This window comes from Brevundimonas sp., assembly GCF_013912065.1.
Taxonomy (GTDB): domain Bacteria; phylum Pseudomonadota; class Alphaproteobacteria; order Caulobacterales; family Caulobacteraceae; genus Brevundimonas.
In genome coordinates this window covers 1-44,870 of sequence record NZ_JACESA010000020.1, presented here as the reverse complement: position 1 = coordinate 44,870, position 44,870 = coordinate 1, and the positions used below count along the sequence as shown (strand labels likewise).

General features: G+C 66.9%; 44 protein-coding genes, 1 tRNA gene and 1 riboswitch. Of the genes, 15 read left to right on the top strand and 30 right to left on the bottom strand.

Annotated features, from left to right (window positions below; translation table 11 throughout):
• Positions 1-53: 53 nt before the first annotated feature.
• The 11 genes from tolQ to H2037_RS14670 all read right to left on the bottom strand — a co-directional run bounded on the left by tolQ (position 54) and on the right by H2037_RS14670 (position 8,001).
• A complete protein-coding gene (gene tolQ, locus H2037_RS14720) occupies positions 54-803 on the bottom strand; it encodes a protein TolQ (RefSeq protein WP_292123496.1) in 750 nt (249 codons plus the stop codon).
• A 257-nt stretch (positions 804-1,060) separates the two neighbouring features.
• Positions 1,061-1,519: a tol-pal system-associated acyl-CoA thioesterase gene (ybgC, locus tag H2037_RS14715; protein ID WP_292123494.1), complete on the bottom strand. Its 459-nt coding sequence runs from the start codon at positions 1,517-1,519 to the stop codon at positions 1,061-1,063.
• Between the two features lie 9 nt (positions 1,520-1,528).
• Positions 1,529-1,909 (bottom strand): hypothetical protein, encoded by a 381-nt coding sequence (locus H2037_RS14710; protein ID WP_292123492.1) that lies wholly within the window; start codon positions 1,907-1,909, stop codon positions 1,529-1,531.
• 14 nt (positions 1,910-1,923) lie between these two features.
• The gene (locus H2037_RS14705) at positions 1,924-2,199 is read right to left on the bottom strand and encodes a BrnA antitoxin family protein (protein WP_292123490.1); all 276 of its coding nucleotides are present in this window, start codon (positions 2,197-2,199) and stop codon (positions 1,924-1,926) included.
• Positions 2,192-2,452, bottom strand: a complete 261-nt coding sequence (locus tag H2037_RS14700) for a BrnT family toxin (RefSeq protein ID WP_292123488.1) — start codon at positions 2,450-2,452, stop codon at positions 2,192-2,194. Before H2037_RS14700 ends, H2037_RS14705 begins: the two co-directional genes overlap by 8 nt.
• Positions 2,449-3,483 carry a Holliday junction branch migration DNA helicase RuvB gene (ruvB, locus tag H2037_RS14695; RefSeq protein ID WP_292123486.1) on the bottom strand — a complete coding sequence of 345 codons (1,035 nt, stop codon included), beginning with the start codon at positions 3,481-3,483 and terminating at the stop codon, positions 2,449-2,451. Before ruvB ends, H2037_RS14700 begins: the two co-directional genes overlap by 4 nt.
• 160 nt (positions 3,484-3,643) lie before the next feature.
• Positions 3,644-4,261 carry a Holliday junction branch migration protein RuvA gene (ruvA, locus tag H2037_RS14690; protein WP_292123484.1) on the bottom strand — a complete coding sequence of 206 codons (618 nt, stop codon included), beginning with the start codon at positions 4,259-4,261 and terminating at the stop codon, positions 3,644-3,646.
• Between the two features lie 178 nt (positions 4,262-4,439).
• Positions 4,440-4,958, bottom strand: a complete 519-nt coding sequence (gene ruvC / locus H2037_RS14685; protein WP_292123481.1) for a crossover junction endodeoxyribonuclease RuvC — start codon at positions 4,956-4,958, stop codon at positions 4,440-4,442.
• 46 nt (positions 4,959-5,004) lie between these two features.
• On the bottom strand, positions 5,005-5,703 hold the full coding sequence (locus tag H2037_RS14680) for an MgtC/SapB family protein (RefSeq protein WP_292123480.1): 699 nt from the start codon (positions 5,701-5,703) through the stop codon (positions 5,005-5,007).
• Positions 5,704-5,743: 40 nt separating this feature from the next.
• Positions 5,744-7,093 (bottom strand): hypothetical protein, encoded by a 1,350-nt coding sequence (locus tag H2037_RS14675; RefSeq protein WP_292123478.1) that lies wholly within the window; start codon positions 7,091-7,093, stop codon positions 5,744-5,746.
• 134 nt (positions 7,094-7,227) lie between these two features.
• A complete protein-coding gene (locus H2037_RS14670; RefSeq protein ID WP_292123477.1) occupies positions 7,228-8,001 on the bottom strand; it encodes a YebC/PmpR family DNA-binding transcriptional regulator in 774 nt (257 codons plus the stop codon).
• 143 nt (positions 8,002-8,144) lie between these two features.
• Between H2037_RS14670 and H2037_RS14665 the strand changes: the two genes are divergently transcribed.
• Positions 8,145-8,342 carry a hypothetical protein gene (locus tag H2037_RS14665; protein WP_292123475.1) on the top strand — a complete coding sequence of 66 codons (198 nt, stop codon included), beginning with the start codon at positions 8,145-8,147 and terminating at the stop codon, positions 8,340-8,342.
• Positions 8,343-9,205: 863 nt separating this feature from the next.
• On the opposite strand, the gene H2037_RS14660 is transcribed toward H2037_RS14665, so the two are convergent.
• The 5 genes from H2037_RS14660 to H2037_RS14640 form a co-directional block, all read right to left on the bottom strand.
• Positions 9,206-9,595, bottom strand: coding sequence for a hypothetical protein (locus H2037_RS14660; protein ID WP_292123473.1), 390 nt, complete (start codon positions 9,593-9,595; stop codon positions 9,206-9,208).
• A 102-nt stretch (positions 9,596-9,697) separates the two neighbouring features.
• Positions 9,698-11,434 (bottom strand): cellulase family glycosylhydrolase, encoded by a 1,737-nt coding sequence (locus H2037_RS14655; protein ID WP_292123471.1) that lies wholly within the window; start codon positions 11,432-11,434, stop codon positions 9,698-9,700.
• 441 nt (positions 11,435-11,875) lie between these two features.
• The gene (locus tag H2037_RS14650) at positions 11,876-12,118 is read right to left on the bottom strand and encodes a hypothetical protein (RefSeq protein ID WP_292123469.1); all 243 of its coding nucleotides are present in this window, start codon (positions 12,116-12,118) and stop codon (positions 11,876-11,878) included.
• 444 nt (positions 12,119-12,562) lie between these two features.
• Positions 12,563-13,120: a dihydrofolate reductase family protein gene (locus tag H2037_RS14645; RefSeq protein WP_292123467.1), complete on the bottom strand. Its 558-nt coding sequence runs from the start codon at positions 13,118-13,120 to the stop codon at positions 12,563-12,565.
• 145 nt (positions 13,121-13,265) lie between these two features.
• Complete coding sequence (locus H2037_RS14640; RefSeq protein ID WP_292123465.1) at positions 13,266-13,700, bottom strand: thioesterase family protein; 435 nt, start codon at positions 13,698-13,700, stop codon at positions 13,266-13,268.
• 159 nt (positions 13,701-13,859) lie between these two features.
• Here H2037_RS14640 and H2037_RS14635 point away from each other — a divergent pair, with 159 nt between their 5' ends.
• Complete coding sequence (locus tag H2037_RS14635; protein WP_292123463.1) at positions 13,860-14,990, top strand: zinc-dependent alcohol dehydrogenase family protein; 1,131 nt, start codon at positions 13,860-13,862, stop codon at positions 14,988-14,990.
• A 1-nt stretch (position 14,991) separates the two neighbouring features.
• Here H2037_RS14635 and H2037_RS14630 read toward each other — a convergent pair whose 3' ends face one another.
• The 3 genes from H2037_RS14630 to H2037_RS14620 all read right to left on the bottom strand — a co-directional run bounded on the left by H2037_RS14630 (position 14,992) and on the right by H2037_RS14620 (position 20,202).
• Positions 14,992-17,454: a prolyl oligopeptidase family serine peptidase gene (locus H2037_RS14630; RefSeq protein ID WP_292123461.1), complete on the bottom strand. Its 2,463-nt coding sequence runs from the start codon at positions 17,452-17,454 to the stop codon at positions 14,992-14,994.
• 964 nt (positions 17,455-18,418) lie between these two features.
• Complete coding sequence (locus tag H2037_RS14625; RefSeq protein WP_292123459.1) at positions 18,419-19,267, bottom strand: ribokinase; 849 nt, start codon at positions 19,265-19,267, stop codon at positions 18,419-18,421.
• Entirely contained in the window at positions 19,267-20,202 is a 936-nt protein-coding gene (locus tag H2037_RS14620) for a nucleoside hydrolase (RefSeq protein WP_292123457.1), read from the bottom strand. The genes H2037_RS14625 and H2037_RS14620 overlap by 1 nt, the downstream gene beginning before the upstream one ends.
• A 105-nt stretch (positions 20,203-20,307) precedes the next feature.
• Positions 20,308-20,416: riboswitch (TPP riboswitch) on the top strand.
• 138 nt (positions 20,417-20,554) lie between these two features.
• Here H2037_RS14620 and thiC point away from each other — a divergent pair.
• The 3 genes from thiC to H2037_RS14605 all read left to right on the top strand — a co-directional run bounded on the left by thiC (position 20,555) and on the right by H2037_RS14605 (position 25,637).
• A complete protein-coding gene (gene thiC, locus H2037_RS14615) occupies positions 20,555-22,384 on the top strand; it encodes a phosphomethylpyrimidine synthase ThiC (RefSeq protein WP_292123500.1) in 1,830 nt (609 codons plus the stop codon).
• A gap of 1,818 nt (positions 22,385-24,202) precedes the next feature.
• A complete protein-coding gene (locus H2037_RS14610) occupies positions 24,203-24,712 on the top strand; it encodes a hypothetical protein (RefSeq protein WP_292123454.1) in 510 nt (169 codons plus the stop codon).
• Positions 24,713-24,929: 217 nt separating this feature from the next.
• Entirely contained in the window at positions 24,930-25,637 is a 708-nt protein-coding gene (locus tag H2037_RS14605) for a hypothetical protein (protein ID WP_292123452.1), read from the top strand.
• A 6-nt stretch (positions 25,638-25,643) separates the two neighbouring features.
• Here H2037_RS14605 and H2037_RS14600 read toward each other — a convergent pair whose 3' ends face one another.
• Complete coding sequence (locus tag H2037_RS14600) at positions 25,644-26,312, bottom strand: DsbA family oxidoreductase (RefSeq protein ID WP_292123450.1); 669 nt, start codon at positions 26,310-26,312, stop codon at positions 25,644-25,646.
• A gap of 233 nt (positions 26,313-26,545) precedes the next feature.
• Positions 26,546-27,457, bottom strand: a complete 912-nt coding sequence (locus H2037_RS14595; protein WP_292123448.1) for a DUF1206 domain-containing protein — start codon at positions 27,455-27,457, stop codon at positions 26,546-26,548.
• A gap of 115 nt (positions 27,458-27,572) precedes the next feature.
• Between H2037_RS14595 and H2037_RS14590 the strand changes: the two genes are divergently transcribed.
• A complete protein-coding gene (locus H2037_RS14590) occupies positions 27,573-27,764 on the top strand; it encodes a hypothetical protein (RefSeq protein ID WP_292123445.1) in 192 nt (63 codons plus the stop codon).
• Between the two features lie 108 nt (positions 27,765-27,872).
• Complete coding sequence (locus tag H2037_RS14585; RefSeq protein WP_292123443.1) at positions 27,873-28,568, top strand: Crp/Fnr family transcriptional regulator; 696 nt, start codon at positions 27,873-27,875, stop codon at positions 28,566-28,568.
• Between the two features lie 8 nt (positions 28,569-28,576).
• Here H2037_RS14585 and H2037_RS14580 read toward each other — a convergent pair whose 3' ends face one another.
• From H2037_RS14580 to H2037_RS14570, 3 genes are all read right to left on the bottom strand, one after another.
• Positions 28,577-29,911: a sensor histidine kinase gene (locus H2037_RS14580; RefSeq protein WP_292123498.1), complete on the bottom strand. Its 1,335-nt coding sequence runs from the start codon at positions 29,909-29,911 to the stop codon at positions 28,577-28,579.
• 113 nt (positions 29,912-30,024) lie between these two features.
• Positions 30,025-30,705 carry a response regulator transcription factor gene (locus tag H2037_RS14575; protein ID WP_292123441.1) on the bottom strand — a complete coding sequence of 227 codons (681 nt, stop codon included), beginning with the start codon at positions 30,703-30,705 and terminating at the stop codon, positions 30,025-30,027.
• Positions 30,705-31,040, bottom strand: a complete 336-nt coding sequence (locus tag H2037_RS14570; protein ID WP_292123440.1) for a hypothetical protein — start codon at positions 31,038-31,040, stop codon at positions 30,705-30,707. Before H2037_RS14570 ends, H2037_RS14575 begins: the two co-directional genes overlap by 1 nt.
• Positions 31,041-31,267: 227 nt before the next feature.
• Here H2037_RS14570 and H2037_RS14565 point away from each other — a divergent pair, with 227 nt between their 5' ends.
• Entirely contained in the window at positions 31,268-31,633 is a 366-nt protein-coding gene (locus H2037_RS14565) for a hypothetical protein (protein ID WP_292123438.1), read from the top strand.
• 199 nt (positions 31,634-31,832) lie between these two features.
• Here H2037_RS14565 and H2037_RS14560 read toward each other — a convergent pair whose 3' ends face one another.
• Together H2037_RS14560 and H2037_RS14555 are read right to left on the bottom strand one after the other, a co-directional pair.
• The gene (locus H2037_RS14560; RefSeq protein ID WP_292123436.1) at positions 31,833-32,471 is read right to left on the bottom strand and encodes a ChrR family anti-sigma-E factor; all 639 of its coding nucleotides are present in this window, start codon (positions 32,469-32,471) and stop codon (positions 31,833-31,835) included.
• A complete protein-coding gene (locus H2037_RS14555; protein ID WP_292123434.1) occupies positions 32,468-33,109 on the bottom strand; it encodes a sigma-70 family RNA polymerase sigma factor in 642 nt (213 codons plus the stop codon). Before H2037_RS14555 ends, H2037_RS14560 begins: the two co-directional genes overlap by 4 nt.
• A 62-nt stretch (positions 33,110-33,171) precedes the next feature.
• On the opposite strand from H2037_RS14555, the gene H2037_RS14550 reads away from it, so the two are divergent.
• The 3 genes from H2037_RS14550 to H2037_RS14540 are packed head-to-tail and all read left to right on the top strand — an operon-like array spanning position 33,172 to position 35,779.
• Entirely contained in the window at positions 33,172-34,512 is a 1,341-nt protein-coding gene (locus H2037_RS14550) for an NAD(P)/FAD-dependent oxidoreductase (protein WP_292123433.1), read from the top strand.
• The gene (locus tag H2037_RS14545) at positions 34,509-35,366 is read left to right on the top strand and encodes a DUF1365 domain-containing protein (RefSeq protein ID WP_292123431.1); all 858 of its coding nucleotides are present in this window, start codon (positions 34,509-34,511) and stop codon (positions 35,364-35,366) included. Before H2037_RS14550 ends, H2037_RS14545 begins: the two co-directional genes overlap by 4 nt.
• A 35-nt stretch (positions 35,367-35,401) precedes the next feature.
• Positions 35,402-35,779, top strand: a complete 378-nt coding sequence (locus tag H2037_RS14540; protein ID WP_292123429.1) for a hypothetical protein — start codon at positions 35,402-35,404, stop codon at positions 35,777-35,779.
• Between the two features lie 95 nt (positions 35,780-35,874).
• Here H2037_RS14540 and H2037_RS14535 read toward each other — a convergent pair.
• Both H2037_RS14535 and cpdR read right to left on the bottom strand, forming a co-directional pair.
• Positions 35,875-35,949: transfer RNA gene (locus tag H2037_RS14535), tRNA-Val, on the bottom strand.
• 122 nt (positions 35,950-36,071) lie between these two features.
• A complete protein-coding gene (cpdR, locus tag H2037_RS14530) occupies positions 36,072-36,428 on the bottom strand; it encodes a cell cycle two-component system response regulator CpdR (RefSeq protein ID WP_054764657.1) in 357 nt (118 codons plus the stop codon).
• A 118-nt stretch (positions 36,429-36,546) separates the two neighbouring features.
• Between cpdR and H2037_RS14525 the strand changes: the two genes are divergently transcribed.
• Positions 36,547-37,371, top strand: a complete 825-nt coding sequence (locus H2037_RS14525) for an N-formylglutamate amidohydrolase (RefSeq protein WP_292123428.1) — start codon at positions 36,547-36,549, stop codon at positions 37,369-37,371.
• 265 nt (positions 37,372-37,636) lie between these two features.
• Here H2037_RS14525 and H2037_RS14520 read toward each other — a convergent pair whose 3' ends face one another.
• A complete protein-coding gene (locus tag H2037_RS14520; RefSeq protein WP_292123426.1) occupies positions 37,637-38,320 on the bottom strand; it encodes a DUF599 family protein in 684 nt (227 codons plus the stop codon).
• Positions 38,321-38,446: 126 nt separating this feature from the next.
• Here H2037_RS14520 and ppa point away from each other — a divergent pair, with 126 nt between their 5' ends.
• The 3 genes from ppa (at position 38,447) to hslU (ending at position 43,792) form a co-directional block, all read left to right on the top strand.
• Positions 38,447-39,007 carry an inorganic diphosphatase gene (gene ppa / locus H2037_RS14515; RefSeq protein WP_292123424.1) on the top strand — a complete coding sequence of 187 codons (561 nt, stop codon included), beginning with the start codon at positions 38,447-38,449 and terminating at the stop codon, positions 39,005-39,007.
• A 394-nt stretch (positions 39,008-39,401) separates the two neighbouring features.
• Positions 39,402-42,392 (top strand): DUF4214 domain-containing protein, encoded by a 2,991-nt coding sequence (locus tag H2037_RS14510; RefSeq protein ID WP_292123422.1) that lies wholly within the window; start codon positions 39,402-39,404, stop codon positions 42,390-42,392.
• Between the two features lie 98 nt (positions 42,393-42,490).
• Positions 42,491-43,792 (top strand): ATP-dependent protease ATPase subunit HslU, encoded by a 1,302-nt coding sequence (hslU, locus tag H2037_RS14505; RefSeq protein ID WP_292123420.1) that lies wholly within the window; start codon positions 42,491-42,493, stop codon positions 43,790-43,792.
• Here the strand turns inward: hslU and H2037_RS14500 are convergent.
• Positions 43,782-44,870 (bottom strand): YihY/virulence factor BrkB family protein (locus H2037_RS14500; protein WP_292123419.1); only part of this gene is annotated, 1,089 nt, incomplete at its 5' end. The genes hslU and H2037_RS14500 overlap by 11 nt on opposite strands.

Sequence of the window (44,870 nt, the reverse complement as noted above, 5' to 3'; positions counted from 1 at the left end):
CCCCGCCGTCCTCGACGCGACCCGCCGCCGCCGCCACCGCCCAGGGCCATGGCTCAGACGCTCCGGTTCAGATTGATGCCCGAATTCGGGGCGGCGGGCGGCGGCGTCGCCGTACTGCCCAGACGACGCGCCACGGCCGCCTGCAGGTCGTCGGCGAAGGCGTCCAGCCGGCCGGTGAACTTGCCCGCGTCGATCGAGAACTTGTTGTAGGCGATATAGGCCGGGATGGCCGCCGCCAGGCCGATGGCCGTGGCGAACAGGGCCTCGGCGATGGCCGGCGCCACAGTGGTCAGATTGGTGTTGCCCGCCGCCGCGATCCGGCCGAAGGCGTTCATGATGCCCCAGACCGTGCCGAACAGGCCGATGAAGGGCGAGGCCGTGGCCACGACCGACAGCACGCCCAGCCCGTTTTCGATCCTCTGGCCCTCGCGCGAGATCAGGCTGTTCAGCGCCCGGTCGATCCGGGTCATCAGCAGGTCGCCCTGGTGGTCGTTCAGCGCCCCGCGCTGACGCGCCTCGCGCCAGTCGGACAGGGCGATCACCAGCATGCGCGGCAGGGCGTGTTCCGGCGCGGGACCGGCCTGGGCCGCCACGTCCTCAAGCGACCGCCCGGACTGGACCGCCTTTTCGAAGTCGTCGGCCTGCTTGTTCAGGGCCGTGAAACGGAAGGCCTTGTCGATGATGATGGTCCACGACCACAGCGACGCCGCCGCCAGGCCGATCATCACCGTCTTCACCACCCAGTCGGCGGTCAGGAACAGCTCGACGGGATTCATCATCGAGGCGTCGACGGGCGTGGTCATTCAGGCGCTCCGGGCGGGATCAGGGTTCAGCACGTCCGCTGTTGCAGCCAGCGGCCGTGACTATTGTATGGCGGCGCGCTTCTAACGTCGCCTTGGACGCCCGTCACCTGACAGGCGCGTCATTACGGTTACTCGTTCGGGGTGCGATTGGGGTCCACGGCCACGGCGACCGGCGCGCGCAGGCTGATGATCACGATCACCGCGCTGGCGGATATTCCCTGGTTCTGCATTGTCGCCCTTCCCTAATCGCCGCGATCCTAGGCGGGCTCGGCGCTTCCCGCCAGCCACGGCGTGACCTTCTCGATCAGGCCTTTCGACGGCCTGCGCGGCCGACCGTCCAGGTGGATGCAGACCGCCGTCACATCGGCACGGCACAGCACCTCCCCGGCCCGCTCCACGCTCTGACGGATGATCAGCCGCACGCCCTTCACCGCCTCGTAGATCGTGCGCACCACCAGGGCGTCGTCAATCCGGGCCGGCTTCAGATAGCGGATGTTCAGCTCCGACAGGACGAAGGCCAGGGGCTCGTCCTGTTCCAGCAGATCGGCATGACCGACGCCGATGGCGCGCAGGAAGTCCGACCGCCCCCGCTCGAAATAGCGGACATAGTTGGCGTGATAGACCAGGCCCGTGAAATCGGTGTCCTCGTAATAGACGCGCACCGGCAACAGGTGGTCGCGCCCGTCGAAACGGCCTGCGGTGGGAAGATCGCTCATGACCCCAGTCTAACGCCTGGGCGGGGTGATCAGAAAGCCCGGACAATGGCGGTCGCGCATGTCGCGAAACTCGGCCGGCAGCGGATCGTCGCTGAACAGGATGCGGTTGGGCAGGGAAATGAACCCGACCGCCGCCCCGCCGCGCGTCCGCCCGACATAGCCGCACACCGCCCGCTTCTGACCGATCTCGGAATAGCGCAGCTCGGCCCCGGTCCCCAGTTGTTCGCGGACCTGACGCGTCGTGCGTTCCAACGGCGGCTCCGGCGGCGCGATGCGCGATCCATGGGTCATCATCCACACCCCCCAACCGGCGGCGACGACGGCGATCAGGCCGAACAGGACCACCCTGAGCGGCCGGGAAAAGGACGGAAAGGCCTCTCGTCGCTGCATCGATCAGGCCGGGATCAGGCGGCGTGCTTCTTGCGCGCCGCTTCCGTCAGGGCCTCGGCCATCCGTTCACGCCAGTCCTCGCCCTCTTCGGCGAAGGCGCGGATGGTGGCGGCGGGCAGTTTCAATCCCACCTCACGCTCGGCGACGATTTGGGCGTAGAGATCGGGCAGCGTCTCCCGCAGAGGCTGCGCCTTGGCGAAGTCCTCTTCGGTCCATTCCGGATTGTCCTGATCGTCGACCTCGACATCTTCGTAGTCGCTCGGATCAAGGCTGAGCTTCGGATCAGCCATAGCGTCTGGTCTCCTTGGCGTTCGCTCGTCGCAAGCTGATGGCTCTCAACGTCCCCTGCCAAACCGCAAAAGCCAGCATGTGCAGCCGACCTTCGATCATACCATAGGCCCGCCAGCGTGGCTCGCCGTAATCGCGACGGTCATCCAGAAGGACCAGGGCGTCGCCAAGGTCCATCTCACGCGCGCGGGCGAGCGACAATCCGTGCTTCTCGCGATTGCTCGCATCCTTGCCCGGATCGAAGGCGATTTTCACTCGAACAGGTCGCCGGGGACCGGCGGCGCGTTCGGGTTCGGCGCAGGCGCGCTCAGGCCCAGATGGGCATAGGCCTTGGCGCAGGCCATCCGCCCGCGCGGGGTGCGCATGATGAAGCCCTGCTGCAGCAGATAGGGTTCGATCACATCCTCGACGGCGTCGCGCGCCTCGGCGATCGCGGCGGCCAGAGTGTCCATCCCCACCGGCCCGCCGCCGTAGTTCTCGATCAGGGCCTTCAGGAAGCGCCGGTCCAGGCTGTCCAGCCCGGCCTCGTCCACCTCCAGCCGCGCCAGGGCCCGCGCCGCCACCAGTTTGGTGATGGTATCGGCCCCGTCGGCCGAGGCGAAGTCCCGCACCCGGCGCAACAGCCGCCCGGCGATCCGGGGCGTGCCCCGCGCCCGCGACGCGATCTCGCGCGCACCCTCTTCGTCGATCGCCGCCCCCATCTTGCGTGCTGTGCCCCGCACCACCGCCGTCAGTTCGTCGGGGGTGTAGAATTCCAGCCGCAGCGGAATGCCGAACCGGTCCCGCAACGGCGTGGCCAGCAGGCCCGCCCGCGTCGTCGCCCCCACCAGGGTGAAGGGCGCCAGGTCGATCCGCACCGAGCGCGCGGACGGCCCCTCGCCGATGATCAGATCCAGCACATGATCCTCCATGGCCGGATACAGGATCTCCTCGACCTGGGGGCTCAGCCGGTGGATTTCGTCGATGAACAGGACGTCGCGCGGCTCCAGATTGGTCAGGATCGCCGCCAGGTCGCCGGCCTTGGCTAGGATCGGCCCGGACGTCGCCCGGAACCCGACCCCCAGTTCGCGCGCCACGATCTGGGCCAGGGTCGTCTTGCCCAGTCCGGGCGGCCCGAACAGCAGCACATGGTCCAGCGCCTCGGCCCGCCCCCGCGCCGCGTCGATGAAGACCTTCAGATTGCCCTTGGCCTGCGACTGCCCGACGAACTCCGCCAGGGTCTGCGGCCGCAACGCCCGATCATAGGTTTCGCCGCTCTCGGCCTCGGGGGAGATGACGCGGGTCATGGTTGATCGCAGTGACGAGTGGCGAGTGGCGCCTGGTGAGTGAAAAGCGAGCGCAGGGGTGAGCAAGCCTGTGCGACCATAGACCGATGGCAGCTCACCTCTTGCTCACTAGCACTTTTCACCCATCGCCACGCGCCACTCGCCACTCGCCACTCCAGATTCACCGCCCCAACTCCTGCAGGGCCGCGCGGATCACGGCGGACAGTTCGGCCTCTTCGCCCAGACGGATCAGCGCCTGATCCACCGCCCGGCGCGCATTGATCTCGGCCACGCCAAGGCCCAGCAGGGCAGACACCGCCTCGCCGGTCAGGGATGGCGCAGGCGGCGCGATTTCTACATGAACGCCAGGAGCCGTGGGCGCGAAGCTGACGTCGCCCAGCGGCTTGCCCTTCAGTTCGGTGACGATCCGCAGGGCCAGTTTGGGCCCGACGCCGTTGGCCCGCGCCACCGCCGCCTTGTCCTCTCGCGCCACTGCGCCCGCCAGTTCGCCGGGCGGCAGCACGTCCAGCACCGCCAGCGCCGCCTTCGGCCCCACCCCCTGAATGGCCAGCAGGGTGGTGAAGGCCCGCCGCTCGTCGCGGGTCAGAAACCCGTACAGGCGCGGCCCCGCATCCTCGCTCCATTGCGAATGCACATGCACCGTCGCCTCGTCGCCCGGCGCCGGCAGACGCCCCAGGGTCCGCGCCCCGCACGAAACCACATAGCCGACCCCGGCGCAGTCGATCAGGCATTCCGCCTCCCCGACCTCGGCCAGCACCCCTCTCAACCGCCCGATCACGACCGTCTCCTCCCTGTTCGCGCAGCGAATGGGGAGGGGGACCGCCGGCGTAGCCGGGGGTGGAGGGGTTCTTGACGCCCCACCGACACCTGCCGCGCGGAAAGAACCCCTCCGTCACGGCGCAAAGCGGCGCCGCGCCACCTCCCCGCAAGCGGGGAGGAGACATGATCCGCCGCCCTCACGCCGCGCCCCGATGCAGGGCTTCCAGCAGGGACCGTTTCCTCAGTTGCGCATGGGTGACGGCGACCGCCAGGGCGTCCGCCGCGTCCGCCTTCACATCTCCAGCGGTCGGCAGCAGGCGTTTGACCATGAAGGCGATCTGGCTCTTGTCGGCATGACCGGCCCCGACCACAGCCTTCTTGATCAGATTGGGCGAATATTCCGCCACCGCCAGGCCCAGCTTGGCCGGCGCCAGCATGACCGCCGCCCGCGCATGGCCCAGTTTCAGGGTCGAGGACGGGTTCACATTGACGAACACCTCTTCCACCGCGGCCTCCTCGCAGCCGTGATCGGCGCAGATCGCCCCCAGGGCCTCGAACAGGAACAGCAGCCGCTCGGCGAAGGGCGCGGCCTCGGGCGGGGCCACCACCCCGTGCGCCACCCACCTCAGCCGCGCGCCGTCGGACACGATCACGCCCCAGCCGGTGCGTCGCAGACCGGGGTCCAGACCGATGATTCTGACAGGTTCGTTCGCCATCCGTTCCCCTCATGCCGCAAAGAGGGTTATCGGGCAATGAACAGCTTCAGTCGTCGCGTGGATTCAGCCGATAGGCCGTGACGCCGGGCACCGCGTTCAGCAGCTCCGCCAGTCGTTCCAGCTCCGTCTCGTTCGTCGCCTTCAGCCGCCAGGTGCGCCGCGTCCGCCGCCCGTCCTGCATCAGTTCGAACCGTCCCGGACGCACATCGGCGTCTATGGAGCGAAGCGCCGCCTGGACCGCCGCGTGAGGCGAGGGCTCGCGCTGCTCCCAGCAGACAGCCGCCTCGACGACGGTTTTCCCGGGCATCTGTCTATCGATCAACCTCAGGCCGCCCAGGATCACGGCCGTCACCCCGGCGCCCAGGGCGCCCAGTCCGTAAAGGCCGGCCCCGAACAACAGCCCGACGGCTGCCGTGATCCACAGCGACGCCGCCGTGGTCAGGCCGTGAACAGAAAAACCCGTGCGGAATATGACCCCCGCGCAAAGGAAGCCGATACCCGTCAGCACGCCGTGCGCCATGCGGATGGGATCGGTGGTGATGTTTTCGTTCGGCAGGGCGCGAAAAGCCCAGTCCTCCTGGGACAGGGCCGCCAGCATCAGCAGGGCCGAGGCCAGACTGACCAGAATATGGGTTCTGAACCCGGCGGCTCGCCCTCGCCACTCGCGCTCCAGCCCGATCAATCCTCCGGCGACGACGGCGCCGAAGATGGGCGGAACGGCGTTGGCGAGGACTTCGGTGACCATCCCCGATCAATCGCCGGAGTCGGACGAATGTTCCCCGTCGTCAGCCGACGATGGCCTGCAGCTGGGCCGCCGCGTCGGCGATGGTGGCGCGGCCGCCGCGGCCGCGACGGGCGGCGTCCAGGGCGGCGGCGGACATGGCCCCCTCGGCGCGGGCGCTTTCCAGATCCTCGCGCAGGGCGCTGACCTGCTGGGTCAGGGCGTCGACGCGGGCCTCGTGCTCGTCCTGGGCGGCAGTCAGTTTGGCCTGCAGCTTCGCCATCCGCTCCTCGGCGCGAGCGATGGCCTTGTCATGGGCCATGGCCGCCTTGGTCAGGGCCTCGGACCGATCGACGGCGGCGACGCGGGCGACCTCCATGGCCGCCTGACGCTGGCGCGACTCTTCGGTTTCGGTTTCCAGCAGACGCACCCGTTCCATCGCCCGGTCCAGCGCGACCTGCAGCGTGTCGGCGCGCCGTTCGACCACATGGCCGCCGGTCTGAAGCTCGTTCAGCCGCGACGCCTGTTCGCTGTTCAGCACTTCCAGGCCGTTGGCGCGGGCCGTGGCCGTGTCCAGTCGCGCGGTCAGGGCGGCGATCTCGGCGCGGGCGGACTCGACGTGGCTTTCCAGCGAACGGATCGCGCGGGCGGCCTCGGCCTGTTCGGAGGCTGCGCGGGCGCGTTCGGTGGCCAGCTGGCCTTCGCCGGCGGCGGCGGCGCGCGCCAGTCCGGCGACCTCGGTGCCGACCTCGTCGACCCGGCGACGCAGGGCGGTGTTCTCTTCCAGAACCAGGGCCAGATCGCGCTGGACCTGGCCGCGGGTGGCCTCCGATTCCGAACGGGCGGTCTCGGCCTGTTTCAGCTGGTTGCGCAGCGAGTCCTGATCCTGCTCCAGCTCGCGAATCCGCTGGGCCGAGGCGCGCTCGACTGTCTCCAGACCCTCCAGCCGCGTCGCGGCCTGGGCCAGTTCGCTGCGCAGCCGACCCAGGTCGACCCGGGCCTCCTGCAGATTGGCGGTCGTCTCTCCGCCGCGCGCCGCCAGATCGTCGGCCTTGGCCTCCGACTCGGCCAGGGCGTCCGACAGTTTGCGAACCTCGGCGTTCAGCGCGCCGACCTGTTTCATCGCCGCGGCGTTGGCGTTGCGCAGGTTGACCAGTTCGACATGGTTATCGCGCCGCGACCGGAACTCGGCCTCCAGCGGATCGCGCAGCTGGCCCAGCAGGGTCTCGAACGTCCCGAACTTCTGGGACATCTCGGACAACTGATCCAGGCTGTCCTGAATGGTTTCGAACCGTTCGCCGATCAGACCGGCGACATCCTGTTCGGACGTGCGATCCGGTTCGGCCGCCACGTCCTTGGTCTGGTCGCCTTTACCGCCGCGCGACAGGACCCTGTCGATTCTGGTCAGTTTCATGATCGTGCCCGCCTCGCATCTCGCTTTGCGGCGGCGTCCTCGACCCTGTCCTCGAAAGGCGAATCGAACCGCTCACCGTCCTTGGTGAGACGTTAATCTGACGTTACGAAAGTGTCGAGCCTAACCTTGGTCGATCAGCCCGCGTACTTGGCCGCGTCCTCGTCCGAGATGTCCTCGTTCGAATAGACGTTCTGCACGTCGTCCTCGGCGTCCAGGGCGTCCAGCAGTTTGAACAGGGTGCCGACGGCCTCGCCCGTGACCGTCACTTCCGACTGGGGCTTCCAGACGATGGCGGTGGATTTCGGGTCGCCCAGAACCTTGGACATGGCCTCGGCCACCTCGTTCAGATCCTCGAAGGCGGTCCAGATGGTGTGGCCCGGCGCGTCCTCGTAGATGTCGGGCTTGACCAGATCGCTCTCGACGTCCTGGGCGCCGGCCTCGATGGCGGCCTCCATGACCTCGTCCTCGGTTCCGGCCTCGGCCTTGTAGATTATCTGGCCGACCTTATCCCACATGAAGGCGACCGAGTTCATCTCGCCCAGGGCGCCGCCGTTCTTCTTGAAGGCCGTACCGATGTTCGAGGCGGCGCGGTTGCGGTTGTCCGTCAGGGCCTCGACGATGATGCCGACGCCGCCCGGACCCCGGCCCTCGTAGCGGACCTCTTCCATCGTATCGACGTCGCCGCCGGCGGCCTTGTTGATGGCGCGCTGGATCACGTCCTTGGGCAGGCTCTCGGCCTTGGCGTTGTTGACCGCCAGGCGCAGGCGCGGATTGGCGGCCGGATCGGGCAGGCCCGACTTGGCCGCCACCGTGATGTCGCGCGACAGTTTGGAGAACAGCTTGGAGCGCTGCGCATCGGCGCGCCCCTTGCGGTGCATGATGTTCTTGAATTTCGAGTGGCCGGCCATGAGGATCGTCTTCGAGAGTCTGAAACCTGAGCCGCGCCTCCTAGCCGATGCCGCGCAGGCTGTCACGATCCGGCTTGGCCCCTTGCGGGGTGGAACCGCGACGGTTTGGGCGTATTGATCCCCCAAGCATGATGGAGCCCCCGATGAACACGACCGACATCTACGAAGCCGAGGGCCGCGCCGACGACGACCTGCACGAGGCCGACATCGTCGAATGGTACGAGGCACGCCCCGTCACCGTCCCCGCCGCCGTCGCCGCCGGCTCCATCATCACCGCCTTCGCCCTCGGCGCCCTGACGGCCGTCGGCGTGCTTTTCCTGACCGGGCAGCTGGACGACTGAGTTCAGAGGAGACGAACCGCCCCGCTCGTCTCCTCCCCGTTCGCCCCTTGGCGAATGGGGAGGGGGACCCCGAAGGGGTGGAGGGGCTCTTGAAGCGGGCGCCGTGTTTGGGGTGAAGAACCCCTCCGTCTCCTCGCCAAGAGCTCGGATCCACCTCCCCATCGCTCTGCGACGGGGAGGAGACGTTCACGAGTTCTGCTTTGGGTGGAAAACGGACGCAACCGATGCGGTGGGCTCGATTCTATCGATTCAGGATCGAAAGGGGTTCTGCACCTGCATTCGAACCGCACACTCCATCGATCAATCTTCGGCCACTGACGTCATAAGTCCCGCTTACGTAGCGAAAATTTGAGCTGTCTAGAAACGTCTCGACCTGATCGGCGCGCAGCATATGTCGGCCTGGCGGGTAGTCCATTTCTGAAGCGCCTTGATAGAACCGCACCTCAACACTCGACGTATCCGATCCCACCCACGGCCCGACCGCGCGCCACAGCAGATAGGTTCCGGTGGAGTTCACCCATTTCGCTCTCTTCCAAGCGTAATATCGCGCAGACCATCTATTCACCCGACCGACGCAGGGGTCTCGCTGAAGCGCCCGATCAACCTCCTCAGCCACAGTTGAATTTGGAGGCGCTGTAGTCGTCAATCCTAGAAAAAGCAGCCCGGCAAGGACTGCACAGCAGACTCCCAGGATCGCGCGCTTTTTGTCTCGCTTGGAGGATTGCATAGCTTTGACATTAAGCCGGTTTTGAAGGTCCGCAACGGGTCGATTTCGGTCCTGGTCTTCGAAGCCGAAACCGGACGTTGGCCTCCAGGCCGGAATGCGGTCGCGGTCGACGTCTGTTCGGGGGTGGTTAGCCGACCTACCTCGTCTTGGTCTCAGCGAAGTATTTCTCGACGAGGACGACATCGTCAGGGGTCCAGCCGCATCGATCTGCAATCGAGAGTATCAAGCGGAGGTCGTCCTCAAACTTCTCCCTTATCCAGTCTCGCCTGAGCTCATCGGGACGCATGGTGAATGTGTGTAGCGGCCAGGAAGCTGCCGACCTGTGAGCCACTGTCACTATGGCCCAGTGCATATTCGTGAGGAGCACTTCGCGCGGGTTGCCTTCAATGAGTCGCGTAACATCGTCGCTCAAATCTACCAAGCCGAGCAAAATGTGGCCGCGTCTTCGAAGCCGCCTTATCCGAAGCGCGAACCTAGGCGGCCAGGCGGCTATAGCCTCGTCGAGGATCTGATCGAACCTAGTCATTCCGCTTTATAGAACAGATCGCCAAAGTCCGCTTTGGGTCGGAAGCGGCGCTAGGAGCCGGCCTCGGTAGGGTCCCTACATTCGCAGAAGCGACGCCCCCCCTCACCGCTCCACCCGCATCTCCTTAACCCGGCACGCCCCGCAGTCCTCGGCCTTCACCACCAGGGTGTTGGCCCCTTCCATGAAGGGCAGGGCCGCCGTCGCCGCCTCGCCCCATACCTCGCCCGCAGGCAGGTCCACGATCACCGGCACGCCCCCGTTCAGCGCTGCCGACACCCGCCCCCCGCCCGCGCCGACCACCGTCACCCGCTGGTCCCCCGCCGCCTCGGCCGTCACCGTATAGCGCAGCCATTCGCCGGTCTCGAACTCGGCGACCACCGGCGCGCCGGCGTCGACGGCGATATCCACCCCGTCGTTCCTCCAGGTCCGGCCCGTGTTCCACCACGGGACCCGTTCCCCCGGCCCGTCGGTGTCGGAATCATAGACGTCCTTCCACGCCACGCCCGCCCGGCCCAGGTCATAGTCGGCCGCCCGAATCGTCACGCCCGACATCCCAACCCGATGATCCGCATACGGAACCGCCGCGTCCGAATGCGGCTGGCGCAGCATGGCGTCGACCACGTCGCGGTGTTCGAAATTGTTCTCGAACCGGATGTCGTGCGTGGCCATTCGCATCAGCGTCGCTTCCGCCTCGTCGGCCGACGGCCGCTCGCCCTGGCCCGTCAGATAGGCGACCAGCCGCGCCCAGCCGGGGTTCGGCGTGATCTCCAGCGGCTGGTTGAAGCCGATCTTCTTCAGCGGCCAGAAGGCCCAGCCGATCCCCTCGCCCTCGACCAGGCCGATGGTCTGCATGAACCAGGTGTTGGAGTTCTCGCCGGATTCCCCCAGCCACAGCGGGGCGTCGTTCTCGTCCCTCAGCTTCAGGATCTCGGCGATCGAGCCCCGATCCGTCGCATTCCAGTATTTGTGGAAGCTGATCACGGTGTTGTCGTCCCACAGGGGCATGACGCCGCGATAGTTGTTGCCCCAGCAATTGCCCTCGATCACGATCATATGGCGCCGGTCGACCTCGCGGATCGCCGCCGTGATCTCCATCATCAGCGACCGCAGCGGGGCGTTGGTCGTCTCTTCGCAGCCATGGCCGCCGCCCGGTTTCTCGAAGTCCCAGTTCGGTTCGTTGATCAGGTCATAGGCGCCGATCGCCGGCTCGTCGGCATAGCGTTCGGCCAGCCTGCGCCACAGGGCCACGGTCTTCCTGCGGTTCTCGGCGCTGTCCCACAGCGAGGGCTTGGAGGGGTCGCGGTCCGAGATGGCCAGGTCGCTGCCCTGCCCGCCCGGCGCGGCGTGCAGGTCCAGGATCAGATACATCCCGTTGGCCTTGACCCAGGCCAGCAGGGCGTCGATCTCGGCGAACCCCTCCTCGTTCCAGGTGTCGCGCCCGGCGACCGGCTCCTGATCCACCGGCAGGGTCAGCCGGTCGTAGTGCATCGGCAGCCGCACCGAGTTGAACCCCCACCGCCCCATGGCGTCGATATCGGCCTTGGTCGTGTGATTGGCCCGCCAGGCCGCATAGAAGGCTTCCGTCTTCTCCTCACCGATCAGGTCGGCGATCCGCGCCCGGATCACATGCTGCCGCCCCAGGGCGCCCAGCTGCAGCATATAGCCTTCCTGCAGCACCCAGCCGCCCAGACCCATGCCGCGAAGAATGACCGGATCGCCCGTCTCGTCGACGATCCGCGTCCCCTCGGCCCTTAAGAAGCCCCCCGTCTGGGCCCCCGCTCCGCCCGGCGCGCACAGCACCGCCGTCGCGGCCAGCGCCGCGATCCAACCCATCCTCATGGCGTTCCTCCACGCTCCGTTTTGGGAACGTTCTCACGAGAAAGCCGGGATGGCTAGCGGGGGCGAAAGGGATCCAGGGCGCCGCCTCCCGCTGGGGGCAATCCTGGCTTAGGTCTTTCCATCGCTTCAGCGGCGGCGCCTTTTTATCTCTACCTGCAAGCTTCACCACTCGCTTTTCGGGCGCTGGAGTCCGTCACACAGCGGCTGGAGATGGTGGACAGCAAACCGGAGAAGTCGATCCATCTACGGCCATGCCGGTGATCTTGACATAGTTGGACGAGGTCGAGGTCTGGATGACCGCGCCATGGTCAGAGACGAAGGTGCTCCAACGCGCTCTGCCCGATGGCGGTCTGGTACGATTCGAAACGACGAAAGCCGTCACCCCGAAGGATCACGGCCTCGCTGTCGCATACGCGGCCTGCCGACCTGCGCCTGGCCTCGTCAGGGACACATGAAATAGTAGTCGTAATGTACGTTGTCGTAGTTTGAGGTGTCGCCGAAATCGACGGCTGGACTTTCGCAGAACACCTGAGTGTTGCCGACCGGCTGACCATTCCTCAGGTAGGTCACGATTAGCCACGGCTGCTCGGCCGCTTCTGCACGACTTGGAAAGAGCGTCGCGGCGCTTACGGCCGACGACGTCATCAGAGCCGCGGCAAGAGCAAAGTGTGCCAGTTTCTTCACGGTCTTGTCCTCCTAAGGGGAGCCAGCCTCCCATCTGCATGGCGACACAGGATTGCCGATACCGCAACTATAAATTGTCATCAATGCAAAAAGGCCGCCCGCGAATACGGCGGCCCCGAGAGCCTTCAGACCCCGCCCAGCGGCTGCTCGCAAAGCATGTAGGCCTTGGATCAAAACAGATCCACCATCCTCCAGATAGCATCCGCTTCTGAGGAGACAGCCTTCATATGGGTCGTCAGCCGCCGCAGGATACCAATGCGGGGGCCCGACCGTAACAGGTCTATCTGCGAGTTTGGCGTGGCTGCATACACCGACGACCGCGACCGGACACGCCGAGGCGCTGCCTTGGGTGGGACGTCGCCATTGCTCACAAGACCTCCTGCCCGATCACGGGCTCCTACATAGGCAGGGTATGCGGAGTCATGCGTCCCAAAGCCGCTCTGGTCAGCGCGCCCGGCGATAGTGCATGGCGACCGCGCCATTGCGGAGCGGCCGGGCCGAGATCAGCTCGAGCCGTCGCGTACTGGCCAGCCCGCCCTGGTAGAGGGTCGGGCCGTGGCCGGCGATCCTGGGGTGGACGAGGAGCTTGTACTCGTCGATCAGGTCCAGCCGATCCAGCTCGGTCGCGAGCTTGCCGCTACCGAGCAGCACGCCGGCCGGGGTCGCGTCCTTGAGTCTTTGCACCCCCGCGCGCAGGTCGCCGACGATGGGATGGCTGTTGGTCCAGGGAAACGCCTTCCGCGTCGACGACACCACGTACTTCGGCTTGTCCTCCAGCTTGACCGCCCACTCGCGTATCGCCGGTGGCGCATCCACGTCGCCGCGCGCGACCGCCGGCCAGTAGGCCTCCATCATCTCATAGGTGACGCGGCCCCACAGCATCGCCCCGCTCTCGTCCATAAGGCGGGTGAAGAAGGCGTGCGTCTCGTCGTCGGCGATACCCTCTTGGTGATCGACACAGCCGTCGAGGGTGAGATTGATGCTGAAGGTCACGAGTCCCATGCGGCGCCTCCAAGCCATGACAACCGAGAACATCTATGCTTCTTGCTCACGGATGATGTTCGGCATCCGTAACGGCCCAAAAGCAGCAACCGAGGCCAGCGCCGAAAGCCGCACCCCGACCCAAAACCCCGCCTGATCGCCCCCCTCAACCCGCCTTCAGGTTCTCCACCACGGCCCTCAGCTTGGGCGGCAGGGGCTTGGGCCGGCGGGTCTCGGCGTCGACATAGACGTGGACGAAATGGCCGACGGCGGCGGGCACGTCGGCGCTGCGCTTGAACACGGCGAAGCCGTAGCTGACGCTGGAGGTGCCGATCCGGTCCACCTTGATCCCGACCTCGATCACATCGGGAAACTTCAGCGCCGAGGTGTATTTGCAGCCGCTGTCGACCACCAGGCCGATCGACTCGTCCAGCGCATTGGCGATCAGCAGATGGGCGTTCACCGCCGAGTCCACGAACTCGTAGAATTTGGCGTTGTTGATATGGCCGTACTGGTCGTTGTCGGCCCAGCGCGTCGAGACCATGTGAAAGGCCTTGTAGGTCGCGCGTTCGGCCAAGGGCCCCAAATCGCTCTTGGGCATCGTCGGTCTTCCTCCCTGGCGACAGTCCGCGTCGCCTTCACCCCGACGCTCGGGCTTGGACGACGTTGCGTCAAGCGCCTATCGATACCGGACAGATCACAAGGCGCTCAAGCAGCCGCCGACCGCGTCGGCGGCGATAGCGCAAGAATGGGCTTGACCATGAGCATCACCACCCGCGCCGCCGTTCTGTCCGCCATGGGGGCGCCGCACCCTTACGCCGAAAGCCGCCCCCTGTCGGTCGAGACCGTGACCCTGGCCCCGCCCGGCCCCGGCGAGGTCCTGGTCGCGATCAAGGCCGCCGGCCTGTGCCACTCGGACCTGTCGGTCATCAACGGCGACCGCCCCCGCCCCCTGCCCATGGCCCTGGGGCATGAGGCCGCAGGCGTGGTCGAGGTCCTGGGCGAGGGGGTGACGGATCTCGCCGTCGGCGATCACGTCGTCATGGTCTTCATGCCCTCGTGCGGCCATTGCGACCCCTGCGCCGGGGGCCGTCCCGCCCTGTGCGAACCCGGCGCCGCCGCCAACGGCAAGGGCGAGCTTCTGACCGGGGGCCGCCGCATCTTCCGCGAGGGCGCGCCCGTCAACCACCACCTGGGCTGCTCCGCCTTCGCCCAGCACGCCGTCGTCTCGCGCCGGTCCCTGGTCAAGATCGACCCCGCCCTGTCGTTCGAAGAGGCGGCCCTGTTCGGCTGCGCCGTCCTGACCGGCGTCGGCGCCGTGGTCAACACGGCGGGGGTCAGGGCGGGCCAGAGCGTCGTCGTCATCGGCCTGGGCGGCGTGGGCCTGTCCAGCCTCCTCGGCGCCCTCGCCTCCGGCGCCTCGCCCGTGATCGCCGTCGATCTGTCCGAGGACAAGCTGGCTCTCGCCCGCACCCTCGGCCCGGTCCAGACCGTCAACGGCGCCGCCCCCGACGCAGTCGATCAGGTGCGCGCCCTGACGAACGGCGGCGCCGACTTCGCCTTCGAAATGGCCGGCTCGGTCCGCGCCCTCGACAACGCCTGGAAGATGACCCGGCGCGGCGGAACCACCGTCACCGCCGGCCTGCCCCCGCCCGGCGCCGCCCTGGCCGTCAACGTCGTCTCCCTGGTCGGAGAGGAGCGGACCCTGAAGGGCTCCTATATCGGAACCTGCGTCCCCAGCCGCGACATCCCCCGCTATGTCGCCCTCTACCGCCAGGGCCGCCTGCCCGTGGACCGGCTGATGAGCGGCGTCATCCCCCTCGACGACATCAACGCCGGCTTCGACCGGCTGCACGCGGGCGAGGTGGTGCGGCTGGTGGTGCGCCCCTAGGTCACTCCGTCGGCTCAGGCGGCGCGGCCTTCACATACTGGTCCAGCCATCGGGTCATCTCCCACAGGGTATGGCCGACCGATTCCCGCGCGCGATAGCCGTGGGCCTCCAGCGGCAGGGTGACATAGCGCGCCGTCGCCCCCAGCCCCTTCAGCGCCGCATAGAAGCGCTCGGACTGGACCGGATAGGTGCCCGAGTTATCGTCCGCCTCGCCGTGGATCAGCAGGATCGGCTCGTTCAGCTTGTCGGCATAGGTGAAGGGCGACATCTCGGTATAGACCTCGGTCGCCTCCCAGTAGTTCCTCTGCTCGGCCTGGAAGCCGAACGGCGTCAGGGTGCGGTTATAGGCGCCCGAGCGCGCGATGCCGGTCTTGAACAGGTCGCTGTGCGCCAGCAGGTTGGCGGTCATGAAGGCGCCGTAGCTGTGGCCCCCGACGGCGATCCGGTCGCGATCCGCCACCCCCATCGCGACCACCGCGTCCACCGCCGCCTGGGCGTCGGCGACCAGTTGTTCGATATAGGTGTCGTTCGGCTCGGCCCCGTCCTTGCCGATGATCGGCATGGAGGGGTTGTCGAAGATCGCATAGCCCTGGGTCAGCAGGAACAGGTGGCTGGACCCGCCCGGCCGCACGAACCGGTTCTGGACATCCACCGTCTGGCCCGCCACCGCCGCATCGGTGAACTCGGCCGGATAGGCCCACATCAGCATCGGCAGGGGGCCGTCGCGGTCCTTGTCGTAACCGGCCGGCAGATAAAGCGTGCCCGACAGCTTGACCCCGTCGGCCCGCTGATAGGTCACCAGTTCGCGCGTCGCCCCGGCCAGTTGCGGCGCCGGATCGGGGAAGTGGGTCAGGGCCGTGGTCTGTCCCGTCGTCAGGTCCCGGATCTGCAGGTTGGGCGGGTCCAGCCGCGTCTCGCGCTGCGTCACCACCCGCTTGCCGTCCGTATCCAGGAAGCCGACCACCGCCTCGTAATCCGTATCGGCCGAGGTCCACAGCCGTTCGCTGCGCCCCGACGCCGGATCCATGGCCGCCAGGAAGGGGAAGGCGCCCTGCGGCGTCGCCCCGGCGCCCGACATCAGAATACGGCCCTGGGGATCGAACCGGATCACCGACCGGCCCGCCGCATTGGGCTGGGTCACCGGCTGGCCCGGATCGTCGTATCGCGCCTGATAGTTCCGCTCCAGCAACAGCCGCCCCTCGCCGGGGTTCGACGGATCGACCACGAACCGCGTCTCGTGCCGCGTGTTGAACCAGCGGCTGTTGACGACGGCCAGATCGTCCTTGCCCCAGACGATCCCGCCGTAGCGTTCCTTCAGGTCGATCAGCTTGACCGGCTCGGCCGTGAAGGGCGCGGCCTGCATGAAGACCCGGTCGCGGAACTCGGCCTCGCGCTTGATGTCCCCGCCGTCCAGCGCCTCGACCCAGGTCAGGGTCGCTGGGGCATCGGCCCGCCAGTTCACCGAACGCGGCCCCGGCGCCACGGCGTCGAAGGCGGTCGGCACATCGTCGCGCAGCGGCAGATCGGCGACGGTCCGCACCACCCGCCCGCTCAGATCCGTCACCACGATCTCGGTCGGGAACAGACCCGCCGGGACCACATAGGAATAGGGCCGTTTGGCGATCTCGTGCAGGACATACCGCCCGTCCGGCGACACCGCGCTGTCCAGATAGACCGCCGGCGCCCCGATCGTCCGTGCACGGCCGTTCAGCGGAACCAGGGTCAGCTGCGAGGTGAAATAGTGGTCGAACAGGGCCTCGTCGCCCGGATTGGACAGCAGGTCCTGATAGGTCCGCACCGGCGCCACCCGTCCGGCCGTCTCCTCGATGTTCGGCCCCGTGGGCGCCGTCGTCACATCGGGCGCGGGCCCTCGCCCGGCCGGAACCGCCTCGACCAACAGGCCCGAACTGTCGGGCAGCCATTCATAACCCGAACCGCCCGTCATATTGACCACCGGCTCGGTCAGTTTCCGCGCCCGCGCCGTCGCCACGTCCACGACCCACAGCTCCAGCCCCGTGGGCCGGTCCAGCACGAAGGCCAGGGATTTCGCATCCGGCGAGAACCGCGGCGCCGTAAACCGCGCCTCGGCCGGCAGGGCCACCACGCGAGGCTGCCCTCCATCCACCGCCTGAAGGCTCAACCCCGTCAGCCACGACACCCGGCTTTCCGCCATGCCGTTGTTGCGCGGATTGATCCGCGCGCCCGCCAGCCGCAGCATCGGCTCGGCCAGGGCCTTGATGCTGGGCAGGTTCGACCGATCCATCAGCACCAGGGTCCCGCGATCCGGGCTCAGCATCGACGACGGCGTCGGTTTGGCGTCCAGAATGTCCGCGATCGGCGACGGCGGCTGCTGATAGGTCGTCACCGCCGGCGCGGGAGCGCTCTGGGCCAGCGCCCCTCCGGCCACGCCCGCCATCAACACCGTCGCCAGCACAAGGCCGGCGCCACGCACACGCATCATCATTGTCTGAAATCCCCACAAACCAGGACGCCAACCTAGTGCCAGGGCGAAGCGCGCGACAACCCCTCGTGACGTTACAATGTCACATCGCAGGTGCGCCCTATGACGACATTCCTTCGGCGTCGCCGCTTGTTCACATTTCACTGCTATTCGAGATTGAAATTTCCGGCGCGGGCGATACATTCCCGCCGAACCTCGGGGGCGGTCATGACAGCTGCGAACGATACGCCGACGCGCGCGGCGGACGCCGAACGGGTCTTTCCCTGGCTGGCCGTCGTCATGGTGCTCATCATCGTCGCCGGCTTTTCGCTTCAGTTGGCGACGGGGCGTTCCAGCTTCGACGCCCCGCTGCTGCTCCACGCGCACGCCGTCGTCTTCATGGGCTGGCTGGCGATCTTCCTGGTGCAGAATGTGCTGATCGCCACGGGTCAGGTCCGGTGGCACCGGCCGCTGGGGTGGCTGGCGACAGTCTGGCTGGCGCCCATGCTGGTCCTGGGCTGGCTCGTCACCGAGGCCATAGTGCGCCGGGGCGAGGTCCCCTTCTTCTTCCGGCCCTTGCAGTTCCTCGTCTTCGACCCTCTGTCGCTCATCACCTTCCTGGGCCTGACGATTGCGGCGATCGTCCTTCGTCGGTCAACCGACTGGCATCGCCGCCTGCACTATTCCGCCATGGCCATCCTGCTGGGGCCGGGCGTCGGTCGGCTGCTGCCCATGCCGCTGCTGGCCCCTTGGGCGTGGGAGGCGGTCGCCGTCGTCACCCTGCTGTTTCCGGTCATCGGCATGATCGTCGATCTGCGAAAGATCCGCCGGATTCACCCGGCCTGGTTCTGGGGTCTGGGGGCCCAGGTCGCGATGATCGTGGCGGTGGAGGCCATCACCTGGTCGCCTCTCGGAACACGCCTGTACGAGACGGTGGTCGCCGGCTCAGGCGGCCGGGGGCGGCGCGCATCGAGCGTCGCCGCTTCGTTCAGACCCCGGCCCTGGCCGCCTCGACCTCGGCCCGTTCCGGCGCCGACGGCTGGGCCCCCGCGCGCGTCGCCGCGACCGCGCCGGCGGCGCAGGCGAACCTCAGCGCCTCGGCCGGGTCCATGCCTTCCAGCAGGGCCACGGTGATGGCCGCCACGAAGACGTCGCCGGCCCCGGTGGCGTCCACCGCCTCGACCTGCGGCGGCGTGGCCCAGGCCATTTCGACGCCGCGCTGGTACATGGCCGCGCCCCTCGCCCCCTTGGTCACCACCACCCGACCGCCGCCCCGGTGCAGGCCGTCGCCATAGAAGGCGGCCTCGGTCTCGTTGACGACGATCAGGTCGGCGCGGCGCAGCAGGGCCTCGGACACGGGCGCGGCGGGCGCCAGGTTGGCGCAGACGAAGCCGGTCGCCCGGCCGACCGCCGCCTCGACCGTCTCGATCGGCAGTTCCAGCTGGACGATCAGCGCCCCCTCGATCCGCTGCGGCAGTTGTTCGGGAGTGACGAAATGATTGGCGCCGGCCGCGACGACGATCTGGTTCTCGCCGCTGGGATCGACGGCGATCAGGGCCACGCCGGTCGGCGCCGCGACATCGACCTCGACCCCCGCCAGATCGACGCCCAGATCCGACATCAGGGCCAGGGCCTCGCCGGCCATGGCGTCGTCGCCGACCCGGCCGATCAGACAGACCTCGGCGCCCAGTTTCTCGGCGGCATAGGCCTGGTTGGCGCCCTTGCCGCCCGGATAGCGGGCCAGGGTCGCACCCGTCACCGTCTCGCCCGGCGCCGGAAGCCTGGGCGCCGTGGCGACCAGGTCCAGGTTGATCGAGCCGACGACGGTGATCCTCATCACGCGGGCTTCAGCGTGTCGGTCAGCAGGTCGAACACCCCCTGGCCGTCCGCTGTCGTGGCCCAGCGGTGGCGCGCCGTGGCCGGATCGACCCGGAACTCCACCGCCGTATGGCCGCGCGTCAGTTCAGACGCGGTCTCGACCTCGATCCGGCACGGTTTCAGGCTGAACAGCTCTGGCTTCAGCAGCCAGGCGATGGGACAGGGATCGTGCAGGGGCGGCGCCTCGGCCCCGTTCGCCTCGCGCTCCACCCGCTGCGAGAAGCGCAGCAGGGCGGCGGTCGCGCGGGCCGGTTCGCTGCGCAGGGCCTGGAGGGCGCGGATCCGGGGCTCGGTCGCCCGCACCTGGTGGGTCGCGTCCAGGCCGAAGGCGATCACGTCGCAGCCCGAGGCGAACACCACCGCCGCCGCGTCCGGGTCGGCCCAGATGTTGAACTCGGCCGAGGCGGTGATATTGCCCCCCTCCGACCGCGCGCCGCCCATGACCACGACCGGCCCCAGATGGTCGGCCAGCCGCCGTTCGCGCTTCATCGCCAGGGCCAGGTTGGTCATCGGCCCCAGGACGGCGACGGCGACCGATCCGGCCGGGCGTTTCATGACCAGATCGACGATGGCGTTGGCCGCCGGCCCGTCGCCGATGATGCCCGTCGGCTCGAACGGCTCCAGATCGCCCAGCCCCTCGGGCCCGTGGAAGTCGCCGGCGCCGGCGGGCGGGCGCTTCAGCGGCCTTTCGGCGCCGCCGTACACCGGCACATCCTCGCGGCCGGCGATCTGGCGCACGATGCGGGCGTTGCGCTGGGTCAGGTGGGCGGGGACGTTGCCGCCGACGGTGCAGACGGCCAGCAGCTCCAGCTCGGGGGCGGCGAAGGCCAGGAAAAGCGCCACGGCGTCGTCCACGCCGGGATCGCAATCGATGATAAGGGACTGAATAGACACAGGCCTCGTTTGCCGCCCCCAACGCCGACGGGCAAGCCCGTTTCGCCCCTTATCGCATCCCGCCGCCGCTCCGCTTGACGTTCGCCTCCCCCCGCGTCACCCTGATCCAGTTCTCCGGGGGGTCGCGATCGAGCGGCTGAGATTGGCGTAGCCGCCTGACCCGTCGAACCTGATCCGGGTCATGCCGGCGAAGGGATGAGTACGCTTTTCGGTCCACATTACAGGACCGCCTCGCCCGACGTCGGCGGACCTCTCGAACACAGAGGCCGTCATGAACATCCAAGTCACGCCCCCCGCCCTGCCCGAAGAGCCGAACGTCGAGCTCGCCCTCAAGGACGCGCGCGATCAGGTGATGCGGGAGACCGGCGCCATCCCGACCGGCGAACGGGCGGGCAGCCGCAAGGTCTATGTCCAGGGCGAACTCTATCCCGACATCCGCGTCCCCTTCCGCGAGGTCGCCGTCCACCCGTCGGCCAACGAGCCGCCGGTCACCATCTACGACAGCTCCGGCCCCTATACCGACCCGACCGCGACCATCGACATCACCAAGGGCCTGCCCCGGGTGAAGTCGTCGTGGCAGCTGGACCGCGGCGACATCGCCCCCGTCCTGGACCCGCGCGAGGTCAAGCCCGAGGACAACGGCCACGCCAGCGGCAAGAACCTGGCCCCCCGTTTCGACACCTCGAACCACCAGGTGTTCAAGGGCGTCCCCGGCCGCCCCGTCACCCAGTACGAATACGCCCAGGCCGGGATCATCACGCCCGAGATGGAATATGTCGCCATCCGCGAGAACCTGCGCCGCGAGCAGAACGCCCCCTGTATCCGCGACGGCGAGGACTTCGGCGCCGCCATCCCCGACTTCGTCACGCCCGAGTTCGTGCGTCAGGAGATCGCGCGCGGCCGCGCCATCATCCCGCACAACATCAACCACCCCGAGGTCGAGCCGATGATCATCGGCCGCAACTTCCTGGTGAAGATCAACGCCAACATCGGCAACAGCGCGGTCCTGTCCTCCGTCGACGACGAGGTCGACAAACTGGTCTGGGCCACCCGCTGGGGCGCCGACAACGTCATGGACCTGTCGACGGGCCGCAACATCCACAACATCCGCGACTGGATCATCCGCAACTCGTCCGTCCCCATCGGCACCGTCCCCATCTATCAGGCGCTGGAGAAGGTGAACGGCATAGCCGAGGACCTGACCTGGGAGGTGTTCCGCGACACCCTGATCGAACAGGCGGAACAGGGCGTGGACTATTTCACCATCCACGCGGGCGTGCGCCTGCCCTTCGTGCCGATGACGGCGAAACGCGTCACCGGCATCGTCAGCCGGGGCGGCTCCATCATGGCCAAATGGTGCCTGTCCCACCACAGGGAGAGCTTCCTCTACGAGCATTTCGAGGACATCTGCGACATCATGCGGGCCTATGACGTCAGCTTCAGCCTGGGCGACGGTCTGCGCCCCGGCTCGATCGCCGACGCCAATGACGAGGCCCAGTTTGCTGAACTACGGACCCTCGGCGAACTGACCAAGATCGCCTGGGCCAAGGGCTGCCAGGTGATGATCGAGGGCCCCGGCCACGTGCCGATGCACAAGATCAAGGCGAACATGGATGAGCAGCTGAAACACTGCCACGAGGCGCCCTTCTATACGCTTGGCCCCCTGACCACCGACATCGCCCCCGGCTATGACCATATCACCAGCGCCATCGGCGCGGCCATGATCGGCTGGTTCGGCACGGCCATGCTCTGCTACGTCACGCCCAAGGAGCATCTGGGCCTGCCCGACCGTCAGGACGTCAAGGACGGCGTCATCACCTACAAGATCGCCGCCCACGCCGCCGACCTGGCCAAGGGCCACCCCGCCGCCCGCCTGCACGACGACGCCCTCAGCCGCGCCCGGTTCGAGTTCCGCTGGGAGGACCAGTTCAACCTCGGCCTCGACCCCGAAACCGCCCGCAAATACCACGACGCCACCCTGCCGAAGGAAGCCCACAAGACCGCCCATTTCTGCTCCATGTGCGGCCCGAAATTCTGCAGCATGAAGATCAGCCAGGACATCCGCCGGGATGCGATGGCGCAGAACGACGCGGGCGGTTCGCTGACGGAGGCCGAGGCCGGCATGGCGGAGATGAGCGCGAAGTTCAGGGCCGGCGGCGGGGTGGTGGAGGTGAAACTCTAAAACGAACAGGGCCGGAAGCGGTGCTTCCGGCCCTTTGATCATCACAACAGGCTGGGCTGAGATAGTGGAACGACTGTCGCTCCGCGTTTACCCGTATTGATTTCAGAGATACGCCCCTGATTCAGACCGTAATCGGCCGCGATATGATGTTGGTAATCGCCTCGCCGAAGGCGCGACTTGATGTCAGCGATATCCTTCGCCGTGAGGTGCTTTCCGCTGGCCATTGATGCCATCTCCACGAAAATACTAGCCAAATTGGCGACTTCGTGAGATGTTGCTCGCGAAGTCGCCGTCGAGGTGGCTCACCAAGGGTCGTTGCTATTTCTCTTGCCGGGGATCAGCGACGGCCCTTTTTGTTATGGCTGTCTCAGCGGGTGAGCAGGCGCTGGACAGCTAAATCTCTCAGCATGTCATCCTCCTAGGTCTCCGAAATCGCGAGAGCGATTACGACGTTTGCAATCCGACGCGCTTCCGCAGGCGTCAGATCAAATGGAACCCCTTCCAAGTGCACAACCAAGTCGGCACGGATCGGAATTGGGATGATGTTGACCCTCGGCATAGCGGCGGCTGGAGGTGGGTTAGCCGGCGGTAGATCATTTCGTCGCCCCGAACCGGAAACTTGTTTGGCGTTTCCGGCCTTTTCGGCTTTTGGCGCCTTCAAGCGCATCGTTGGGCGAGCAGGCCTAAATCCCATCGGGTTATCTAGGTACGATTCGAAGTCTTTAATCGCATTCCCAACGCGCCCTCGATAAGTCCTAAGGCTATCGGGAGTGTATCCGCTAGAATTTAAGTTAATGAACCGATCCATTACATGGTCGAGATCCAATGAGGTAACATCATTTGCTTCAGAAGCTTCCAGAACCGAAAGCACTCGATTCACCGCTGCTTTTCGGCCCTGAACAGTTGCAGTCGGCAAAAGCCCTTTGGCCTCCACCCACTCCAAGAACTCGGACAACGCCTCAAGGGATCGATTATTTGCCATGCACTTATCGTGCTCCGTTCACCATGGAAGTAGGCCACAACACGCGTCCCGAGTCAACAAACTCAGAAAACGACAGTCGAGTTACAGACATCGCGGCGAACAAGTATGAGCTCTTAAGATTTTTTCTTATGTTTTTCAATATGTTACTCAACACATAACCGGCTCTTTTAATCTCGTGCTTTTGTCTGAGACAGCGAAAAACCTCCGTTCTCTTCTGCATTTTTTATGCGTAATATATTATCTATCTGATTTGTATAAATAATTTTCCTTCAATAAAATATTTTACCCGCGACAAGACAGTATCATCTTTCGGATGATGACCATCCCTCCACAGGCGGGGCCGTGCTTCCCCATCTATCTAGGTGACAGCGCTTGCATTCCGCAGCCGACCCCGGACCGATTCTCCATGCGGCATTTGTGGAATGTCGATTTGACGTAATCCCTGGTCGAGGGAGACTGACAATCCGGGCTCAACCTCGTCCTCGCGGTTCAATGGGGCCAGAAATTCCACCAACCGCTTCCTGCGTCAGCGGGCGGAGATGTTCCGGTTCGTGAACCCGGATGGGGGGCTTGATCCTCTTCTTTCGTCATCCTCCGGCAAGCCGCGTCTTCGCGGCGCAGACCGGGGGACCCAGCGGCGCGCGTGAGCGCGACCCTGTGGCGGACTCGGCGTTCGACGTCGGTGCGGCGGACGGATTTCGCCTTCGGCGCCGCTGGGTCCCCCGGTTCCGTTGCGCGGTCCGGAGGATGACGAGAGAAAGGGCGGCCGCGCGCTCTGACCACCCCAGAGCAGCAAGCCCTCGCCGCCCGCCTCCGAACGGCGTAGCCTGAACCCCATGATCACGCTCGCCCTTGCCCTCGCCTTCGCCGCAGCCGGCCCCCTGCAAGCCGCCGACCCACTGGGTCCGGCGCGCGAGGGTCAGTTGCAGTGCCATTCGCCCGATCCAGCGCGAAAGACCTGCGCCGCCCTGGCGGGTTACACCTTCGCGGCGGACGGAACGATTTCGAACCAGGCCGAGGTGATGCTGAATCCCTCGCCGCTCATCGTCATGCGGGACCAATCCCCTGTCGTGGTCCGCGACGGCGCCGTCTGCGGGCCGATGACCGGCCTTGACGACGCCGTCTTCACCATCGAAGGCCAGCCGGCGGATCCCCAGACGGCAGAGATGATCCGGGGTCAGGTGAGCGCCGCCTTCGCTCAACTGGGGACGGAAGTCTGCACCCGCTATACGCCCCAGGGCGAGGGCTGGCTTGCCGAGGCCTTCATCGACGGCCGCCCCCGCCCCGACCTGAATCAGCCGGTGATCTGGGTCTCCCCCACGGACGGCTATTCCGTTCGGCCATAGGTTCAGGGGTTCGTGAACCCGGACGCGCTCTCCCTCTCCCGTCGGGAGAGGGGCTCTTGCCTTCGTCACAGCAGCCGATACCCATCATTCCCCGGCGCTTCCGACCTTTGAATTCCCTCGGCTTTCACGAAATTCCCGGCCTTTTGTCCGACACTGTTCCAGGCGGGCTTAGACTCCGACGGTCCCGATCCTGGGGCGCAAGGCGACGGAGGGCGGCATGCAGGACCAGTATTGGGCGGACGACGGCCCCGAGATCGACACCCGGACCCCGGCCGAGATCCTCGAGGACGAGGCGGTCGAGCGGGCGGCGATGTACGGTTATCGCCGGGCCGGGGACGAGACCTGGGCGCGGGCGCGCCACGACTATCTGGCGGGCGAGACGGCCGAGGCGGTGTGCGACCGCCATGGGCTGAAGCTCGGCACCCTGCGGCACCGGGCGGCGCACGAGGGGTGGCGGCGTCAGGACCAGGACGATCCCGAGCCGGCCGATCCGGCGCTGGACCTGGCGGCCGATCTGGAAGGGGCGCCGCCCGATCCGGTCGAGATGACCCGGCACGTCCTGGTGCGGCTGAACCGGGCCATCGCGGCCGGGCGGGCGATCGAGGCCGGACGCTGGATGCGGCTGTACCAGAGCCTGGTCGGCCTGGCGGCGCTCGCCCCGCCGACTCCGCCCGAACCCGCCCCCGAACCCGCCCCAGACCCTGAAGAGCGCGACCTGATGGACCGCGTCATGGACCAGGTGGCCGAGATCGAGGCCATCGCCCGCGAGGCCCTGGCCCTGCCCGAGGACGACCTGGCGGGCCGTGCCGCCCTGATGGCCCGCGCCGAGGCGCTGGAGGACTTCAGCCAGGCCGCGCTTTCAGACGATTCAGACGATTCAGACCCTGTTTTTTCGGACGCCGGGTCTGAAACCCAGCCGCCGTGATCGGGATCAGACCTCGGCCGCGATCTGGCGCAGGGCCTGTTCGAACGCGGCCGCCGGCTGACCTCCGCTGATCAGATATTTGCCCTCGACCACCACGGCGGGGACTGAATTGATCCCGCGCGACCGCCACGTCTCCTGGGCGGACCGGACCGCCTGGGCGTAACGGCCCGAGGCCAGGACCTCGGCCGCCGCGTTGCGGTCCAGGCCGGCGGCCTCGGCGGCGGCGGTCAGGACGCCGGCGTCGGTCAGGTTGCGGTTGTCGGTGAAATGGGCGGTGAACAGCGCCTGTTTCAGCGCCTTCTGCCTGTCGGGCGCGGTCTCGTGCGCCCAGTGCAGCAGGCGGTGGGCGTCGAAGGTGTTCCAGATGCGGCTGTTCTCGCCCATCCGCATGTCGAACCCCACCTCGGCCGCCCGGTCGTGGATCATGGCCCGGTTGGCGGCCGACTGTTCGGGGGTCGAGCCGTATTTGCGGCCGATATGTTCGACGATATTCTCGCCCTCGGGCGCGATCTGGGGGTTCAGTTCGAACGGCTGAAAGGCGATCTCGGCGCCGATCCCCTCGCTCCTGAGGCTGTCCAGCGCCGTCTCCAGCCCGCCCAGCCCGACCACGCACCAGGGGCAGACGACGTCGGAAACAAAGTCGATCTTCAGGGTCTTCAAGGGGGCGTCGGTCATGGCGGTGATCTTCTGGAACAGCAAGTGTTGCCGAGGATATGGGAAGAGACGCCGCGAACGCCAGACCGTCTCCTCCCCATGAAATGGGGAGGGGGACCGCCGCGCCGCTTGCGCGGGGGTGGAGGGGCTCTGGACGCCGCACGAACGGCTGGGGATGCGGCGAAGAGCCCCTCCGTCACGGCGCAAAGGGCGCCGCGCCACCTCCCCGCGCTGCGGGGAGGAGACAGCGGGCCTCACCCCACCGACAGGTCCCGCGGCGGGCGGATCCGGCGCCAGCGCGCCTCGATGAAGGCGAAGGCGCCGAAGGCCATCAGCCCCGCCGCCGTCAGGCCCAGGATCCACGACCCGCCCGGCTGGGCCTCCAGCGTCTCCAGCGCCGCGGCCGTGCTGGTCACCTGGCCCGACCGGGTGTGCAGCCCCGCCAGGACCACGAACACCCCCAGCGGCAGATAGGCGAAGCCTCGCGCCCCATAGCCGATCCGCGCCACGACCGAGGCCGGCCGCCGCACCGCCTCGGGACAGGCCAGGGCGTCGTCGAAGTCGTCGCAGAAGGCCCGCACGATGTTGCCGATCCCGACGCCCAGCACGACCAGGCCGACCCCGATCAGCAGCAGGCCGCCGAACGGCAGGTCCAGGATCATGGCCGCCTTCTGCTGGTTCTCGGCGATGCTCTCGGCCTGGTCCGCCGCCCGCCCGGTCGCGTCGCCAACCTCGTCCAGATACTCGAACACCCCCGCCGCCAGCAGGCCGTAGAACAGGCCGCTGGCCGCCTGGCCCGCCCGTGTAGCCCAGCCCTTGGCGTCTGTGCCCGCATGGTCCGCGTCGAACACCGCCTGCAGCAGGCGCCAGCCGACGAAGGCCCACAGGCCCAGGCCCAGCAGCACCAGCCACACCCGGCCGAACGGCTGCTCGGCCAGCCAGCCCGCCGTCCCGCCCGTGCCCACGGCGTCGCCGATCCGGTCCAGGGCCGCCAGCAGGGTCAGCGCCCCCGCCGACAGATAGACGAAGCCCCTCGCCCCATAGCCGACCCGCGCCGCCCCCTCGATCAGCACCGCCAGCGGCGGCGTGCGGCGCGCGGCCGGGACCCGCGCCCGGATGGTCTCGCCCAGTCCGGCGGCGGCGTGTCGAAGGCGTCTGGCGTACATGCGGGCTCCGGGCTGGGGGTGAGGCCTTCAACGCCCGCCGCCCCGCAAAGGCTCCGCCCGGCCCCTAAGTCGGCTTCCGACAGACGCCGCCGCCGCCCGCCTCTAGGCTTGGCCGGTGCGGATCTACGAGTTTCACTTCTTCGACGGCGACGACCGTCGGCCCCTGCTCGACTTCTTCGACGGGGCCGACGACGAGACCGCGATCCGGGTCGCGGTCCAGCGCCTGGCCCAGCACGCCTCCTGCCATGGGGTGGAGGTGTTCGAGGGCGACCGCCTGGTCGCCCGGCTCGAAGGCCCCGAGATCTGACCGCTGCCGTACACAACTCGGTAAACACTCGACTTTTTCCCCAGAAACCCGCGTCAGATATGGCTACGCTGTGTCGGGTTCCGACAGACGGCGCCGCCGGATCGCCTTATGCGCGAAGACATGCTCAGTCCGTCGTTCGGCAACCGTTTGATCCAAGGTATGGAAGCCTCCGACCGCGCGGCCCTGCTGGCGCTCGCCACGCCCGTGGACTTCGCCCAGGGCCATGTCTTCAACGAGCCGGACGACGTGGTCGAACATCTGCACTTCATCGACAGCGGCATCGCCTCGTCCGTCGCGGTGCTGGAGGACGGGCGTACGGTGGAGACCGTGATGATCGGCCGCGAGGGCGTTCTCGGCGTGGTCGCCTCGGTCGTGCCCCAGCTTGCCCGCACCCGCAGCGTGGCCCAGAGCGCCGGCACGGCCCAACGGATCGACGCCGCCCGCTTCCGCCAGCTGGCCGTCCAGCGTCCCGGCGTGCGCGACGCCGTCGCCGGCTTCATGGCCCGCCTGCAGGGCGAGCTGGAACAGTCCGCGGCCTGCAACGCCCTGCACCGGGCCGAGCAGCGGTTCGCCAAGTGGCTGCTGCGCTGTCACGACCGGGTCGAAGGCGACACCCTCAGCCTGACGCAGGAGTACCTGGCCTCGATGCTGGGCTCCCAGCGGACCACGGTGAACGAGGCGGCGCAAAGCCTGCAGAAGGCGGGCGCCATCGCCTATTCGCGCGGCCGGGTCACGGTCACGGACCGCGCGGCCCTGGAGCGGGCCGCCTGCGAATGCTATCGCGCCGGCGAAATCCGCAGCTAGAACCTGCCCTAGACCCGGGCCGCGGGCAGCTCCAGCACGACCTTCAGCCCGCCCATGTCGCTGTCGCCCAGCGTCAGCCGCCCGCCATAGGCGCGCGTCAGGTCGTCGACGATCGACAGGCCCAGGCCAGATCCAGGCGCGCTCTCGTCCAGCCGGGCGCCGCGCTTCATGACGCCCTCGCGCTGATCGACGGCCAGGCCGGCGCCGTCGTCCTCGACCACCACGACCATCTGGCCCAGGCCGCTGTCGCCGGCCGTGACCCGGACGCGTCGCTTGCCGAACTTGGCCGCGTTCTCGATCAGATTGCCCAGGATCTCCTGCAGATCCTGGCGTTCGCCCAGGAAGACCAGGTCGTCCGGCGCGCGCCAGTCGATCTCCACCTGCTTGTCCCGGAACACCTGCTCGATCATCACCGCCAGTTCGTCCAGCACCTCCGAGACGTCGGTCCGCTCGCCCAGGCCGTGGGCGGCGCGGGCGGCGGCGCGGGCGCGGCGAAGGTGGTGATCGACCTGGCCCTGCATGACCCGGGTCTGGCGCCGCACCAGTTCCGGCAACTGCCCCTCGGCGGTCCCGGCCTCGGCCAGCATGACCGAGATCGGGGTCTTCAGCGCATGGGCCAGGTTGCCGACATGGGTGCGCTGGCGCTCGACCACCTCCTGGTTATGGTCCAGCAGCCGGTTGACCTGTTCGGCCAGGGGCTGGATCTCCATCGGATAGGCGCGTTCGATCCGCGCGCTCAGCCCCTTGCGCACCGCGGCGATCTCGTTGCGCAGGTCGTACAGGGGACGCAGGCCGATCCGCACCTGCAGGAAGACGGCCGCCACGAGCCCGAACCCCAGGATCAGCAGGGCCGCCCAGGTCAGGCGTGCGAACTGGCGGGTGTCGGCGTCCACCTCCGACCGGTCGATCGCGGCCAGGAAGATGACCGGATGCTCGCGCCGGGGGATGGACTTCATGCTGGCGGCGACCCGTAGCGGTTCCCGCAGGGCGGGTTCGTCCTTGGGACCGAGGGTGTTGAAGGTGATCACCTCGCCGAAGGCCGCGTCCAGACGCTGGGGCAGATCGGCGGGAAGGGCGAGGTCGTAGTTCCACAGCGAGGTCGAGCGGGCGATGCTGACCAGCCGTCCGTCCGGGCGGACTTCCAGTATCTGCCAGTATTTGCCCGACAACAGCCGCAGGGTGCGGGCGTCCTGGATCTGGGGCACGGCCTCGCTCTCGCCCGTGCGGCTGGCCGCCACCACGATCTCGTCGATGGTCTCATCCAGCATGTCGCCCAGACGGCGAAGGGCCGATTCCTGAAAGGCCTGGGTCAGGACGATGGCGGCGATGACCAGGGCCACCATGATCCAGGCCGAGGCCAGCCAGATCAGTCGCCGGGTCAGGGAACGGCCGGGCCGGCCCACGAACCGGCCCCAGTCGGATCGGCGGCCGGGGCGCTCGGGCGCCGCCGTCTCGCTCACGCCGCCTCGGATTCGCCGGCCAAGGGGGTCAGCCGATAGCCCAGGCCCCGGACCGTCTCGATCCGGTCCGAACCGACCTTCTTGCGCAGCCGGCCGATAAAGACCTCGATCGTGTTGGAATCCCGGTCGAAGTCCTGATCGTACAGGTGTTCGACCAGCTCGGTCCGGCTGATGACCCGGCCCTGGTGCATCATCATATAGTGCAGCAGCCGGTACTCCAGCGAGGTCAGCCGCAACGGCTCGCCATTGACGCTGGCGCGCGCCGCACGCGGGTCCAGCCTCAGGCCGCCGCACGCCAGGGTCGCCGAGGCGATGCCGGCCGAACGGCGCAGCAGGGCGCGCAGCCGCGCCAGCAGCTCCTCGGTGTGGAAGGGCTTGGTCAGATAGTCGTCGGCGCCGGCGTCGAAGCCCGCCACCTTGTCCGACCAGGCGCCGCGCGCGGTCAGGATCAGGACCGGCGTCGCCTTGCCCTCACGCCGCCAGCGCTCCAGCACCGACACCCCGTCGATCTTGGGCAGGCCCAGATCCAGGACGATGACGTCATAGGGTTCGTTCTCGCCCAGATAATGGGCTTCCTCGCCGTCCGGCGCATGGTCCACGGCATAGCCGGCGTCGGACAGGGCGCCCTTCAGCTGGCGCGACAGATCGACGTCGTCTTCGACGAGAAGGACACGCATCAGTCGGGCCTGCGACGCTGGTTGTTGCTGGATCCGCTGTCGCGCGTGCGGCCGGTCTGGCCGTCGACCACGACCTCGCGAACACGACCGTCGCGCTCGACCAGGACCGAATAGTCGCCGTCGCCGCGAGGGCGGGTGTCGATCGGACGCCCGCCGACGGCTTCGCCGCCCCGGCGTCGCGCTTCGTCCGGGCTGACGCGCGGCTGACGGGGCTGGGGCTGCGATTGGGTTTGCTGGCGTTCGTCGCGCGACTGGGCGCTCGCCGCCGGGGTAAGGACCGGAGCGAGGGCCAGGGTCGCGACGGCGACGGTCAGACTGGCGAACTTGCTAAACATGGCGTCTATCTGGCGCCGTTCTCCTGAACAGGCCCTGAATGACGCGTATAGAATAGAGCGGCCCCGAACGCCATTGCGCCGAACCCTGATCGTTCCGAACATGGCGGATTTATCATCAAGATGAACCGAACCTGATCGGGCTTGTTCAGACCGGGCTCAGCCGCTGTGTCGTCATCTCTCCCCATCGCCGGTCAGCCCGACCGACGCCCGAACCGAGGAGAACCATCATGCGGAAGCTCATCATCCCCACCATCGTCCTGGCCGCCGTCGCCTCGGCCGCCCTGCCCGCCGCCGCCCAGTCCTATCACGGCCGGCCGCCCGTCTATCAGGCCGGCTACGGCAACTGGCAGTCGATCAACGCCCGCCAGACCAATCTGGACCGTCGCATCGACCAGGGGGTCCGCACCGGCCAGCTGAGCCGTCGCGAAGCCGCCCGTCTGCGTGGCGACTTCAACAGCCTGCTGCGCCTGGAGGCCAACTATCGTCGCGGCGGCCTCACGGCGTGGGAGCGCAACGACCTGGATCGTCGCTTCGACCGCCTGTCGGCCGAGATCCGTTCCGAGCGTCGCGACCGGGATAACCGTCGCGGCTAGGCCGCCCTGCCGCCGAACGGGGCCTAGACATGAGGGGAGCGCGGCTCGAAAGGGCCGCGCTCTTCTTCTTTGGGGGGGCGCCGGACAGGCGTCGCCGTCCGCGACTTCCGAACCTCTTAAGCCCGTCATCCTCGCCCTTGTCCCTAGGATGACGGTGTGGGGAGCGGCGAATGGGTCGAACGACCGACCGACTGAACCTCTACAGCCGGACAAAGGGCTGGATCAGCTTGCCCAGCCAGCCGTCCAGTTCGATCTGCCCGTCCAGGGCCACGACGCACAGGCAGGCTTCCGGCGACACGACGCGCGGCTGGTGCAGCACCTCGGCGTCCGCCTCCTCGAAATCGCCCACGTCGAACCGCGCCGTCTCGGTGGCGTAGGCGCCGTGGATGACGCAGGTCAGTTCGACGCCGCCGTGGGTGTGTCTGGGCGTATCGCGCCCCGGACCGATCTCCAGCAGGATCACGCGACAGTCGCCGTCGCGCGGCGCATGGACGTCCCGCGCGCGCATGCCCGGCCCCAGCCAACGCCACGGGCCCAAAGCATAGCGTCGCAGCGGCTCGGGCAGGCCGGCCATGTCGTTCAGCGGTGTCGAGGCCAGCACCTCTCCGGCGTCCACCTCGGCGCGGGCCAGGACGCGCGCAAGGGCGTCGTCCGCCAGCGGCTCGGGCTCCAGATCGTCCAGCAGACGACCGCCCACGGCCTGGAGCCGCCGGACCCAGGCGTCATTCGCCGGCCGCATCGCCAGATGGGCGGCGACCACTACGGCCTCGGGCGGGCTGAGCGTGCCCGCAGCATAGGCCAGAAGCCTTTCTTCGGAGGGATTGTGACCGCCGTTCATGACTGCCCCCCCTCGTCGTCTTCCAGCAGGGTGCGCAGTTTGATCATGGCCTTGCGAATTCGAGACTTTACGGTGCCCAGCGGCAGATCCAGCCGGCGGGCGATTTCGGAATGAGGATTGTCCTGGAAGAAGGCGAGACGAAGAACCTCCATCTGGTCTTTCGTCAGCCGCTCCATGGCCGATTTCAGCCGAGCGGCGTCCTCCGACGCCAGAAAGACCTGATCGGGCTGTTCCGGCTCGTCCTGAACCAGCTCAAGGTGCGGCATGGGGGTGCGGCGCGCGTCCTGGCGCAGCACGTCCAGGCGCCGGTTGCGTGCGATGGTGAAGATCCAGGTCGCCGCATGAGCCTTGGTGCTGTCGAACAGTTCGGCCTTGCGCCACACCGTCAGCATGGCGTCCTGAGCGAAGTCCTCGGCCGCGCCGGCGGGCGCGCCCGCCTTCATCAGATAGGCCTTCAGCCGAGGCGCGAAATGTTCGAACAGACGTGCGAAGGCCTCCCGGTCGCGCCGCATGGCCACCGCCTCGATCAGTCGATCATATTCGCCGCCCGTGGAGATCACCGGGGCGCGAATCTGTCGAAGCGTTGAAATCTGTCCATGCATTGAACCTAGTACGGTTCCGGTCGAAGTCTGGATCATTTCATGATCCGCGAACCGGCCTGCGACGTATCGCCCCGAAAGAAACCCCGTCCGGAGCCTGTATGTCCTCTTTTCCCCCCGTCAGCGAGACCGGTCCGCGTCTTCGGATCGCCGTCGTGGGCTCGGGCATATCGGCCCTGTCGTGCGCCTGGCTGCTGTCGCGTCGCCATGAGGTGACGATCTACGAGCGCGACGACCGTTTGGGCGGCCATTCCAACACCGTCGATGTCCGCACCGCCGACGGGGAGACAGCGGTGGACACCGGCTTCATCGTCTTCAACGACGCCACCTACCCGAACCTGATCGCCCTGTTCGCCCATCTGGGGCTGGAGACGCGGGCCACCGACATGTCCTTCGCCGTATCCCTTGATCAGGGGCGGTTCGAATATGCAGCCCCGGCCCTGTTCGCCCAGCGCCGCAACATGCTGCGGCCCCGCTTCTGGTCGATGCTGAAGGAGATCCTGCGCTTCTATCGCTCCGCGCCCGACGGCATGGCCGCCCTGGCCGACAGCGACGTGACCCTGGGCCAGTATCTGAAGCGCGAGGGCTTCAGCGAAGCCTTCCGCGATGATCATCTGCTGCCGATGGCCGCCGCCATCTGGTCGTCACCGGCCCATACGTTGCTGGACTATCCGGCCGAGTCCTTCCTGCGGTTCTGCGGCAATCACGGCCTGCTGAAACTGGTGGGGCGCCCGCTGTGGCGCACGGTCGTCGGCGGCAGCCGGGTCTATGTCGAGGAACTGGCCCGCCAGATCGGCGACGGCGTGCGGCTGCGTCGAGGCGCGGCCCAGGTGCGGCGCGTCGACGGCGGCGTCCTGGTGCGGGACACGACCGGCGAGACGGAACGGTTCGACCACGTCGTCATCGGCGCCCATGCGGATCAGGCCCTGGCCCTGCTGGCCGAACCCACGGCCCAGGAGCGCGAACTGCTGGGCGCGTTCAGATACAGCCGCAACCTGACCATATTGCACACCGACCCCGGCCTGATGCCCCGGCGCCGCCGGGCCTGGGCCTCGTGGAACTATATCGGCGCAGAGGGCGGCCTGTGCGTCACCTACTGGATGAACCGGTTGCAGGGCCTGCCGGGCCAGGACCTGTTCGTGACCTTGAACCCGCCCCGCCCGCCGGCGCCCGGAACCCTGTTGCGCAGCGAGCTCTACGAACACCCGATCTTCGACCCCGCCGCCATGAAGGCCCAGAAGTCGCTGTGGAGCCTGCAGGGCCAGGGCGGGGTCTGGTTCTGCGGCGCCCATTTCGGGGCCGGCTTTCACGAGGACGGACTGCAGTCAGGCCTCGCCGTGGCCGAACAACTGGGCGGCGTCCGACGCCCCTGGACGGTCGAGAACGAGAGCGGCCGCATCCACGTCACCCCGCCCCCGTCCGAACTGGAGCGGGCGGCGTGACCCAGGCCTCGGCCCTCTACCGCGGCGGGGTCTTTCACAGCCGCCTGAGGCCGAAACAGCACCGGCTGAACTATCGCGTCTTCTGGCTGATGCTCGATCTCGACGAGATCGACGCCCTGGACGCCCACCTCAGGGTCTTCTCACGCGGCCGGTTCAACCTGCTGTCCTTCCACGAGCGGGATCACGGCGACGGTTCCGGCATGCCGCTGCGAAGCCAGATCGAGGCGCGGCTGGCCGAGGTCGGGGTGGATATCGGCGCGGGCGCCGTCCGCCTGCTGACCATGCCCAGGGTGCTGGGCTTCGTCTTCAACCCGATCAGCCTCTATTACTGCCATCACGAAGACGGTCGGCTGGCGGCCATGATCTATGAGGTCACCAGCACCTTCCGCGAGCGTCGGTCCTATGTCCTGCCCGTCATGGCGACCGACGCCGACGCCGGCCGTTTTCGACAGCAGACCGCCAAGAGCCTGTATGTATCGCCCTTCATGCACATGGACATGCGCTACGACTTCAAGGGAAGGCCGCCGGGCGAGACCCTGGCCCTGGCCATCGACGGATCGGACGCCACGGGCCTGCTGATCGCCACCACCATGACCGGCCGACGCCGTCCGCTGACCGACCGCGCCCTGATCGCCGCCGCCCTTTCCATGCCGCTGCTGACGCTGAAAGTGGTGGCCGCCATCCACTGGGAAGCGCTGAAACTCTGGCTGAAGCGCGTGCCCCTGACCCGCAAGCCGGACGCCGGTCCCGGCGTGCTGGTCCTGCGCGCAGAGGCTAAAGACGGCCATCGCCGTGTGTCCCATGCTCGGCCGTTCGAGGCAGAGGCCAAGCGTCAGCGACAACCCTCCCCTTAAGAGATCATTGTTTTTTCTGGATCATCATCTTGGCGATGTCTACCAAAGTAACCATCGAAGAAGGTCTGAAGCGGGTCGTCGTGACCGTGTTGCCCAGGCCTCAGACCGTGACCGTGGCCGACACGGTATTGCGCCAACTCGCACGGCGGCCGGAGCTGGGAGGCTGGGACTGGATACTGGATATCCGGGCGCCCCACGAGAAGGCCACTCCCGAAGAACTCGACCTGATCGCCGCCGCCTTCAACGCCGCGCACAGCAAGCAGAGCTATACGATCTTCATCAGCGACGATCCCATCGCCTTCGAACGTTGCCGGATCATGGACGTCAAATTCCACGACCGACGTCATCTCGTCGCAAAGGACATGGAAGCGGCCCAAGCGCTCATTCCCCGAACCATGCCGACAGTTTTCTAGTCGATACGCCGCAGATCCGCGTGGAAGCGATCCGGTGACCGTCTACGACCGCTGGATAGCGGTTTCCTCAACGCTTTGAATGTCTTGGGAAGGAATGGTGGACGCGACAGGGATTGAACCTGTGACCCCCTCGATGTCAACGAGGTGCTCTCCCGCTGAGCTACGCATCCGCCGTAGGCCCCAGGAGGTCGCCCCGGGGTGGGAGGCGGTCGTATAGCGAAACGACCCGCCGGCATCAAGACGATTTCACGGCAAGATCGAGATTTCTCGAAAACGCCGTTCAATCCAAAACTCAGGCCGCGACCATCCGTTCGACCTCGTTGACCAGGTCGCGAAGATGGACCGGCTTGGACAGGACCTTGGCCTGGGGCGAGGCCTGGGCGGCGGTCAGGGCGACGGCGGCGAAACCGGTGATGAACATGATGCGCAGGCCCGGCTGGCGGGCGGCGGCGACGCGGGCCACCTCGATCCCGTCGGCGCCCGGCATGACGATGTCGGTCAGCAGCAGGTCGTAGGGACCGTGCTCGAGGGCGTCGATGGCGTCGTCGCCGTTCTCGCAATCGATGACCTGGTGGCCCGCCCGCTCCAGCGCGCGGGTCAGAAAGCCCCGCAGCGAACTGTCGTCTTCGGCCAGGAGGATACGCGCCATTTCGAGAAGGTCCCTTGAGTACAGACCGGCAAGGCTAGGCCGACAACGGTAAACCGGCGATGAAATTCGTCGGCGGGCCGCCTTCCTTCCACAAGGAAAAACCCGCTATGCGAGGATCATGACCACGGACGGGGCCAGTTTCGCCATCACCCTGCCGCCCGCCGCGGCGCCGCCTACGGCCCTGGTGTTCGCCTCGCCCCATTCCGGCGACGTCTATCCTGACGACATGGGCGCGGGCGCCGGTCTGGCCCGGTCCAGCCTGAAAAGCGCCGAGGACGCCCTGGTCGGGACCCTGGTGCGTCAGGGCCCGGCGTGCGGGGCGCCGCTGATCGAGGCGAGGATCGGCCGGGCCTATCTGGACCTGAACCGCGACCCGGCCGAACTGGACCCCGACCTGATCGCCGACGTCGATGGCCCGGTCGGGGCCAAGACCCGCGCCGGCTACGGCGTCATTCCACGCCTGTCGGGCGACGGCCTGCCGCTCTACGACCGCCGTCTGTCGATGGCCGAGGCGCAGGCGCGTATCCGCAACGCCCACACCCCCTATCACGCGGCCCTGGCGGGATTGATGCAAGAGACCCGCGCGCGGCACGGCAGGGCGGTGCTGATCGACTGGCATTCGATGCCGACGCGGGCCGTGGGGGCCGAGGTGGTGCTGGGCGACCGGCACGGATCCTCGTGTCAGACGCGGCTGACGCGGCGGCTGCGCGACCTGTTCGAAGGGCTGGGCTGGCGGGTGGCCCTGAACCATCCCTATGCCGGCGGCTGGTCGACCCAGACCTGGGGCCGGCCCCAGGACGGATACGGCGCGATCCAGGTCGAACTGAGCCGCAAACTCTATCTCGACGAGGCGAGTCAGACGCCCAACGCGGCCCTTGCAACGACCCGAAAGGCGCTGGATCGCGTCATCGCCGCCCTGTGCGCCGAGGCCTGGACGGACTGAATTACGAGAGTGATCGACGATAAGTCAAAAAAAAGCCGCGCCCGGAGGCGCGGCATATAAAGTCTATAGGGAGGAAACGCCCAGGAAGGGCAAGACGCCCGAAGGCGTCGAAGGTCAATCTAGGTTGCGATGCACAATCGGTCAACCCTTTTGAGGGCTGTCCGGGGTCACGGGATGTTACGCAATTGCGGCATCCGCCGCCCCATTTCGCCGCTGGGGCGAGACCGTGGTCGCTCCGCCCCCTGACGCAAATGCAAAATAACCGTCATTCACCTAGCAGGCGGCGCGCGATGCGAATGGCGCGTGCGGCGGGCGAGGCTTCTTGGCGATAGATCAGCAGGCCGAAGGACGAGGCCACGCCCAGGGCCAGCCACAGCGGCCCGAACAGCCAGGCGGCGGCCGCCAGGGCGAAATAATAGCCCCTGACCCCCTGGCTGAACGAACTGAGCGCCGGGTTCAATAGTTCGGCGGCCGCTTCCCCGAAGGCTTTGCGGTCAGTCTTGTGATGAAGCTCCGGCGCCGAACCGATCAGGGCCAGGGTGTAGTTCATCTGGCGCAGGGCCCAGATGAAATCGAGAAAACCGCGCGTCAGGCAGATCAGCACCAGGGCCAGCTTGGCCTCCAGGATCTTGATCGGCACATTGTCCGCCCCGACCGCGGCGAACCCCTCCAGCTTGCTCTCGCCCCCGAACAAGATGCCCCCCACGGCCGCGATCAGCAGCAGATTGGTCGAGGCGAAGAAGGAGGCGGAGTTGATCGAATGGCCCATCAGCTGGCTGTCGACCAGCCGGATCTCCCTGTGGGTCATGGAGGCCATCCACACCTTGCGGACATGGGCCATGTCGTCGTTCAGCGACCCGCCGTGGCGACCGACGAACTTCAGGATCGGCCCATAGCCGAGCCAGCATATGAAGAAGAGCGCCAGCGCGGCCCAATCAACCCAGGTCATCGGGAGAAATGAACCCAGTCCGGGCCGGGGCGCAAGACCATCGACGCACGTCGCGCTTGCCGAGGCGGCGCGGCCGTCCTATCACCCATCGCCTCACAGAATTTCGCAGCGCAGCAAAGATCCGCCATGAACCTCGACGCCATTCCGGTCGGCCCGAACGCTCCCTGGGACATCAACGTCGTCATCGAGATCCCGCAGGGCGGCCTGCCGGTGAAATACGAGATGGACAAGGAGTCCGGCGCCCTGTTCGTCGACCGCTTCCTGCACACCGCCATGTATTATCCGGGCAACTACGGTTTCGTGCCGCACACCCTGTCGGACGACGGCGACCCCTGCGACGTGATCGTGCTGAACCCGACCCCGGTGGTGCCGGGTTGCGTCATCCGCTCGCGTCCCATCGGCGTGCTGATGATGGTCGACGAGGCCGGCGGCGACGAGAAGATCCTGGCCGTGCCGGTCGACAAGCTGAACCCCTATTACACCGACGTCGCCAGCTATCGTCAGCTGCCGGCCATCCTGATCGAGCAGATCGAACACTTCTTCACCCACTACAAGGACCTGGAGAAGGGCAAGTCGGTCACGGTCAAGGGCTGGGGCGACGCCGGCGAGGCCGCCGAAATGATCGCCAAGGGCATGCAGGCCCACCAGGACAAGCTGGCCGCCAAGAAGGCCGGCAAGGCCGCCTGATCTAAGGCGCCACATCGCGGAACGCATCAAGGCGTCCTCCCGTCCGGAGGGCGCCTTTTTGCTGCTTAGCGCCCTCCAGGTCGTAATCTTCTCCTTGGGCAAAGCTGGCGGCCTATGGGCTAGGAACGCCGGACTGACGCGCCCCGGTGTGACGCTGCCAAACATCTGTCTCCTCCCGCCGCTTGGCGATGGGACGTAGCCCGGATACGGTGTGGACATTTTACTTAAGCTATCCCGTCTAGGTTGTCTTTCGCCCTGACTGACGGCCGCATTGCCGCAGCGCCACGCTTTGATGCTCTAGCGTATCAACTCCGTAAAATTTGACAGTAGACAGCGTGACAACCTGACTATCGATCGATAAAGCTCAGGTTGTAGCAGGGGATGGGGTTCATCGGTGGCGATCAATATTTCTTCGAATTTCATTATCGAGCGTGATGAGGTCTACACCAGCAACTCGGGACCTGCATTCGAAGCTTACGGATTGAGCTCCATCGAGTTCACCAATTATGGCACGATTCGCGCAACTGGCGCGGGCGCCATGGGCTTTTACTCCTATGTTTCCTCTGGGTCGCTCCACAACGCCGGGCTCATCGAGGTCCAGGGCACCGAAACCGCTTACGGCTTCTATTCGCCTCAGTGGATGGCGGCGATCAAAAATAGCGGCCAGATTACGGTCAGCGGAACCACAGCCTACGGTGTTTATACCTGGTCTCCAGGTCAGGTTTTCGATAATTCAGGCACTCTGACCGTTACGGCGACCGGTAACGCCACAGGCATGTATCTCGTGAATGGCGGTAAGGTCAGCAATACAGGGCTAGTCACAGTTCAAGGCGGCACATCGGCGGCTGGTGTTTATATCGACCGCTTCGAGGGCTATACTTTCGAAAATAAAGGCGACATCATCGTCAGCGCTTCGTCTGGCCAAAGCTTCGGCTTGGTCGTGTCCGGTCTGGCCCAAGCCGTCACCGCTCCGAACATCATCAACCGTGGCGTCATTACAGCCGACGTCGCCATCTACGGCCGTGATGGCGGTTATTCTCCATCACAGCCTACAATTGAGAATATCGCCAACTACGGCGTGGTGAACGGCTATGTCATCCTTGGCGCTGGGGCTGATGTGCTGCGCAACTACAACGTTATCAACGGCGACGTGGATATGGGTACGGGCGCCGACTTCGTCGATCTGACCGGCGGCTGGATCAACGGCATCGTCGACTTGGGCGAGGACGACGACACCGCCCTGGGGTCGGCGGGTAGCGACGTCTTCTTTGGCTATCTTGGGCGCGACACGATCCGAGGCGCGGGCGGTGATGATCTCATTGATGGCGAGCAGGGTAACGACGCCCTGTTCGGAGGCGACGGGGATGATGAGATCTATGGGGGGTCCGGTTCAGACGCGATCTCCGGCGACAACGGTGATGATGCGATCGAGGGCGGCACCGGCGACGACATCATCGACGGCGGGTCTGGGGCAGATACCGCATTCTATGCCGGCGCGTTCAGTGATTTCACAATCACGACCGTCAACGGGGTGACGACAGTCACCAGCAGCGCGACAGGAAGCGACACGCTGAGGAACGTAGAGTGGCTTCAGTTCGCTGACCGGCTCGTCCAGCTCAGTGACGCGGCGCCCGCGATTGTTGGAACGGCCGCAGACGAAATTCTCAGGGGCACGGCCAGCGCAGAAACTCTCTACGGCCTCGGGGGTAATGACGCGCTCTACGGCGAGGCTGGCGACGACCGGCTAGAAGGCGGCGACGGCGACGATCGTCTCGAGGGCGCGGCGGGTGACGACATCCTAGATGGTGGCGCGGGTTATGACACCGCTGTTATCTCGGCGCTCCGCACCGCGGCGACCGTCAGTTATGTGGGAACCAGCGTCGTGGTGGTCTCGGCCGGAGGCCGCGACACCCTTACGAATGTTGAGGCCGTGTCGTTCAGCGACGGTGTCTATGACATCGTCAACGGGGCGTTGTCCGCCCAATCGCGGCAGACCGTCACCGGAACAGCCGGCACAGACGTCCTGAAGGGGGCGGGTTCAAACGATATTCTCACCGGCCTTGCGGGCAAAGACACTCTTACTGGCGGGGGTGGTTCGGATGTTTTGGACGGTGGGGAAGGGGTAGATACGGCGGTCTATGGCGGGGCGCGGCGTCAGTATGCGGCTTCGCACACGGCGGTGTCAGGCGGGCCGGAGGGCGGAACCGACACCTTGGTCTCCGTCGAAACTCTGAAATTTCTCGACGGCTCAATCACCTACGACGAGAACAGCGTCGCTGCCGAAATCCTGCGCATCTATGACGCCACCTTGGATCGCGGGCCGGACGCGTTTGGGCTGGACGGCTGGCTGCAGGCGCGGGCGGCCGGAACGACCCTTGCCCAAATGGCCAACAGCTTCGTGAACTCAGATGAGTTCAAGGCCCGCTACGGGGCGCTGGACGACGACGCCTTCGTCTCGTTGCTGTATAACTTCTGCCTGGACCGCAACGTCGATCCCCTGGGGCTGAAATCCTACACCGACCTGCTCAAGAGCGGGGCCTGGAGCCGCGGCGACGTGGTGCTGTCTCTATCGGAGAGCGTGGAACACCGTCAGTTGACGGCCCCGCAACTGGCTCAGGGTCTGTGGGTCGCGGATCAGACGACTCTGATCATCGCACGTCTGTACGACGCCACTTTTGACCGCCTGCCGGACCTGTTCGGCCTCGACGCCTGGCGTCAGGAGATCGCCGCAGGCAGGTCGCTCAATAGCATGGCCGCCGCCTTCGCCAGTTCGGTGGAGTTTCAGGACCGCTATGGGGCCCTGAACAACGCAGACTTCGTCAAGCTGATCTACACCTACAGTCTGGACCGCAATGTCGATCCGCTGGGCCTGAAATCCTACACCGACCTGCTCGACAGCGGCCAGTGGAGCCGGGCCGATGTCCTGCTGTCCCTGTCCGAGAGCACCGAACACAAGCAGCTAACCGCACCCCTGTGGTACAATGGCGTCCATTATCAGGGCTATCTTGCGTCGTCTGCCGCCGCTGAGCCCGCCGAAAAGGTCGGAGCTCCGCTGACGCTCCAGGCTCGCGACATTGATCCTGCGGTAGCCCGCAGTGGGCCGATGGAGGCCAATCTTGATCGAGCATTCTTCATAGAGGGCGGCTCGCCAGTGATGCTGGATCACGCGGCCGATACGTTTGTAATGCCTGCGGCATTTGACGGCGGAGCTTTCAGATCCCCCGACGGGATCACGTTCGAACCGTTTGGAACTGAAGAGCCAGTGCTAAACATACCGGCTGATCCGGTTGACCAGGGCTTTGACCTCCCGGTCACCTCCGACCCGATCCTTGTCGAAGGTTTGCCGATGTGGATCAAAGCCCATCACATCGATCCGTGGGTGTAATGATCCTGGGTGGTCATTTGTGAGTCTATTCTCGTCCCGGAACGGCCGGTCGGCCCCGCCCCCTCCCGCTCCGCTTCCCGACGCCCTATCTCCACCCCATGACTGACCTCTCCCCCCGCGAAATCGTTTCCGAACTCGATCGCTATATCGTCGGCCAGGACGACGCCAAGCGCGCCGTGGCCGTGGCCCTGCGCAATCGCTGGCGTCGCAAGCGCGTACCCGAGGATCTGCGTGACGAGGTGACGCCCAAGAACATCCTGATGATCGGCCCCACGGGCGTCGGCAAGACCGAGATCGCCCGGCGGCTGGCCAAGCTGGCCGGCTCTCCCTTCCTGAAGGTCGAGGCGACCAAGTTCACTGAGGTCGGCTATGTCGGCCGCGACGTGGACCAGATCATGCGCGACCTGGTCGAGAGCGCCATCGCCATGGTGCGCGACCGCCGGCGCGGCGAGGTGCGGGCGCGGGCAGAGGGCGCGGCCGAGGACCGGATTCTGGACGCCCTGGTCGGGCCCGGGGCCGGGCCGACGACGCGCGACAGCTTCAGGAAGAAGCTGCGGGCCGGCGAACTGGACGACAAGGAGATCGAGATCGCCCTGGCCGACACCGCCTCGCCGATCCAGGGGCTGGACCTGCCGGGCGGCGGCAATGTCGGCCTGCTGAACCTGTCGGAGATGCTGGGCAAGATGGGCGGCGGGCGGACCAAGACGGTCAAGCTGACGGTTCGCGACGCCACCACGCCCCTGATCGCCGAGGAGGGCGACAAGCTGCTGGACCAGGACAGCCTGACCAAGGAGGCCATGCTGCTGGCCGAGAACGAGGGCATCGTCTTCTTGGACGAGATCGACAAGGTCGCGGCCCGCCAGGGGGCGTCCGGCGCCGACGTGTCGCGCGAGGGGGTGCAGCGCGACCTGCTGCCGCTGATCGAGGGCACCACTGTCTCGACCAAATACGGGCCGGTGAAGACCGACCATGTGCTGTTCATCGCCTCGGGCGCCTTCCACGTCGCCAAGCCGTCGGACCTGCTGCCCGAGCTTCAGGGCCGGCTGCCGATCCGGGTCGAGCTGAAGGCCCTGACGCGCGACGATTTCAAACGCATCCTGACCGAGCCCGAGGCCAATCTGATCCGTCAGAACCAGGCCCTTCTGGCCACCGAGGACGTGACCCTGGTCTTCACCGACGATGCGGTCGAGGCCATGGCCGATGCGGCGGTGGCGGCCAACTCGGCCGTCGAGAACATCGGCGCGCGGCGGCTTCAGACCGTGCTGGAGAGGGTGCTGGAGGAGACCAGTTTCAAGGCCTCGGACCTGGCGGGCCAGACGGTGTCCTTCGACGCCGCAGCGGTGCGCGACAAGCTGGACGCCCTGACCAAGGACGTGGACCTGAGCCGGTTCATTCTGTAGCCGCCTGATCGCGTTCGCGGCGGTTGCGACGGCGCATCAGGGCGTCGGCGACCGCCTCGGCGTGGCGTTGGGTGAAGGCCAGGGCGGCCGGGTTGCCGCGCCGGGCGCCGATGCTGTCGGCCACCTGGGCCCCGCGTTCGCCGATCGGCATGGCCCGGCCCGTGGTGGTGTCGACGGCGGTCTGGTGCTCGATCTCGGCGTTCAGCTCCGCGCCCATCAGGATCACCTGCACCGACAGCCAGGTCCACAGCAGGAAGCCCATGATGGCCGCCAGCGGGCCGTAGCTGTCTGTGCGGACGAAGTTGGTCAGGTACCAGCTGAAGACGAAGGAGACCGTCAGGCTGAGCACCGCCGCGAAGATCGCCCCCGGCGTCAGCCAGCGCCAGCGCGCCTTCTGCCGGCATGGACCGAAACGGTAGATCAGGGTCAGGGCCGCCACATAGCCGACCAGAAGCAGGGGCCAGCGCAGCAGGGCCAACAGACCCCACTCCTCTTGCAGGCCGAACAGCCGCACCACCACCGGCACCCCGACGACCAGCAACGAGGTCAGCAGCAGGGCGGCCAGGGCGCCGACGGTGAAGCCCATGCACAGCAGGTTGTAGCGGACGATATTGCGCCGCTCGACCTCGTGATAGGCGATGTTCAGCCCGTAGAAGAGCACCTTGACCGCGCCATTGGCGGTCCAGAGCGACAGGGCCAGGGTCCAGATCAGGGTGAAGGTCAGCTGGCCGCTGGAGTTCTCGGCCAGCCGCTGCATCTCGCCGCCCAGGAACTGGGCGATGCTGTCCGGCATGACCCCGTAAAGAAGCTGCAGCCGACTCCAGGCGTCGGCCGGATCGGCGAACAGGCCGTACAGGGTCACGAAACTACCCAGGAGCGGGAACAGCGACAGAAGGGTGAAGAAGGTCACGCCCCCGGCGACGAAACCGACCCGGTCGCCGAAATACGACCCGCCGGTGCGCCAAAGGATGTCGGTCCAGCCCTTGCGAGGGATGTGTTCGGGGCGGGCGGCCAGTCGGCCCCGGCCCGGCTCCTTGGTCTCATAGTCCTGGGGCGTGGGTGGCGCGGGGGGCGTGGG

Coding starts and splice junctions, on each gene's coding strand:
- H2037_RS14595 (WP_292123448.1), bottom strand. CDS start 27,457: ATGTACGCCAGACGCCTTCGACACGCCGCCGCCGGACTGGGCGAGACC.
- H2037_RS14565 (WP_292123438.1), top strand. CDS start 31,268: ATGCGGAAGCTCATCATCCCCACCATCGTCCTGGCCGCCGTCGCCTCG.
- H2037_RS14675 (WP_292123478.1), bottom strand. CDS start 7,093: ATGAAACTGACCAGAATCGACAGGGTCCTGTCGCGCGGCGGTAAAGGC.
- H2037_RS14635 (WP_292123463.1), top strand. CDS start 13,860: ATGAGCATCACCACCCGCGCCGCCGTTCTGTCCGCCATGGGGGCGCCG.
- H2037_RS14705 (WP_292123490.1), bottom strand. CDS start 2,199: ATGGCTGATCCGAAGCTCAGCCTTGATCCGAGCGACTACGAAGATGTC.
- H2037_RS14610 (WP_292123454.1), top strand. CDS start 24,203: ATGATCACGCTCGCCCTTGCCCTCGCCTTCGCCGCAGCCGGCCCCCTG.
- cpdR (WP_054764657.1), bottom strand. CDS start 36,428: ATGGCGCGTATCCTCCTGGCCGAAGACGACAGTTCGCTGCGGGGCTTT.
- H2037_RS14570 (WP_292123440.1), bottom strand. CDS start 31,040: ATGTTTAGCAAGTTCGCCAGTCTGACCGTCGCCGTCGCGACCCTGGCC.
- H2037_RS14580 (WP_292123498.1), bottom strand. CDS start 29,911: ATGGTGGCCCTGGTCATCGCCGCCATCGTCCTGACCCAGGCCTTTCAG.
- tolQ (WP_292123496.1), bottom strand. CDS start 803: ATGACCACGCCCGTCGACGCCTCGATGATGAATCCCGTCGAGCTGTTC.
- ruvB (WP_292123486.1), bottom strand. CDS start 3,483: ATGACCCGCGTCATCTCCCCCGAGGCCGAGAGCGGCGAAACCTATGAT.
- H2037_RS14645 (WP_292123467.1), bottom strand. CDS start 13,120: ATGGGACTCGTGACCTTCAGCATCAATCTCACCCTCGACGGCTGTGTC.
- ybgC (WP_292123494.1), bottom strand. CDS start 1,519: ATGAGCGATCTTCCCACCGCAGGCCGTTTCGACGGGCGCGACCACCTG.
- H2037_RS14525 (WP_292123428.1), top strand. CDS start 36,547: ATGACCACGGACGGGGCCAGTTTCGCCATCACCCTGCCGCCCGCCGCG.
- ruvC (WP_292123481.1), bottom strand. CDS start 4,958: ATGGCGAACGAACCTGTCAGAATCATCGGTCTGGACCCCGGTCTGCGA.
- H2037_RS14640 (WP_292123465.1), bottom strand. CDS start 13,700: ATGCCCAAGAGCGATTTGGGGCCCTTGGCCGAACGCGCGACCTACAAG.
- thiC (WP_292123500.1), top strand. CDS start 20,555: ATGCGGGAGACCGGCGCCATCCCGACCGGCGAACGGGCGGGCAGCCGC.
- H2037_RS14585 (WP_292123443.1), top strand. CDS start 27,873: ATGCGCGAAGACATGCTCAGTCCGTCGTTCGGCAACCGTTTGATCCAA.
- hslU (WP_292123420.1), top strand. CDS start 42,491: ATGACTGACCTCTCCCCCCGCGAAATCGTTTCCGAACTCGATCGCTAT.
- H2037_RS14670 (WP_292123477.1), bottom strand. CDS start 8,001: ATGGCCGGCCACTCGAAATTCAAGAACATCATGCACCGCAAGGGGCGC.
- H2037_RS14680 (WP_292123480.1), bottom strand. CDS start 5,703: ATGGTCACCGAAGTCCTCGCCAACGCCGTTCCGCCCATCTTCGGCGCC.
- H2037_RS14550 (WP_292123433.1), top strand. CDS start 33,172: ATGTCCTCTTTTCCCCCCGTCAGCGAGACCGGTCCGCGTCTTCGGATC.
- H2037_RS14665 (WP_292123475.1), top strand. CDS start 8,145: ATGAACACGACCGACATCTACGAAGCCGAGGGCCGCGCCGACGACGAC.
- ppa (WP_292123424.1), top strand. CDS start 38,447: ATGAACCTCGACGCCATTCCGGTCGGCCCGAACGCTCCCTGGGACATC.
- H2037_RS14605 (WP_292123452.1), top strand. CDS start 24,930: ATGCAGGACCAGTATTGGGCGGACGACGGCCCCGAGATCGACACCCGG.
- H2037_RS14710 (WP_292123492.1), bottom strand. CDS start 1,909: ATGCAGCGACGAGAGGCCTTTCCGTCCTTTTCCCGGCCGCTCAGGGTG.
- H2037_RS14520 (WP_292123426.1), bottom strand. CDS start 38,320: ATGACCTGGGTTGATTGGGCCGCGCTGGCGCTCTTCTTCATATGCTGG.
- H2037_RS14625 (WP_292123459.1), bottom strand. CDS start 19,267: ATGAGGATCACCGTCGTCGGCTCGATCAACCTGGACCTGGTCGCCACG.
- H2037_RS14560 (WP_292123436.1), bottom strand. CDS start 32,471: ATGAACGGCGGTCACAATCCCTCCGAAGAAAGGCTTCTGGCCTATGCT.
- H2037_RS14575 (WP_292123441.1), bottom strand. CDS start 30,705: ATGCGTGTCCTTCTCGTCGAAGACGACGTCGATCTGTCGCGCCAGCTG.
- H2037_RS14555 (WP_292123434.1), bottom strand. CDS start 33,109: ATGATCCAGACTTCGACCGGAACCGTACTAGGTTCAATGCATGGACAG.
- H2037_RS14540 (WP_292123429.1), top strand. CDS start 35,402: ATGTCTACCAAAGTAACCATCGAAGAAGGTCTGAAGCGGGTCGTCGTG.
- H2037_RS14660 (WP_292123473.1), bottom strand. CDS start 9,595: ATGACTAGGTTCGATCAGATCCTCGACGAGGCTATAGCCGCCTGGCCG.
- H2037_RS14655 (WP_292123471.1), bottom strand. CDS start 11,434: ATGAGGATGGGTTGGATCGCGGCGCTGGCCGCGACGGCGGTGCTGTGC.
- H2037_RS14630 (WP_292123461.1), bottom strand. CDS start 17,454: ATGATGATGCGTGTGCGTGGCGCCGGCCTTGTGCTGGCGACGGTGTTG.
- H2037_RS14600 (WP_292123450.1), bottom strand. CDS start 26,312: ATGACCGACGCCCCCTTGAAGACCCTGAAGATCGACTTTGTTTCCGAC.